Source organism: Brenneria salicis ATCC 15712 = DSM 30166 (assembly GCF_003315515.1).
Taxonomy (GTDB): domain Bacteria; phylum Pseudomonadota; class Gammaproteobacteria; order Enterobacterales; family Enterobacteriaceae; genus Brenneria; species Brenneria salicis.
Genome location: NZ_QNRY01000021.1, coordinates 1 through 57,671, shown reverse-complemented (window position 1 = coordinate 57,671; position 57,671 = coordinate 1). Strand labels below are relative to the sequence as shown.

The window sequence follows — 57,671 nt, the reverse complement described above, 5'->3', positions numbered from 1 at the left end:
TGCGCATCATCCGCGTTATTGATCGGGCGGTAGAATTGTTCGAAGGTGATAAAGAAGAGGCGCAAAAATGGTTGAATGAGCCAAACAGGGCGCTGAGCTGGAAAGTGCCGGCAGAACTGATGGCATCCGAAACCGGGGCTTACGAGGTCATGAAATTGATCACGCGCCTGGAACATGGAGTGTACTCTTGATTCTCTATCGGCTGATAAAGACAAAGTATCTTTCTACAGCCTGGACGGGATACGGAGCAAAGGAGGCTGGAGGCCGCTGGAACAGTGTTGGCATCTCGATGGTTTATGTATCAGAAACAGCATCGCTTACCATGCTGGAGACGCTGGTACATCTGCATGCGGCGCAGATCCTAGAGTATTTCACGCTATTGCGTATCGATGTGCCTGATGATCAAATTCAGAGCGCCGATATGGATGAACTGCCAGATAATTGGGCTGATGAAGACGCGCCGCCGGAGCTGGCCGAATACGGTGATGCCTGGTGCTTTGCCAAAGGTTCGATAGCGTTGCGTGTCCCCAGTGCCCTATCGCCCGTGGAGTATAACTACCTGTTAAACCCTGAATACCCCGATTTCTACGGGATCATTCAGAAGGCAGAGACTATTCCATTCCAATTTGATAGTCGGCTAAAACCTGAACGTAAATAACGTATATGGAAGGTTATGGGTTTGACGTTCAACATTCAAAGGAACGTTTATGGTCATCGGGAAATTAAGAAAAGTTGGCAATTATCCACGCCATAACCGTTAAAATATTCCATCAACACAAAGTTATCCCCGCTCACATCAACCATGAGCAGGGAGGTGAACTTACTTCAGTGCTGCTTTCACCACCGTTGCCAGTGGGGTCGTTGCTCGCCCGATCAGGTTGCTCAGTTGATGGCTACCATCAAACAGACCGCCTTTGGACGCTCCCGTATCCGAATCCGCAATGATCCCGGCAAAAGCCTCTGGCAAGCCAGCGCCAACCAACGCCGCCTTGTATTCCTCTTCCGACAGGTTTTGATAACCAATACTTTTACCAGACTGTTTGCTGATCTCAGCCGCCAAATCGGTCAGCGTATAAGCTTCATCGCCAGCCAGTTCATAAATCTTGCCGGCCTGGTTTTCCCGCGTCAGAACGGCAGCTGCAGCCGCGGCAAAATCCGCACGCGTGGCGGAGGCGATCTTTCCTTCTCCGGCACAACCAATAAAGACCTCGTGTTGTAATGCAGCCGGTATGCTTCCCGTATAGTTTTCCGTGTACCAACCGTTGCGCAGTACAACATGGGGCAGGCCCGATTGTTTTAACAATGCTTCGGTTTCACGATGCTCAGCCGCCAGCGCAAGCGGTGAGGTATCCGCATGCAGCAAGCTGATATAAGCCAGCAGCGCTACTTTCGCTTTAACAGCGGCTTCAATCACATTGCGGTGCTGAGCAGCGCGCTGACCCACTTCGCTGGAGGAAATTAACAATACCTTATCAACGCCTTGCAACGCGGAAAAAAGCGCCTCTGGCTGGTTATAGTCCGCCGATTTTACCTGAACGCCGTGAGCGGCCAAATCCGCCGCTTTATTCACATCCCGCACCAGCGCCAGAATTTCCGTCGCCGGAACCTTTACCAACAGTTGTTCAATGACTAAACGGCCCAATTGACCGGATGCACCTGTAATCGCAATCATCATTAAGTTCCTTTCTTTGACTAACACAGGCTGGCATAATACCCACAAAGCTAACTTTAAGTAAGTACGCACATAAAGGTAAGTATAGTGCATAAAAAAATAAACGATGCGGACTCTCTTGTCGCAATGATGCCAAAGGGCGATCTTTTCGCTGAAAAATGTCCGTCCCGTCAGGTGCTTAACCACGTTACCAGCCGTTGGGGGGTATTGATACTGGTTGCGCTGATGGAGGGAACTCACCGTTTCAGTCAGTTACGGCGCAGAATTGGCGGCGTGAGCGAACGCATGCTGGCTCAGACGCTACAGTATCTGGAAAGCGATGGATTTATCCTGCGTACCGCCTATCCCGTTGTTCCGCCGCATGTGGAATACAGCCTGACGCCGCTGGGCAGAGAAGTGAGTGAAAAAGTAAAAATCCTGGCCGATTGGGTAGAGGAGAATATCGGGACTATCGTCGCTACTCAGCGGAACAACGAGTCGCAATAGGCGTTTCCTCCAAGCATCAGGGAAAAAAGAGGTCATGGTGTAGACAACGTGATCCCAGGAAGATAGGTAGATATGCGCCATATGGTCTACGCTTAAACCTGTTCCCATAAATCACAGGAGAAAGTATGTCTATCGAAAAAGTTCTCTATGTTGCTCATGCTAAAGCAACAGGCGGGCGTGATGGCCGCGCTGTTTCATCAGACAACCATCTTGATGTGAAGCTTGATGTGCCAAAAGAACTGGGTGGTGGAGGAGGTGAAGGCACCAACCCTGAACAACTGTTTGCCGCAGGTTACTCCGCCTGTTTTCTGGGAGCGCTGAAAAACGTCGCCTCAAGTGAGAAAGTCTCGCTGCCGTCCGATACGTCAATCGAAGGCAGTGTCGGTATTGGCAAGATCCCAACCGGCTTCGGCATTGAAGTGGAGTTGAAAATCTCCATCCCCGGCTTTGACAAAGCCAAAGCGGAAGAACTGGTGCAAAAAGCACACACCGTATGCCCTTACTCAAACGCCACGCGCGGCAATATTGACGTCACGATGAAAATTGTCTGACGGCGGAATAACCACAAGCCTTGCTTTCCTGCAAGGCTGAAATATCAGCACATCGCCTGCTACGGCGGTAAAGTACAGGCAATATTTGATGTACGCCTGCGCAACCCACCCCGGTCTGGCGTCAGGGCCTATGTCAACTTATCGAATTCGCTTTCCCCGTGTCAACAAACCGCCCCATCAATAAAAAACCAAATAAAAACTAATAGTTTAATTAAGTTAACATCAATATGAATATGAAATGGTATCTCACTAACTCAATCAGAATATTTTCATTCAGAAACTTTGCATTAACCATATCGTTACCTGTTCTACATCAAAATCTGTGGTTTTCAGAGCCATTAGGATGAAGGCAATAAATGGGGGGATAGTTGTATTTTCTCCTGACGAGATCCTGCCAACCCCTTCCAAATCACTTTCTGGGCAACCAGACAAAAAATCGAACGCTATCAATCAGAGTATCTCGCTCATGATGTGAGTGAGTGTTTACATTTAACGCGTTTGTACGCAATAAGACCCCTTGCGTTTCGCTACGGTCGTTATAAGAAGGTATTTTTTGTCGGGAGAGTTTATGAATAGGTTTGTTATTGTCAGTGCTCAAGACTGTATGGGTTGTCGCGCCTGCGAAATTGCCTGCGTTATTTCACACAACGACGAACAATATCCAACCCATGCTGAATTGTTCCAACCCAGAATAAAAGCCTTCAACACACAAGATTTTCGCTCTGCGGTGACCTGCCGTCAGTGTGAAGATGCTCCCTGCGCCAGCGTTTGCCCGACTCAGGCGCTGGTAAAAAAAGATAATAGTATTCAAATCATTAAAGAACGCTGTATTGGTTGCAAAACCTGCGTACTGGCCTGTCCGTTTGGCGCTATTTCGGTCGTCACCAACGCCACGAACCGTGGCGCCACGGCATATAAATGCGATCTCTGCTCAGGCCGTTCACAGGGACCAGCCTGTGTGGAAGCCTGTCCGACGCAAGCCCTGCAATTGGTCAGCGAACAGACGTTGGAAGCAAACCGCCGCAAAAAACAGCAAAACATGGCGTTGCTTACATCAACGCACTGGCAACGAGCCATACCCGTCGGTAAGGCCGAGGCACGCAACCCGTTAAACCAGAGAAAAAACTGGCCCCGGCGCGACGCGGAAAAAAAACCGCTGACACAACGTAAAACCACGTTCGACGAGATATATCACGGCTTTACGCCGGAGCAGACGCGGGATCAGGCCGATCGCTGCCTCGCCTGCGGGAAACATTCCATTTGTGAGTGGACCTGTCCGCTGCATAACAATATCCCCGAATTACTCAACCTGACCAAACAAGGCCGAATTCTGGAAGCAGTGGAACTGTCTCACCAGACCAGCAGCCTGCCGGAGATCTGTGGCCGGGTATGCCCGCAAGACAGGCTGTGCGAAGGCGCCTGCACGCTGGGCAAGGAATACGGCGCGATCACCGTCGGCAATATTGAGCGTTACATTACCGATACCGCCATCGCCATGGGCTGGAAGCCTGATTTGAGTCGAGTTACGCCAAGCGGCAAACGTGCCGCCATTATTGGCGCAGGCCCGGCGGGACTGGCCTGTGCGGATGTTCTGGCGCGTAATGGCGTTCAGGCTGTGGTGTTCGATCGTCATCCTGAAATTGGCGGCCTACTGACATTCGGCATTCCTCCTTTCAAACTGGATAAGCGAGTGCTTACTCACCGCCATGAGATGTTCCGTGAGATGGGCATCGAATTTCAATTAAATATCGAAGTGGGTAAAGACGTTTCACTCCCTCAGATCCTCAATGAGTTTGATACCGTGTTTCTCGGCGTGGGTACTTATCGCTCCATGAAGGCGGGGATTGAAAATGAACAGGCGCCCGGCGTTTTTGATGCGCTGCCGTTCCTGATAGCCAATACCAAACACGTAATGGGTTTACCGGAGCTTGACGATGAACCCTATATTTCGATGGCGGGAAAACGGGTTGTGGTGCTCGGTGGCGGAGACACCGCGATGGACTGTCTGCGCACTTCCGTTCGTCAGGGCGCCGTATCCGTCACCTGCGCGTATCGCCGTGATGAAGCCAACATGCCTGGCTCGAAAAAAGAGGTAAAAAACTCACGGGAAGAAGGCGTTGAATTCATGTTCAACGTACAACCGCAGAAAATTTGTCTGAATGAGCAAGGAGAAGTGTGCGGCATCAGTCTGATTCGCACTGAATTGGGCGCCCCCGATGCCAGCGGGCGTCGGCGCCCGCGTCCTATTGCGGGGTCCGAATTTGTACAACCCGCCGATGCCATCCTGATCGCGTTTGGTTTTCAGGCGCACAGCATGCCCTGGCTGGAAGAAGCGGACGTCAGTCTGGACAAATGGGGTTACATTATCGCGTCCGCTAACAGCCGCATTCCCTGCCAGACTAACCACCCGCGGATTTTTGCCGGAGGAGACGCAGTACGCGGAGCCGATCTGGTGGTCACCGCAATTGCCGATGGCCGTAAAGCAGCGAAGGGAATGATTGATGTTATGGGGATAGGAAAGAGTTCAGCGACCCGGTCGGCAACCTCACTCGCGTCTGATTCCGGCGCATCCCTGAAGGAGACGCCCTGATGAATCAATTCGTTATCGCCGATGCGCAGAAGTGTATCGGCTGTCGAACCTGCGAAATCGCCTGTGCGGTGGCACACAGCGGCGGCAATAGCGCGACGCTACAGCCCAGTCGTTTTTTCCCTCGCTTAACCGTAATAAAGAACGCCAGCGTCAGCGTACCCGTCCTGTGCCGCCAATGTGAAAATGCGCCCTGCGCCAGTGTTTGTCCTCATGATGCGCTGGTGCGCGACCACGACAGTATTCAGGTGATTGAGTCACGCTGCATTGGCTGTAAAAGCTGCGTGATCGCTTGTCCTTTCGGCGCGATCAATGTCACAGCAGTTCCTGTTGCGATTAACAGCGGGTCGGCGCTCACTAAAAGCGAAGTACATAAGTGCGATTTATGTGTCGGTGTGGCTGACAGCCCTTCCTGCATCAGCGTCTGCCCAACCTCCGCGCTCAGATTGGTAACATCGGCTGAATTGCATAAGAGAACGTATGAGAAGCAATGGCATTCAGCGCAAGACTACCGGAACATTGTTGCTTTTAATAAATAATAATCGCCGATTTATCTACCTATTTTTATTTAGATCATATATTAGTCTGATAATATGCCAATGAGATACCACATAAACGGAATATTTGTACTACCATCATTTTTAATACCGGGGCATGCCTTTAGGTAGAACCCAGGCGAATCGAAACCTTTATCATTATCACGGAGTGAACAATGACCTGTCATTTTGTCAGGTGGACCAGCACGGAAGCGCTTCCCGACTTGCAAAGATTATCGGATGACCTTATTTCCTCAACACAAGGCTTCTCCGCTAAACGTCGCGAGCGTTATCTGAAAAGTCGGGCGCTGCTGGCGGAGATGATGTTCTACTTTTTCGGTTATCCGCAATTACTGCCTTTGCTTTCATCGCCGGAGGGCAGACCTTATTTTGCTGATCCTATCCTGCCTAATTTCAGCCTGGGTTATGCCGGGAATACCATTGCCATTCTGCTGAGCGAAGAGGGACTGGTCGGCATGGATATCGAGATTGTGCATGTCCGGTCAAATAATCAGGTTCCTGCTCATCTTCAAACCCGCACGCAGGCGGAGCAAGCCTGGATTGACGCACAACAGGATCCTCTTGAAGCCGCCACACAACTGTGTACCATTCGTCAGTCCCTGTTGAAACTTCCCACACTGAATGTCAGCCGCCCCGAAAGCCTGAAGCTTCATCCGGCTTCCGGACGACTACGTACCAACAGCCTGTCTGAAGTTGAAGTGATTAGCGATATTGACGATTACCTGGCATGGGCATGCGCGCATGCGCCAACGCTGAACCGGCTGGTGATCTGGAATTACTCCTCAGACATGGGCATGAAGAAAACCAGAGAGATCATCCATCAACAGCGTCAATCTGTGCGTTATATGAGACTGACCAGCCACGCCGTTGAAAAAACGATCTCCTCACCATTTCAGTAAATTGCGCTTACCTCCACCACGAATAAAAAGCTGCGCTCCGGGTAAATCCCGGAGCGGGAAAAGAATTAATGCGCATCGATAAAAATGATTTTTAACAGGAACAACAGCGCGACAACCACCACGCAAGGGCTGATTTCACGCCAGCGGCCTGTCGCCAGCTTCATTATGCAGTAAGAAATAAAGCCTAATGCAATCCCTTCGGTGATCGAGAAACTGAACGGCATCATCACCGCTGTGATAAAGGCCGGTACCGCTTCCGTCAAATCATCCCATTTCACTCGCGCCAGACTGGAGGTCATCAATACGCCGACATAAATCAGCGCGCCCGCCGCCGCGTAAGCCGGAACCATCCCCGCCAGCGGCGACAGGAAGATAACCAGCAAGAACAACAGCCCCACCACAACCGCGGTCAACCCGGTACGGCCGCCGACGGACACCCCGGAAGAACTTTCAATATATGCCGTCACGGAGGATGTGCCAATAAAGGAGCCGGCAACCGAACTGACGCTGTCCACATACAACGCTTGCTTCATGCGGGGGAACTTGCCGCGGGCATCCACCAGACCCGCTTTATCCGTCACCCCGATCAACGTGCCGGAAGAGTCAAACAGGTTAACCAGCATAAAGGAGAAGATAACCCCGGACAGGCCCAGATTTAACGCGCCGGCCAGATCTACCTGTCCCACCACGGTCATCACGCTGGGCGGCATCGAGAAGACACCGGAAAACGTCACGTCGCCGAGCAGCAGACCCATTGAGGTGGTCACCACGATAGAAACCAGCACCGCGGCATGAATATTACGCGACGCCAACGCCACAATGATGAAAAAACCCAGTGCGCCCAACAGCGCGCTGTGCGACGTCAGATTACCGATCGTCACCAGCGTTTCAGGGTTAGGCATGATAATACCGGCATTTTTCAAGCCCATCATGGCAATAAACAGGCCGATGCCGCTGGCGATGCCGAGACGCAGGCTAAGGGGAATATTGGCAATCATCCAGTAACGAATCTGGCAAATCGTCAACAACAGGAAACCAACCGCACCCCAGAAGATTGCGCCCATGGCAACCTGCCAGGAAAGCCCCATCGCCCCCACAACGACAAACGCAAAAAAGGCGTTCAGCCCCATCGCCGGCGCCAGAGCGACCGGCAGATTGGCCAGCAACCCCATCAGGATGCTGCCAAATGCCGCAATCAGACAGGTGGTGACAAACACCGCTTTGGTATCCATGCCGGCCACACCCAGAATTTGCGGGTTGACAAAAACGATGTATACCATCGTCAGAAACGTGGTGAAGCCTGCTATGGTTTCAGTTCGCGCGGTGGTGCCGTGCTGTTTCAGCTTAAACACGCGTTCCAGCAGGCCTTGCCCGGCGGTAAGATCAGTTTGTGATTTATTCATTGTCAGCATTCCAAAGAAGGGATAATGGTTTTCGCTATCCTATAACAATTTTGCACATTTATGCGTATTAACGCTGATTCCCTTAAAATTGATGGGAAGAGATTCAAACTGCTGTAACGTCATCAGGCTGGCTTGTTTCGCCACCGTAACCATGAGCGCTTTAATTGTTTTTCCTGCTGACTAAAGCGCTGATTAACCCTGTTTGCCAGCAGTTCCAGCGACAGACAAAACACAAAATAGACCAGCGCGACAAACAGGAACACCTCCATCGGGTAGACCATGCTGCGATTGTTCACCTGCGTCGCCAGAAACGTCAGTTCACCCACGCCAACGATGTAAGCCAGCGACGTGTCTTTAATCAGGGAAATCCATTGATTGATAAACGACGGCGCCATCATCCGCAACGCCTGTGGCAAAACGATATTCCACAGCACTTGCCAACGTGTTAATCCCAGCGATAAGCCCGCCTGCCACTGTCCGCGACCGATCGCGACAATACCGGCTTTCACGCTATGTGCCAGATAAGCGGATGCAATCAGCGCCAACGCGCACACCACCGTGGTGATTTCGGGAATATCCACGCCAAAGAGGATCGGGAGCAGAAAGTAGGTCCAGAAAATCAGCATGATGACAGGGATGGCCCGGAAGAAACCGAGAACCGCCGCCAGTATTGCCGACCCTACGCCGCTCGATATAGCCAGCGCAATCCCCAGTAGCGTGCCCAACAGCGCCGAGGCAATCCCCGCCAGCAAACTCATTAACAATGTCAGCGCCGCCCCGCCGAGCGGACCGTCAGGAAAGGCGCCCCACATCAGGTAACCGAGATTATCGCCAATAATAGTAAAATCCATTTCAGTGCCTCTCAACCAGATTACGCTGCTGACGCCACATGCCCCAGCCTTCCATCAATGCGATAATCGCAATATACAGCACGGTAGCAACGCCGAATGCCTGAAAAGTACGCAAGGTTTCGGTTTCCACCTGACGCGAGGCGTAAGAGAGTTCGGCGACGCCAATCGCCATCGCCAGCGAGGAGTTCTTGATCACATTCATGTATTGCCCTAGCAACGGCAACAATGCGATGTTCAATGCTTGCGGCAGCACCACATGGCGCATTGATTGCCAGAGCGTGAGGCCCAGCGCCAGGGCCGCATATTTTTGTCCACGCGCCACGCCGCCAATGCCCGCGCGGATTTCTTCCGCAATAAAGGCGCTGGAATACAGCGTCAGCCCAAATAATCCAGCCAGAAATTCGAAGGACGGCCACGCCAGATTTATCCCCAACAGCGTAATGTCGTGCGGCGTATTCAACCACTGCATCATCTCGGAGGGAAACAGTTGACCTGCGCCGAAGTACCAGAAAAAAAGCTGTATCAACAACGGGGTATTACGAAAAAGGGAGCTATATGCCATCACCGCATAACGAAGCGTCTTTAGCCGGCTATCTCTGGCCGCCGCCAGTAAAACCCCCACAAAGGTGGCAAAAATAATCGTACAGAGGGAAATCCATAACGTGATCAGAAAACCTTGCCACAGCCAACCAAGATAGTGGGGAGCCAGCAACCATTGCTCAATGTATTGCAGCGCCGTGTTTGTCTGTTTCATAAGTCACTCGTGTTTTCCATAACATAAAACAACAACGCCCCCCGCAAGCTGAGGGCTAAAAATTACTTCGTTAGTCTAAAAAATCAGGCTTTTGGCTGCTGCTCCAGCGGGGCGAAGGTGAAATCACCACGCGGCTGCGCCGATTTTGTCGCAGGCCCGAACCAGCGTTCGTAAATCGTTTTCGCCTCACCCTGTTTTTCCAGACTCACTAGGGTTTCGTTGACTTTCTCCGTCAGCCGCGTCTCGCCTTTAGCGATGCCAATACCTTGATATTCTTTGGTAAGGCTAAAAGGTGAGATCTCAAAATCCGCTTTTTGCGCATCCGGCACGTTAGCCAACAACCCGACCAGTTTCGCATCGTCCTGCGTAATCGCCTGAACGTTGCCGTTGCGTAACGCGGCAAACGCCAGCGGGGTATCGTCATAGGAAATGACTTTCGCCGTAGGATAATGCTCACGCAGCGTAATTTCCTGAACCGTGCCTTTATCTGCTCCAATACGCAAGGCTTTAATGTTCTCAGGGGTTTTCAGAACCCCTTTACGGGCAATGAATTTCTGTCCGGTGGCAAAATAGGGAATGCTGAAGTTAACCTGTTTGGCACGTTCATCCGTAATGGTAAAGTTGGCGGCAATCAAATCCACTTTGTTGGAACTGAGGAGCGGAATACGGTTAGCCGGGTTAGTTGCCCGCAATTCAACTTTCACGCCCAACGCTTTGCCAATCGCTTCAGCGATATCAACGTCATAACCCACCAGCTTTTTACTTTGCTGATCGATGTAACCAAACGGCGAATTGCTATCAAAAACCGCAATCCTGACCACACCGGCTTTTTGAATATCGTCCAGCTTATCCGCCTGCGCAATACCTGAAACAGACGCTAATCCTAACGCCAATCCTAATGCCACAATACGTTTTTTCATTCCCTTACCCTCAACGTTTAAATGATTAACTATAGGCTATCAGCAAGATGAAAAGCCGGTAAATAAAATAAATATCTACAATATAACTTCATGTTAGCTTAGCATTTTGGCAGATTACCCTGACAGATAAAAATATCATGATCAGTGCTTGCCGGCTTCAGAATCATTGCCCGTCAGACGTCAGGCAACCATGAAAATTACCGCTGCGGCATATGCGTTTTATTGCATACAGGCAGAGGTTTTTCTTATTTTTATTAACCTGATGTATAAAAATCCGTAGATTAATTATCTGAATTGACGTGATGACAACATCAAGCATCGGCTTATGCCAGTTGGAACCGGATGAAAGACAAAACCCACAACACCTTGCCTGCGGCAGATGACAAAAAATCTTACGAACTGGACCGCTTTGATACGGCGATCCTGCGTATTTTGCAGGCCGACTCTTCCATCTCAAACGTTGCTCTGGCGGAGAAGGTCAATCTCAGTCCGCCAGCCTGTCTGAGACGCGTTGAACGACTCAAACAAATCGGCCTGATAAAGGGGTTTGTGGCGTTACTTAACCCGGAGGCGCTTAATGCCGGTCTGGTGGTGTTGATCGGGGTGGTGCTGGATCGCTCGACGCCAGGCTCATTCGAAGATTTCGAGGCATCCGTCCAGAAGATCAGCGGCTGCATGGAGTGTCATGTAGTGACGGGGGAATTCGATTACATTTTGATGATCAGGACGAAAGACAATCAGAGCTTCAACCGCCTGCACGCGGAACAATTGCTGTTTCTGCCCGGCGTGCGCCAGATCCGTTCTTTTATCGGGCTTAGAGAAGTGCTTTCCACCACGCAACTGACGTTCTGAGCGGGGATGATGCTAACGTGTCAGGCCCGCTATCGGTCGGGCCTGACATTGTGCAACATTAACGTGCAACATCAGCCATTACGGAAAATGTAGCTATAAGCGCTCAGTGCCGGCGCGCCGCCCAGATGGGCATACAGGACTTTTGATCCTTTCGGAAACTCACCGTTGCGGATCATGTCAATCATTCCCTGCATGGATTTACCTTCATACACCGGATCGGTCATCACCCCTTCCATCCGGGCGCACAGACGAATAGCTTCCAGCGTGCCTTCGCTCGGCAGGCCGTATTCCGGGCCGCCATAGCGGGTATCCAGCACCACGTCCTCTTCGGTGATTTCACGGCCCAGTTCGACCAGATTGGCGGTATTCTGCGCAATACGCAGGATCTGCGCCTTGGTTTGTTCCGGTTTTGCCGAGGCATCAATGCCGATGACATTCTGTGAACGACCATCCGCCGCAAAGCCAACCACCATTCCTGCCTGAGTACTGCCGGTGACGGAACACACCACGATGAAGTCAAACTTGAAACCCAGTTCTTTTTCCTGTTGGCGCACTTCTTCAGCGAAGCCAACAAAGCCTAAACCGCCATAGGGATGCTCGGAGCAACCGGCCGGGATCGGGAAAGGTTTGCCGCCATTCTGTGATGCTTCGTCCATGGCGTTTTTCCAGCTTTCACGAATGCCAATATCAAAACCGGCGGCGTCAAGACGAACATCGGCGCCCATAATACGCGACAGTTCGATATTACCGACGCGATCATAAACGGCATCAGCATAATTAACCCAGTTCTCTTGCACCAGAATACATTTCATTCCCAGATGCGCAGCCACGGCAGCAACTTGTCGCGTCTGGTTAGACTGAATACCGCCAATAGAAACCAATGTATCGCAGCCTTGCTCTAATGCTTCGGGAATAAGATATTCCAGTTTACGGGTTTTATTTCCGCCGAACGCCAGACCACTATTACAATCTTCACGTTTAGCATATATTTCTACGTCCCCGCCTAAATATTCACTCAGCCTTTTCATTGGCGTAATCGGAGAGGGGCCGAATGTTAATGGATAACGTGGGAATTTTTCCAGATTCATAAAAGTGCTCCGATAAATAAGGGATAAAATTAGCCGCAGGTTGTGATATTCCTTGGGGAATATACCGTCACGCCATGTTGATAACTTTACCTGAAATCGAATGAATTTAAATTGCTAAATCATCCTGTTTTTATCTTTTAAATTTCACAAAAAACACAAAATAAATGAAATAATTTCTATTTAAAAACAAAAAATGAAATAAAATTAACGACAAAAAATCTACTGCGGCAACAGCATTCCTTCCGCGGGCAACGGCAATGTGGTTTTGTAGCGAACCTGCTTGAGCGCGAAGCTGGAGCGGATATTGGCCACGCCGGGAATTCGCGTCAGATGGTGAAGAATAAAGTGCTCTATCTCATTGATATTTTTAACCAGAACGCGAAGAAGATAATCCGCGTCGCCCGTCATCAGATAGCACTCCATCACTTCAGGACACGCTGAAATAGCCTGCTCGAACTGCTGCAACGCCGCTTCCACCTGCCTGTCCAGACTGACATGGATGAACACATTAACGTGTAACCCCAGGCGCTCAGGTGAAAGCAGGGTGACCTGTTGACGGATAAGCCCGAGTTCTTCGAGCGCTTTCACCCGGTTAAAGCAAGGTGTGGTGGAAAGGTTCACGGCACGCGCCAAATCAGCGTGGGTGATCCTGGCGTTTTCCTGCAATTTATTAAGGATGCTGATATCAGTTTTATCCAGTTTGCGCATATAAAGAAAACCTTTACTGTCAATGAACGGTTGATCGAAAGAATCATTCTGAAAATAAACATATCACAGCAAATAACAGAAAAAATTTCCGTCAGAAAAATAATAAACTGGGTTTATCTAATCTTCTGGTAAACCTTATTGTTTTTCTGTGATGATAAATTACAAAAACAATAAGGTTTACCAGCAGGATACTTTTATGACGACCGGAAATATAAAATGATTTATCCCTCGTTAAGAAATAAGAAAATTATCTGGCAAAAACAATCACTGACTGAAATATTGCCGGCGGAATTATCACTACGTCAGATTGGCGGCCTTTTTTTGCTGCTGCTGGCCATTCTGGTCTGGGGGACTAACTGGCCGGTCATGAAACTTGGGCTGGAACATATCACCCCGCTGTGGTTTTCCGCATTGCGTTTCGCGCTCGGTGGATTGTGTCTGTTCTTTATCCAGATTGTGACCGGCACGCTCCGGTTGCCCAGGCGTCGCGATATCCCCTTGTTATTCAGCGTCGGTTTGCTACAAATGTTGAGCTTTACCGCGCTGGGTGCGATCGCCATGACCGAGATCCCCGCTGGCCGCTCCGCCATTCTTGCCTATACCACCCCGCTGTGGGTATTGCCGGGCGCCATTCTTATCTTCCGGCAAAAAGTAACCCGGCAGGAACTGCTGGGCACGCTGATAGGCATCGCCGGAGTCGCCATTCTGTTCAATCCTCTGACGCTGGACTGGACAGATCATAACGCGCTGTGGGCCAACTTATTGCTGTTGCTCGCTTCGCTATGCTGGGCCATTTGCATTCTGCATCTGCGTTATTACCGAGGCGCCTCCAGCGCTTATCATCTCGCGCCCTGGCAAATGCTGATTGCCACGCTCCCTTTAATCATCATCGCCTGGTATCAGGAAGGTCCTTATACCGGGGATAACTCCACGCGTTTATGGGAGATCTCGCTGTTTGTCGGGCCGCTCGCCACCGCGTTCTGTTTCTGCGCGGTTAACGCGGCAAGCCAGTGGATTTCCAGCACCAGCATGGCCTCCTCTATGCTGTGCGTCCCGCTCGTCGGGCTGTTTATCTCCGTCGCATTTTTCGGAGAATCGTTAACATCAGGATTAGTCATCGGCGTCATCGCTATTATTGCCGGTATGCTGGTCGTTACGCTGAACAAATCACGCTCCGCCGCGCAACAGACCGATGCCATCCCCGCCAAGCCGTAACCCGAATCTGACTGACGCAGCGTGACAATGTGCGGGTTTCGCCGTCGCCTTTCACGTCTGGAGGCGATACGCCTGACGAAACCGCACATCCTGCTGCGTTAGTTCATCGTGTAAGAAGTCAAAAAAGCCTTTCAGTACCGCAGTCACCGGTTTGTTGACTTCCGTCTGAACCTGCAACGTGCGCTGCCCCAGTTGCTCCAGACTGACCGACCTCACCTGTAAACCATCGATCCGGGCGCTGTATAACACGGAAAAATGACTGCATATGGCGATGGCATTCGGGGTATTGAGCAAAAAGGCATACAAGGTAGAAAAGTGATTACAGGTAAAAACGGGATCGATAAAAACACCGCTTATACGGCATGAGAGATCGAACAGTTGGCGGACCGTCGCCGCCTGATCGGGCAGGATGACGGGAAAATCATTGAGGTCGGCCAGTTGAAAATCGCTCGCAGCCAGCGGGTGATCGTCCTTCATCACCACCATAAACGGCGCGGAAAATGACGATATCACCTTGATGCCGTGCTCCGGCGACAGGCTGTACTTCAGCGCCACATCGCATTCGCCGTGGCGGACCAGATCGGGAACCTGTCTGGCGCTGCCGACCGTCAGCACAAAATTGACCGCCGGATGCTGTTGCCGGTATTTCGCCAATAGCGTCGGCAACAGATTGAACGCCAGACCATCGGTACACACGATACGGATCGTCGTTTGCCGGGAGGATTTCAGCCCCTCGATTTCAGCAATCGCCAACTCCATATCGACGATACTGCGCCGGACGTGATTTTCCAGAATATGCCCGGCGTCATTCAGCACCATACCGCGGGCATGTCGCTCAAATAAAGGCACGCCCAGCCGTGCCTCCAGCCGCTGGATCTGGCGGCTGATGGCGGACACCGCCACAAACAACTGCTGGCTGGCCGCGCTTAGCGACCCGGTGCTCGCCACCGCCATAAAATAACGAATTTCGTTGTTATGCATGAGCGCTCCGCCTTGTGTTTAACGATGACTCAACCGCAACAGGCTCATCATAGACAAATGTAAATCAGGAGGATAATACTCATCTGTTCTGGCTGAACTGGCCGGTACAATCGGGATGAGGCGACACCTCATCCCTTTAACTGGCATCGTGCCGATTTATAACGCGGTTACCGACGGCGATGCCTCCCGCTTTGAACGCACTTTGACGATATCTTTCCCTTGTTCCGCCAGATCCCAGAACAAGCCGGTCATGATTTTCAGCGACTCAAGCGTCATCTCCACCAGAATGTGTTCGTTCGGCGCATGCTGGGAGCAGGCGGGATAAGAGTGCGGCACCCACAGCGTCGGCAAACCCAGCGTTTCCGAAAAGCAGGCATTGGGCAGCCCGCCGCCAAAGTTCGGCAACACGGCGGCATTCGCGCCGACCGAACGCTTGATTGACATCACGCCCCAGGCCACCCACGGGTCATTGAGATCCAGCCGGGTCGCTTTGTAATGACTGGCATCGTTGACTATCTCGACATCCTCAAAACCGTTGGCATCAAGATGATGCCGGATATGCCGGGTAAAATTCGCCACGTCGCACCCCATGACATAACGCATATGACAATGCGCTTTCGCCTGCGGCGGAATGGCATGGGCCGGTTTATCCGGGTTGCCGGTAACGAACGCCAGGACATCCAGCGTATTCCAGGCATACACTTTCTCGGCGGCGGTCAGCCCCGGCTCGCCCCATTGAGCATCGATGACCGGGTCAGTCGCGCCGCCGCCCAGTTCAAGATCCGACAGCACCCGGCGCATATTGTCCGACAACGCGGGCGGACGCAGGCCAGGAACCAGGATGCGGCCATGCGCGTCCACCATGCTGGCGATGGCGTGCGCCAGCCGAATCCCCGGATTGCTCAACAGCCCGCCCCAGTTACCGGAATGATGCGCGCCTTCGCGTAAATTCAGTTGCAGTTCGAAGTTGAACACCCCGCGGGAACCGAGAAACAAGGTTGGCCGGGATGCGGAAACGCGCGGGCCATCAGAGGCAATAAACAGATCGGCGGCCAGCCAGTCACGGTATTGCTCACACACTTCATCCAGCCCCGGAGAACCATCCTCTTCGCCCATTTCCAGAATGATTTTCACGTTGTAGCCCAATTGACCGCCACGCGCTTTCAATACCTGCTCCAGCGCCGCCAGATTGATAGTATGCTGGCCTTTGTTGTCCGCCGTGCCGCGCCCGTACCAGCGGCTATCAGCCCTGACCATGTCCCAGGGCGATAACCCGGCGCGCCATTGCTCATCATAACCCCGCACCACATCACCGTGGCCGTAGGTCAACAGCGTCAATTCCGCCTGGGGTTCAATGCGGCGGGCCAATAAAAACGGACATCTTTCGTTAACCGGATTCTCCACCAGCAGGCATTCAAATGACAGGGCATGTAGCGCCGGGATCATCTCTTCCGTCAGATAAGACATCAGCAGCGGCCCGCTGTCGGCGTTCTGGCTTTCTGTACGGAATGCCACGCGGCGCGCCAGCGTCTGCTCGAATTTTCCTGAACCAAAATAGTCAACGGTTGCCTGAATCGTCTCTTCACGCGTCATCTTCAGTCTGTCCTCTTGTCTGGATATTCATGCGTCACGGCAATATTTTCGCGGCCAATACTTTCGGGCGTAATGCCGTATCTGTTTATTCGAATTCGGGCAAGCAAAGCCCCTCCCCGGCGCTCACCCAGGGATGTCATGCTGTTATTGAACGGTCGCTTATCGGTTAATGGCGTTCGATATCGGGGATCCCCAACCCCGGCTCTGGCGTCAACACGGAAGCCAGCAGCGATCGGGTATACGGATGCTGCGGTGAATGAAAAATCTGCTCACGCGTTCCCTGTTCGACAATCGCCCCTTTTTGCATCACCGCCACATGATCAACCAGATGCTCCACCACCGACAGGTTGTGGCTGATAAGCAGGTAAGTGAGGCCAAACTCCTGTTTAAGCTCAAGCAGCAAATTGAGGATCTGCGCCTGCACGGAAACATCCAATGCGGAAGTGGGTTCATCGCAAATGAGGATCTCAGGCCGCATAATCAGCGCTCTGGCAATCGCCACCCGCTGACGCTGACCGCCTGAAAGCTGGCCGGGATACTGACTGTGAGTACGGGCCGGCATGCCCACCACATCCAGCATCTCTTTGACGCGCGTTTTCCTTTCTTCGGGCGTGCCGATCTTGTGAAGATTCAACGCCACTTCCACAATATCGGAAACGGTTCGCCGCGGATTAAGGGACGAATAGGGGTCTTGAAAAATCGGCTGAATGCGAGATGACATGGCTTTGCGCTCGGTGATGTCAATCTCGCGTCCTTCGATCAGCACGTTGCCGGAGGTAGGCTCAAGCAGCCCCAGTAGCATTTTTGCCAGCGTACTCTTCCCGCAGCCTGATTCGCCCACCAGCCCCAGCGTTTCGCCGCGGCGCACACGCAACGAGACGTTATCCACGGCGCGGATTTCGCCCGCGCGGGTAAACAGACCGTGATTCAAACGGAACACCCTGGTGAGCGCGCACAATTCCAGCGCAATATTAACATTGCCCGGAATATGCGTCGGCAACGCGGCGGCCATCTGTTGATCATTACCGCCGGTTTGTTGATTCATTTGATTATTCATGCCACCTCCGCTTTCTTCAATGCCCGGACGCAACGCACTTCATGATCAGACGTCACCTGAACATACGGCGGGTTCTGATGACAGATATCGCTGCAATGCGCACAACGATTGCTGAATGCGCAGCCAGTTTGTACGCCGACCAGACTGGGCACCACACCGGGAATCGCTTTCAGCGGCTGACCCGGCACGGTTTTTCCTGCAACCGGAATACAATCAAGCAACGCGCGAGTATAGGGGTGCTGTGGCTGGTTAAATAGCTCCATCACCGGCGCCGTTTCCACAATCTGTCCGGCGTACATTACCGCCACCCGATCGGCGATACGCGCCACAACGCCCAGATCGTGAGTGATGAAAATTACGGCGGTGCCAAGCTCCTGCTGAAGCTCACGCAGCATACGCAGGATCTGCGCCTGAATCGTCACGTCCAGCGCGGTGGTGGGCTCATCGGCAATAATCAGATCCGGCTCGCACATCAGCGCCATAGCGATCATGATGCGCTGGCGCAAACCGCCGGAAAGCTGGTGAGGATATTGATTAAGCCGGGCGGACGCCATCGGAATGCCTACCCGCTCCATCAGATATACCGCCCGATCTCTGGCTTCGGCCTGCGATACCTTGCGGTGCGCCATCAGGGTTTCACAAAGCTGATTACCCAGGGTGAAAGAAGGGTTGAGGGAGGTCATCGGCTCCTGAAAAATCATTGACATTTGATCGCCGCGCAACGCGGTGATGTCACGTTTTTTCAGCGAAAGCAAATTCATTCCCTTGAAATGCATACTGTCCGCCGTGCGTACCGCTTTGCGCGGCAGCAAGTCCATCAACGCCAGCGAGGTCATGGATTTGCCGCAACCGGACTCTCCCACCAGACACAACATTTCACCCCGGCTTACCGTAAAATCAATGCCGCGCACCGTGTGCAACGTACCGCGCGACGTGGGCAGATCAACCCGCAGGTTTTTTACATCCAGCAGAATGTCATTCTTCATGGCCATTTCCTCAGTTACGTCCGTCCAGTGCGGTGATATCCCGCAGGCCATCGCCCACCAGATTGATCCCCAACACCACGACCGCCAGCACAATGCCGGGAATCAGAATTACCCAGGGTTGAAAGAACATGTAAGCCTTGCCTTCCGCTATCATCAGTCCCCATGACGGCATCGGCGGCTGAACCCCAAGCCCCAGGAAAGAGAGCGTCGCTTCCAGCAGAATGGCGTGCGCGATTTCCAGCGTCGCCACCACCGTCAACGGCCCGATCAGATTAGGCAGAATCTCCCGCAACATAATGAACAGCGACGAGGCGCCCAGCGTTCTGGCCGCCGCAATAAACTCGGCCTCACGTAGTTGACGCGTCACCGATCGCGAAACAATCAGAAAACGGTCCCACAGCAGTAAACCAAGCAGCAGAATAACCACCTTTACCGATCCGCCCACCAACGCCGCCGTCGCCAGCGCCACCAGAATCACCGGCATGGAGAGGCGAACCGTCAGGATATAGCTGACGACGGAATCCACCCGGCCGCCAAAATAGCCCGCCAGAATCCCCAGCGTGACGCCGATAAACCCGGAAACCACCACGGCAACCAACCCGATAATCATTGATACCCGCGCGCCGTATAGCAGGCGGCTCAGGTAGTCGCGTCCCAGTTTGTCGGTTCCCAACACATGCTCCCAGCTTCCTTTTTCATGCCATACCGGAGGGATCAAACGCTGGCTGACATCCTGCGCATAGGGATCGTGCGGGCTGATAAACGGCGCGAAGATCGCCGCCACGATAATCACGCCGATAATAATCAGGCCCAGCGTCATACTGTGATGTCCCAGTATGGTCTTCAGCCAGCGCCGCATTGGGGTTGGCTCAGGGGCCAATCCCGGTTCCGCCACCGGCGCTTTCGCCGCCAGTGTTGAAGAAAGAGATGATGACGATTTCATGGAAGCTCCTTATTGGGTACGTAAGCGCGGATCTAACGCCGCATTAAGGACATCCGCCAAAAATGTCAGCCCGATATAAAACACTGAGATAATCAATACGATGGCCTGAACTACCGGGAAATCATTGCGGGAGATGGAATCCCACGCCAGTTGTCCCAACCCTTGCAGCGCGAAGATGGATTCAATCACCACAGATCCGCCCAACATAAAACCCAGTTCAACCGTCGCCAGCGCCACCACAGGAATAATGGCGTTACGCAGACCGTGCTTCACAATCACGTTGAAGGTGCTCAGCCCCTTTGCCCGCGCGGTACGGATGTAATCCGAGCCCAGCACATCCAACATGCCGGAGCGCGTCAGGCGCATCAGGGACGGCATCGCGTAATAACCCAGCGCAATCGCCGGTAAGACAAAATTCTGCCAACTGCTGTTGCCTGCCACCGGCACCCATTTAAGCCCAACGGCAAAGATGAGGATCAGGATTAGGGCAAACCAGAAGTTCGGCATGGCCTGTCCGATCACCGAAATAAAAATGGATAACCGGTCAATCCAGGTATCGCGGAACACCGCCGCCAACACGCCAAGAGGAATGGCCACCACCAACGCCAGCAACAGGGACACCACGCCCAGCTTCAGCGTCACCGGCATTCTCTGCCCAACCAGTTCCATCACCGTGTTTTCAAAATAGAAGGAGCGCCCGAAATCGAGATGCAACGCCGACCACATCCAGTGCATAAACTGCGTGGTTAACGGCTGATCCAACCCATATTGCACCCGGATGCTTTCCACCACATCAGCCGTGGCGTCAGGCCCGGCAATGGCCGCCGCCAGATCGCCGGAAAGGTTCAAGAGAGAGAAACTGACTACGGCGACGGTAAACAGTACCGCCAGTGCAACCAGAAGCCGATGTAAAATATAGATAATCATGAACAGTTCCTCGTTCTCACCAAATGCTCGTGGGAACTGGGAATCAATGCGTGGATTGATTCCCCGTCAACGTGTTATTTCCAGCTAGCCAAGGCAAAACGCGGCAATTCATCCGGCCAACTGTCAAAGCTCAGGTCGGAGGTATAGGCGTAGTTGGTTGAGTAGGAAAACAGCGGCGCCAAATAAGCCTGGGATGAAATACGGCCCAGTACATCTGCGTATTGCGCGCTACGCGCTTTTGGATCGATGGTCTGATCGGCTTTTTCCAGCATGCTGGTCACTTCGGCGTCTTTCCAGATATCGTCGCCGGCGCCGCCAAAGTAAGGCGTGACGAACGCGGACGCATCATTGATGGAATAAGAGCCCCAGGTACGAATTCCCATCGGCGCTTTGCCGGAAATCAGATCGGCGGACATCACCTGATACTGAACATAGTGCAGACGGGCACGAATACCGACCTTGCGCAAGTCGCCGATGATCGCTTCCGCATAATCACGCTCACGGTAAGCCCAGATATCCGTGTCAAAGCCGTTGGGGTAGCCCGCTTCCGCCAGCAACTGTTTGGCTTTTTCCGGGTTGTAGTCATACTTGATGACCTTGCTGGTGTTACAGGCGGTCTGCGCCTGGAAGCAGGCGGAATACACCGGCTGACTGCCGCCACGCACCAGATTATCGACAATACCCTTACGGTTGATGGCGTAGTTAATCGCCTGGCGCACGCGCAGATCTTTCAGCGGTTCGCCTTCAGGACCATTGGCATTGATGTTTAGCGCCAGGAAACCCACGCGCATGGTTTCGCCGCTGTTCACCGTAATATTCGGCATCGCTTCCAGTGAAGACATCTGATCCGAGGATACCCGCCAGATCCAGTCGACCTGACCGGTCATCAACTGCGCCAACCGGGTTTCCGGATCGCGGATGACCTCAAATTTCAGCTTACCGATTTTGGGCTGTCCGAGTGGACTGTCCTTAAAGTAATCCGGGTTCTTTTCCATCATCACGCCTTGTGCCGGCGTCACGCTGGTGATTTTGTAAGGCCCTGTACCGATAGGCGCTTTGCTGAAACCAGCCAGTTTGACCTTCTCGAAATATTTGGCGGGGAGGATAGGCGTTGGACCGGACAAATATTCCAGCGCTGCCGGGAACGGCTTTTTAAGATGCAGTTTTACCGTATAATCATCCACCTTTTCGGTTTCTTTTATCCAGTTAACGCTCTGCGGCATCACGGAACCGGTATTATCACCGGCAATATTGGTAAACGTATAAACCACATCATCCGCGGTAAAATCGTCGCCATTATGGAATTTGATGCCTTTACGCAAACGCAACACCAGAATTTCCGGCGAATCCCATTCCCAACCGGCCGCCAGTTGAGGTTCATATTCACCCGTTTTGGGATCGCGATAGATCAGACGGTCCCACACCAGGTTGGAAAGAATGACGCCCTCACGCAATGTATTGTGGTAAGGGCTAACATTTTCCACCTCGTTATCCGAGGCATAAACCAACGTATCATCCTGTTTTCCCGCATAGCTGTGTGAGGCGAAACCTATCAATAATGCGGATAAAGTATATTTCTTTATCAGTCTTGCCAGGGAACGAGTCATGCTATTCTCCATACCATCAATGAAAAAATAAAATAGCGATACCCCATCACCCAAAGTGCATTAAGCCAGCCATTGTGCGCCCCGGAACGCCTGGGGAGGCATGATTTAAGCCGCTACGCCTGCAATATGAAAGATGAAGGGTAAATGATGAATCTTCACTTGGTATTCATTGCAAGACTGAAGCCAACCACCGGTTTATATCCTTACTAATTTTAGGTGAGAGCTTTCTAAAAAGTAGAAACCGCAGACGTGGCGTGCTTTATTTTTGAATCCTACGCCGCGATAAATGAAAAATTTCATTTTTTGTTATAAGTTTTTCTTTTTTCCGCGGTACGCTAATAGTGCATTTGGTGTTCATATTGCACTATGGAAAAGCAAGACAGGATAATTGCACGGTAAAATATCGAATCCATTAAATATAAAAATAAATTATATTCAGGTGTGAAAAATGGCGTAGAAAGAGAAGGAAAGGGAATACTATTTTTCATTCACCAGATAAGAGAATGAAAGATAGCATCTATTTATTTTACCTCGGCTTAATTATCTAAAATGAAGCGCTAAAAAAAGGGAAAACGCCCGGCAAGCGGCGCGTTTTCCAGAATAAACAACCGGCGTAGATTACTCTGTGTCTTTCGCATCCTGAGCATCTTGCGCGTCTTTCTCAATCAACAGTTTTTCCAGCGCGTCGCCACCCAGATGGCGGAAATCCTGTCCTTTGACGAAATAGAAGATAAATTCGCAGATATTCTGGCAACGGTCGCCAATACGCTCAATGGACCGGGCGCAGAATAACGCCGTCAGCACGCTTGGAATGGTACGCGAGTCTTCCATCATGTAAGTCATAAGTTGACGAACAATGCCTTCGTACTCTTTATCGACCTTTTTATCTTCGCGATAAATACGCACCGCTTCATCCAGATCCATACGGGCAAACGCGTCCAATACGTCATGCAGCATTTGCACGGTATGGCGTCCCAGCGATTCCAGACTGACCAGCAACGGCTGGTGCTGATGGGAGAATTTCTCTAGCGCGGTGCGGCAGATTTTATCCGCCACATCACCCATACGTTCCAGTTCGGAAATTGTCTTGATGATCGCCATGACCAGACGCAAGTCGCTGGCGGTGGGCTGACGTTTGGCGATAATGCGCACGCAGGCTTCATCAATCGCGACCTCCATCATGTTAACCTTGGCGTCGGCTTCCACCACCCGCTGAGCCAGTTCCTCATCCTGATTATGCATCGCGGTGATGGCATCGGTCAGTTGTTGCTCCACCAGCCCGCCCATCGTTAACACCTGAGTGCGGATATGCTCCAGTTCGGCATTAAACTGACCGGAAATATGTTTGTTCAGATTCAGATTATCCATGATGCTTCCTAATCAACCGTAACGGCCAGTGATGTAATCTTCGGTCTGTTTCTGCCGCGGTGCGGTGAACAGAGTGTCGGTATCGCTGAATTCGATCAGTTCGCCCAGATACATAAACGCAGTATGGTCTGAGCAACGCGCCGCCTGCTGCATATTGTGGGTGACAATAACCACGGTGTAATCTTTCTTCAGTTCGGAAATCAGTTCTTCGATTCTGCCAGTGGAAATCGGATCGAGCGCGGAACAGGGTTCGTCCAGCAACAGCACATCCGGGCGAATCGCGATGCCGCGCGCAATACACAGACGCTGCTGTTGACCGCCGGACAAGCTGTAGCCGCTCTGGTGCAGCTTATCTTTGGTTTCGTGCCACAATGCCGCTTTGGTCAGCGCCCACTGCACCCGTTTATCCATATCGGCGCGGGATAGCTTTTCAAACAACCGCACGCCAAACGCAATATTGTCGTAAATCGACATGGGGAACGGCGTCGGTTTCTGGAAAACCATACCGACCTTGGCACGCAGCAATGCGATATCCTGCTTATCCGTCAGGATGTTATTGCCATCCAGTAAAATATCGCCTTCGGCGCGTTGTTCCGGGTAAAGCTGATACATTTTATTCAACGTACGCAGCAGCGTGGACTTCCCACAGCCGGAAGGACCGATAAACGCCGTAACCTGATTGGCGGCAATATCCAGCGTAATGTCTTTTAACGCGTGGAACTTGCCATAATAGAAGTTCAGATTGCGGACCTGGATTTTGCTGGTGGATGTCTTTGTCGCCATACTCATCAAGACTTCTCTCTTTTACACCGGCGCTGCCTGGCAACGCCTTGAATTTATTTAATGTTTCTTAGCGGAAAAAATAACGCGCGCCAAAATATTCAACAATAGAACACACATCGTGATCAGCAGCACGCCCGCCCAGGCCAACTGTTGCCATTCGATAAACGGACTCATGGCAAATTTGAAGATAGTAACCGGCAAGTTAGCGATTGGGTGCATCAGATCCGTGCTCCAGAACTGATTCGATAGCGAAGTGAACAACAGCGGGGCGGTTTCTCCCGCAATACGCGCTATCGCCAGCAAAATCCCGGTCATGATGCCGGATATCGAGGCTTTTAACGTAATGGCGGAAATCATTTTCCACTTTGGCGTACCCAATGCGTAAGCGGCTTCACGCAGGCTATCGGGTATCAGCTTGAGCATATTTTCCGTGGTGCGGATCACAATCGGCACCTGCAACAACGCCAGCGCGATTACCCCGGCCCAGCCGGAAAAATGCTGCATTTTCGCCACCACCAACGTATAGACGAAAAGCCCGACCACAATTGACGGCGCTGAGAGCAGAATATCGTTAATAAAACGGATAACTTCGGCAACCCAGGATTTACGGCCATATTCCGCCAGATAGATACCCGCCATAATGCCAAGCGGGGTTCCCAACAGCGTTGCCCACAGGATCAGCAGCCCGCTGCCGACAATGGCATTGGCCAATCCGCCGCCGGGGGTATTGGGCGGCGGCGTCATTTCTGTAAATAACGCCAGCGACATCCCATCCACCCCTTTGGTAATGGTTGAGAACAAGATCCACACCAGCCAAAACAGACCAAAAAGCATAGTGATCATGGATAAACATAAAGCGATACGGTTCTTATTACGCCGCCAGGCCTGCATCTTGTGTCTTGAACGCGCCAGCGCCGCTTCTTGTTCCATACTTAACGCCGCCATCAGCTTGCTCCCTCATTCTTTGTCAGACGCATGATCATCAGTTTTGAACACGCCAGGACAATAAAGGTAATCACAAACAGGATCAGTCCCAACTCCATCAGCGCCGCAGTATGCAGGCCGGACTCGGCTTCGGCGAACTCATTAGCCAATGCCGAGGTGATACTGTTGCCAGGCATATACAGCGATACGCTATCCAACTGGTAGGTGTTGCCGATAATGAAGGTCACCGCCATGGTTTCCCCCAAAGCACGCCCCAGCCCCAGCATAATGCCGCCAATCACCCCATTTTTGGTATAAGGCAGAACAATGTGCCAAATCACTTCCCAGGTAGTGCAGCCGATACCGTAGGCGGACTCTTTCATCATCACCGGGGTTTGTTCAAACACATCACGCATTACGGCGGCGATGTACGGAATTATCATGATGGCCAGAATCACGCCGGCCGCCAGAATACCGATACCAAAGGCCGGGCCGGAGAATAACGTGCCCACAATCGGAATGCCCGACAGCACATTACCCACCGGCTGCTGAAAATATTTGGCGAATAATGGCGCGAAAATGAACAAGCCCCACATACCGTAAACAATACTTGGGATCGCGGCCAGCAGTTCAATCGCCACCCCCAGCGGACGCTTCAGCCAGTTGGGTGCCAGTTCGGTTAGAAACAGCGCGATCCCGAAACTGATCGGAATGGCGATAATCAGCGCAATCAGCGAGGTAACAATGGTGCCGTAAATAGGCACCAACGCGCCGAATTGTTCGGCTGGCGCATCCCAGTCCTTAGTCCACAGAAAAGCAAAACCAAACTTTTCGATGCTGGGCCAGGACGCCACAATCAGGGAAACAATAATGCCCCCAAGCAACAACAGCGTAATCAACGCAGCCAGTTTAACCAGCGCGCCAAAAATGATATCGCCATGTTTCCCTGGGGCTTTGATAGTTGGCTTGTACTCAGCCATGCGTCTCTCTTCTCGATATTAACTGCATTTGATAATACAAGAGTTGTTTAAGGCGAAGAGGTGATAATCACCTCTTCGCCTTGATACAACCTTTAACCTTTCTGCGAATGTCTCTGCGGTACAACGCAAGCCATTTCGCAGAAATATTTTAATAGAGCGGCTTACCGCTGCTGTCTTTTATCTGAGTTTTCCATGCGGCGCGAATCTGCTCAACAACTTCATTGGGCAACGTAGCATAATCCAGCGCTGTAGCTTGATCGCCGCCTTTATTGTAAGCCCAATCAAAGAACTTTAGCACTTCAGTACCCTGCTCGGCTTTGGGCTGATCTTTCTGTATCAGAATAAACGTGGTGGAACTAATAGGCCAGGCGTCATCGCCTTTCTGGTTAGTCAGATCCTGAGCGAAAGACTGGCTCCAGTCTGCGCCTTTAGCCGCATTACTGAAACTTTCACCGGTCGGGCTGACGACTTTACCATCAGCAGACATCAGTTTGGTATATGCCAGATTGTTCTGCTTGGCGTAAGCGTACTCAACATAGCCGATAGAACCCGGCAGACGCTGTACGAACGCGGCAATACCGTCATTTCCCTTACCACCCAGACCGGTCGGCCAGTTTACGGTGGAGCCTGAACCGATTTTTTCTTTCCATTCAGGATTCACTTTCGCCAGATAGCTGGTAAACACGAAAGAGGTGCCGGAACCATCCGCACGGCGCACCACGGCAATATCCTGATCCGGCAGTTTGGCATTCGGATTCAATTTGGTGATAGCCGGATCATTCCATTTTTTGATTTTGCCCAGGTAGATATCACCCAGCGTTTTGCCATCCAGCGTCAAATCGCCTGATTTGATACCCGGAATGTTTACCGCCAGCACCACGCCGCCAATAACGGTCGGGAACTGGAACAGACCATCCTGGGCCAATTTTTCGTCAGATAATGGCGCATCAGACGCACCAAAATCAACGGTTTTGGCAATAATTTGTTTTACACCACCTGAAGATCCAATCCCTTGGTAGTTAACTTTATTCCCCGTCTCTTTTTGATAGGAATCAGCCCACTTAGCATAGACTGGCGCAGGAAATGTCGCACCAGCGCCAGTGAGGTTGGTGGCAGCAAAAGCGGAAACCGCTGTCAGAGAAAAACTTGCCGCAACGATACTGGCAATAGTGGTACGCATCAGTTTCATAATCCCTCCCATGGGATACTGGAAATGTAGACCCAGAGTCGTTATTAATCAGAGTGTAGTTTGCAGAAGGAAAAATAGGTCAATTGAGTGACAGTAAAATGTCGATAATGTTACGGTTTTATGACGATAACAACGTGAGAGGAGGAGTTCTGAAAGTACGCTCATCAAAAAGCATGAATGAAGGTAAACGATGATATGCAATATTTACCTTCATTTTTAGTCAACGCTTACTGATTACTCAACCGTCACCGACTTGGCCAGATTACGCGGCTGATCGACGTCCGTACCTTTGATCAGCGCCACATGGTAAGCCAGCAACTGTAGCGGCACGGTGTAGAAAATCGGCGCAATCACCTCTTCAATGTGCGGCAGCGGAATAATCTTCATGTTCTCGCTGCTGGTGAAACCCGCATCTTCGTCGGCAAACACATAGAGCTCGCCGCCGCGTGCCCGGACTTCTTCAATATTGGATTTCAGTTTTTCCAGCAACTCATTGTTGGGCGCCACCACCACCACCGGCATATCCGCATCAATCAACGCCAGCGGACCGTGCTTCAGTTCACCCGCAGCATAGGCCTCCGCATGGATATAGGAGATTTCTTTCAGCTTCAACGCCCCTTCCATTGCGATAGGATACTGATCGCCACGCCCCAGAAACAGCGCATGATGCTTATCAGAGAAACCTTCAGCCAGCGACTCGATGAGCTTATCCTGCGACAGCATTTGCTCGATTCGCGCAGGCAGCGCCTGCAAACCGTGTACGATATCCTGCTCTGTCTTCGCATCCATACCACGCAGACGGCCAATACGCGCCACCAGCATCAGCAGAACGGTGAGTTGCGTCGTGAAGGCTTTGGTGGAGGCCACGCCGATTTCCACCCCGGCCTTGGTCATCAGCGACAGATCGGATTCACGCACCAGCGAGGAGCCGGCAACATTACAAATAGCCAGTGAGCCCAGATATCCCAGTTCCTTGGATAAACGCAGCGCAGCCAACGTATCCGCTGTTTCACCGGACTGAGACAGGGTAATCATCAGGCTGTTTTGTCGTACCGCCGGTTGGCGATAGCGAAATTCGGAGGCGATTTCCACATCACACGGCACGCCCGCCAGCGCTTCAAACCAGTAACGGGCCACCATACCGGAATTGTAAGACGTACCGCAGGCGATAATCTGAACATGCTGCACATTCGCCAATAGTTGATCCGCTTGCGGCCCTAATTCAGAAAGATTGACCTCGCCGTGACTGAAACGCCCTTCAAGGGTGTTTTTGATAGCCATCGGCTGCTCATAGATCTCTTTCTGCATGTAATGCCGGTAAGCCCCTTTGTCACCGGCATCGTAATTGACTTTCGATTCAATTTCTTCGCGCACGGCAAGCTGGCCGGATTTATCAAATACGCGAACGTCACGACGCGTGATTTCCGCCACGTCGCCCTCTTCCAGAAACATAAAACGGCGGGTAACCGGCAACAGCGCCAGTTGGTCGGAAGCAATAAAGTTTTCCCCCATGCCGCGACCGATAACCAGCGGACTACCAGAACGCGCGGCAACCAGTACGCCTGGGTCACGGCTATCCAACACCACCATGCCATACGCGCCGCGCAATTGAGGGATCACGCGTTTAACCACCTCGACCAGCGAACCACCGCTTTGTTTTTGTTCATAATGAACCAGATGGGCAACCACTTCGGTATCCGTTTCTGACACAAAGCGGTAACCCCGTTCAATCATCAGTTCACGCAACGGTTCGTGGTTTTCAATAATCCCGTTATGAACGATGATAATGTTTTCAGAAACATGGGGATGCGCATTGACCTCTGAGGGTTCACCGTGCGTTGCCCATCGGGTATGGGCAATCCCGGTGCCGCCCTTCAGCGCATGCTTTTCGGCGGCCTGAGCCAGAATCTGAACCTTTCCCAAACGCCGCAAGCGAGAAACCTGCCCTTCACCGTCCACCACCGCCAGCCCCGCTGAATCATAACCACGGTATTCAAGGCGGCGTAAACCTTCCAACAAAATTTCTGCGATATCACGTTGCGCGACTGCGCCTACAATTCCACACATCGATTGTATTCCTATAAAAGTGACATATTGTGTCACCAGAGATGTCTTAGACCTGATTGTTCCGGTTTTTCCGGGTTCCCCGAGCCTTGTAGAGAGTTGGGGATTATTATGTTTTGCCGTGCGCTTTTGACCGATCATCAAAACACAGGGCAAAACAGCCTCCGCCGTCGGCGAAGGCGAAGGCGAAGGCGAAGGCGAAGGCGAAGGCGAAGGCGAAAACCGGATTATCTCTTCTTCACTGGCCGCCGCCAGCCCGCTTTTTGGTTCTGCTCTTTACGGTTATAGACGAGCTCCGCGCCGTTTACATCTTTCATCACCGTCGTGCCAGCGGCGATAGTGGCGCCTGCCGCCACCGTAACCGGCGCCACCAATTGCGTATCCGAGCCCACAAACACATCGTCGCCGATGATCGTTTTATGTTTGTTGGCGCCATCATAGTTACAGGTAATGGTTCCCGCGCCGATATTCACGCCAGCCCCAATCTCCGCATCGCCCAGATAGCTGAGGTGGCCCGCTTTTGAACCCTTGCCCAGACGCGCCTTTTTCAGTTCCACGAAATTGCCGACATGCGCGCCTTGCGCCAGTTCAGCCCCCGGACGCAGACGAGCGAACGGTCCCACCGTACACTCAGCCTCCAGCACCGCGTCTTCCAGTACTGAGTATGGGCTGATTTCGCAATCATCACCAATAATCGCGTTCCTGATGACGCAGCCCGAGCCGATTTTTACCCGGTCGCCAAGCTGAACACGGCCTTCCAGCACCACATTGACGTCAATGATAACATCACGGCCATACGTCAATTCACCACGCAGATCAAAACGATGCGGATCAAGCAGCATAACGCCCGCCAACAGCAGTTGCTGTGCCTGTTCAAGTTGATAAACACACTCCAGCGCCGACAACTGCAAGCGGTTATTCACCCCTTCAACTTCACTTAAACGATCGGGATGCACCGTTTCAATCCTGTTGCCTTCCGCTGCGGCCATGGCAATGATATCGGTAATGTAATACTCGCCTTGCGCATTGTCGTTATTCAACCGGCTTAACCAGCGCTTCAAATCTTTGCCGTTGGCGACCAGAATGCCGGTATTGATTTCATTAATCCGGCGCTGCTCTTCGTTGGCGTCTTTATGTTCAACAATCCCCACCACCGCACCGTTCTCACGCACGATACGGCCATAACCGGCGGGATCATCCAGCTTTACCGTCAGTAAGCCAATTCCCCCTTGCGGTTTCGCCTGTAATAAACGGTTCAGCGTTGAGGGAGAAATTAGCGGCACATCGCCGTACAGCATCAGAATATCTTCATCATCGGCAAAATAGGGCGCGGCCTGTTGCATAGCATGCCCCGTCCCCAACTGTTCTGCCTGCAATACCCAGTTCAGTGCCGGATCGCGCAGTTCACGCTTCAACAAATCGCCGCCGTGCCCATAAACCATATGAACATGCTGCGCACCGGTTGTCATCGCGGCGTCAATCACATGCTGCACCATCGGTTTACCCGCTAACGGGTGCAAAACTTTAGGAAGATCGGAATACATGCGAGTTCCTTTACCAGCGGCAAGGATAACCACACTCATAGCGCTATTCGACATAAGCATCCTGACAAATACGGGTTGGCGGACAATCAAAAGAGGTGAGCAAAACAATAATCTGAGTGTACCGAAACTTGTACTGAAAGCAGACAGTTTTTCATGGTTTTTTTCTGAAAGGCAATGTTTAAAAATAGCGGGATAAAACGGCTGGATCCATCCAGCAAACTGAACATAAACATTGTTGACTGGAGAGCTTGCGGGGTTGCTGACGACGCCAATAAAAGCGCATGAATGCAAAAAGGCCAGTGGGTATAAACCCACTGGCCTTTATTTTATAACACGCTTATCTGTTACATCGCTTTTCTGGTCAGTTCGATAACGCGCAGTTTGGCAATCGCTTTGGTCAACTCAGCAGAAGCCTGAGCATAATCCACATCGCCATGCGAACTTCGAATATGCTCTTCTGCCTTACGTTTCGCTTCCAGCGAGCGCGCTTCATCCAGATCCTGCCCACGGATAGCGGTATCTGACAGTACGGTCACCATATTCGGCTGCACTTCAAGAACGCCGCCGGAAAGGTAGATATACTCTTCTTCACCGTGCTGTTTAACGATACGAACCATACCGGGCTTAATGGCAGTGAGCAGAGGGGCATGTCCCGGATAAATACCCAGTTCGCCTTCGCTCCCCGTCACCTGGATTTTCTGCACCAGACCGGAGAACATTTGCTGTTCCGCACTAACGACATCCAGATGGTAAGTCATAGCAGCCATATCACCCTCCTACAAGGCGTTACAGTTTCTTAGCTTTTTCCACTGCTTCTTCAATGGAACCAACCATATAGAACGCCTGCTCTGGCAGATGGTCGTATTCGCCGTCCATGATACCTTTAAAGCCGCGGATGGTATCTTTCAGGGATACGTATTTACCCGGTGAACCGGTAAACACTTCCGCCACGAAGAACGGCTGCGACAGGAAGCGCTGGATCTTACGCGCACGGGATACGACCAGTTTGTCATCCTCAGACAGTTCGTCCATACCCAAAATCGCAATGATATCTTTCAGTTCCTGATAACGTTGCAGAATAGACTGCACGCCACGGGCGACATCATAGTGTTCTTGCCCCACAACCAGCGGATCAAGCTGACGGCTGGTGGAATCCAGCGGGTCAACCGCCGGGTAAATACCCAGAGAGGCGATCTGACGGCTCAGTACCACAGTCGCATCCAGGTGGGCGAAGGTGGTGGCCGGCGATGGGTCGGTCAAGTCATCCGCAGGAACGTAAACGGCCTGAACGGAAGTGATAGAACCGGTTTTGGTGGAAGTGATACGTTCTTGCAGCACGCCCATCTCTTCCGCCAGCGTCGGCTGATAACCTACCGCTGAAGGCATACGACCCAACAGGGCGGAGACTTCCGTACCGGCCAGGGTGTAACGATAGATGTTATCGACGAACAGCAGTACGTCACGGCCTTCATCACGGAATTTTTCCGCCATAGTCAGCCCGGTCAGCGCCACGCGCAGACGGTTACCCGGCGGCTCGTTCATCTGACCATAGACCAGCGATACTTTATCGATAACGTTGGAATCGGTCATTTCGTGGTAGAAGTCGTTACCTTCACGGGTACGCTCGCCCACGCCGGCGAATACGGAGTAACCGGAGTGCTCGATCGCGATGTTACGGATCAACTCCATCATGTTTACCGTTTTACCCACGCCGGCGCCGCCGAACAGACCGACTTTACCGCCTTTGGCGAACGGACACATCAGGTCGATAACCTTGATGCCGGTCTCCAGCAGTTCCTGTGAGCTTGACAGTTCTTCATAGGTCGGCGCCGCGCGGTGAATCGCCCAACGCTCTTCTTCGCCGATATCGCCTTTCATGTCGACCGGTTCGCCCAGTACGTTCATGATGCGACCCAGTGTTGCCTTGCCAACCGGTACTTCAATCGGGTGTCCCAGGTTAGCGACATCCAACCCACGACGCAGACCGTCGGAAGACCCCATTGCGATACAGCGAACAACGCCGCCGCCCAACTGCTGCTCTACTTCCAGCACCAATTTTTCAGCGCCGTTCTTTACCTCAAGCGCATCGTACACTTTCGGTACGGCATCTTGCGGGAACTCGACGTCCACCACGGCGCCGATTACCTGGATAATCTTTCCAGTAGCCATCTTGAATCCTCTACGTAATTCGACAATACGTAATTCGTAAACCTGCTTTAAACCGCGGAGGCTCCCCCGACGATTTCGGTGAGTTCCTGAGTGATACTGGCCTGACGAGCTTTGTTGTAGACCAACTGCAACTCTTTGATCAGGCTACCGCCGTTGTCGGTCGCGGCTTTCATCGCCACCATTCGCGCAGCCTGTTCACTGGCCAGGTTTTCTACGACGCCCTGATAAACCTGAGATTCCACATAACGGCGCAACAGGGTATCCAGCAGCGACTTGGGATCGGGCTCATACAGGTAATCCCAGGCTTTTTTCTTCAACTCACCATCGTCCGCGGGCGGTAACGGTAATAGCTGAACAATAAGCGGTTCCTGAGACATGGTATTGATGAACTTGTTGCTCACGACATACAGTTTGTCCAGACGACCTTCATCGTAGGCTTGCAGCATAACTTTCACCGGACCGATCAATTCCGACACGGAAGGGTTATCCCCCATGCCGGTGACCTGAGCAACAATGTTGCCGCCTACTGAACCGAAAAAGGAAACCGCTTTGGAGCCAATCAGCGCTAAATCGGTTTCAACGCCTTTTTCGCTCCAGGTTTTCATATCAGCCAGCAGCTTTTTAAACAGGTTAATGTTCAAACCACCGCACAGGCCACGGTCAGTAGACACCACCAGATACCCAACGCGCTTAACGTCACGCTCTTCCAGGTACGGGTGTTTATATTCCAGATTTCCCAACGCAAGGTGACCGATCACGTTGCGAATGGTTTCCGCATAAGGACGGCTGGCCGCCATACGATCCTGCGATTTACGCATTTTGGAAGCGGCGACCATTTCCATCGCTTTAGTGATCTTCTGCGTGTTCTGGACGCTTGCGATCTTACTACGTATCTCTTTTGCGCCAGCCATCTTTTGCTTCTCCTCAATGCCTTGCGGCCTGCTTTACAGCAGGCCGCCGGGCCTTACCAGGACTGTGTTGCCTTAAAGGTATCGAGGATGGATTTGAATTTACCCTCGATCTCATCGTTATAAGCGCCAGTCTGGTCGATTTGTTGCAGAAGTTCGCCATGCTCACGGTCTGCATAAGCCAGCAGCGCCGCTTCAAAACCACCGACTTTCGCCAGTTCGACGTCTTCCAGATAACCTCGTTCCGCCGCAAACAGAACCAGAGACTGCCGCGCAACCGACATCGGCGCATACTGTTTCTGTTTCAACAATTCGGTCACTTTCTGACCGTGGCTTAACTGTTTGCGCGTTGCATCATCCAGATCGGATGCAAACTGAGAAAACGCGGCCAGTTCACGATACTGCGCCAATGCGGTACGGATACCGCCGGACAGTTTTTTCATGATCTTGGTCTGTGCCGCGCCGCCTACTCGGGATACGGAGATCCCTGGGTTAACCGCGGGACGGATACCGGCGTTAAACAGGTTGGATTCCAGGAAGATCTGACCATCGGTAATGGAAATAACGTTGGTCGGAACGAACGCGGAAACATCGCCCGCCTGCGTTTCAATGATTGGCAGCGCAGTGAGAGAACCGGTTTTCCCTTTCACTTCACCCTTGGTGAATGCTTCAACGTATTCGACGTTTACACGCGCCGCACGTTCCAGCAAACGGGAGTGAAGATAGAAAACGTCGCCCGGATAAGCTTCACGACCTGGCGGACGACGCAGCAACAGGGAAATCTGACGATATGCGACAGCTTGTTTGGACAGATCATCATAAATGATCAGCGCATCTTCACCACGGTCGCGGAAGTACTCGCCCATCGCGCAACCGGCATACGGCGCCAGATATTGCAGCGCGGCGGATTCAGACGCGGTAGCAACCACCACAATGGTATTTTCCAGCGCGCCATGCTCTTCCAGTTTACGCACCACGTTGGAAATGGTGGAGGCTTTCTGGCCGATAGCAACGTAGACGCACTTAATGCCGGAATCACGCTGATTGATGATGGCATCGATAGCCAATGCGGTTTTACCGGTTTGACGGTCGCCGATGATCAACTCACGCTGACCACGACCGATCGGGATCATGGCATCGACGGACTTGTAACCCGTCTGTACCGGCTGATCGACTGACTGACGCTCGATAACGCCAGGGGCAATCGTTTCAACAGCGGAGAAACCATCGTGCTCCAGCGGGCCTTTACCATCAATTGGCGCGCCCAGCGTATTCACAACGCGCCCCAGCAGACCGCGGCCAACCGGCACTTCAAGAATACGGCCAGTACATTTTACCTTCATGCCTTCGGCCAGGTCGGTATACGGCCCCATGACCACCGCACCCACAGAGTCACGCTCCAGGTTTAGTGCGATCGCATAACGGTTGCCCGGCAGAGAAATCATCTCACCCTGCATCACTTCGGCAAGACCGTGAGCGCGGATGATACCGTCGCTGACGGAAACAATAGTACCTTCATTGTGAGCTTCGCTCACTACATTGAACTGAGCAATGCGCTGCTTGATCAGTTCGCTGATTTCGGTGGAATTCAGTTGCATGCTCCAGTCCCCTTAAGACTGCAAGACGTCTGCCAGACGTTCCAGACGACCGCGAATGCTGCCATCTATCACCATATCGCCCGCGCGGATAACCACGCCGGCCATGACAGACTTATCAATTTTGCAATTCAGCTTCACTTTGCGTGACAGACGTTGTTCCATTGCAGCCGCTATCTTCGATAACTGCTGCTCACTCAACGTGCTGGCGGAAATGACGTCGACATCAACCGTCGATTCCTGTGCCGCCCGCAGTTGAATAAATTGTTCCAGTACTTCGGGAAGCACCAGTAAACGTCCGTTCTCGGCCATCACCTTAATCAGGTTCTGACCGGCTTCATCAAGTTGATCACCACAAACGGCAATGAACGTTTTGGCCAGTTCGAGCGGCGCTACCGCACCGGAAAGCAACTCGGCCATCTGCTCGTTGCGCGTTACTTCAGCCGTAAACGCCAGCATGGTCTGCCAGCGATCAATCGCCTGGTTCTCAACCGCAAAGTCAAAAGCTGCTTTGGCGTAGGGGCGAGCTACCGTGACAAATTCAGACATCAGCCCCTCCCTCCTTACAGTTCAGCGACCAGTTTATCAACGATGTCGCTGTTGGCAGCTTCATCCACGGAACGTTCAATAATTTTCTCGGCACCGGCAATAGCCAACATGGCGACTTGCTTACGCAACTCTTCACGCGCACGTTTACGTTCGGCCTCAATTTCAGCCTGCGCTTGCGCCACAATCTTGTTACGTTCAGCTTCCGCTTCCGCTTTCGCTTCATCCAGGATCTGAGCACGGCGTTTGTTGGCCTGCTCAATGATAACCTGTGCATCCGCTTTGGCTTTTTTCAGTTGGTCTGTCGCATTGGCCTGCGCTAAGTTCAAATCTTTTTTGGCACGTTCGGCAGAAGCCAGACCGTCAGCAATTTCTTTCTGACGCTTCTCGATGGCAGCCATAATTGGCGGCCATACATACTTCATGCAGAACCAGACAAACAGGACGAACGCAATGGCTTGGCCGAGGATTGTTGCATTAATATTCACAGCACAATGCCTCTTTCAAAGTTAAATAAGTTGATGTTTCAACCCCAGCAGAAAACATTTCCGCTTAGGCCACCGCAAACATCACATACAGGCCCAGACCAACAGCAATCATCGGGATGGCGTCAACCAGACCCATGACGATAAAGAACTGTGTACGCAGCAGAGGAATCAGGTCAGGCTGACGAGCAGCGCCTTCCAAGAATTTACCACCCAGAATGCCGATACCGATCGCAGCACCGATTGCCGCCAAACCCATCATCAAAGCGGCAGCCATGTACAGCAGATCCACACTCAGGTTTTCCATGACAGTCTCCAGTTTGTTTCAGTTAAAACGTTATTGTGTTGAAAGAAAATTAATGCTCTTCAGATGCCATCGAGAGATAAACAACCGTCAGAACCATAAAGATAAAAGCCTGAAGCGTAATAATCAGAATGTGGAAAATGGCCCAGGGCACATTCAACAACCATTGCGACCACCACGGCAACAAGCCGGCAATCAGGATGAAGATCAACTCACCCGCATACATGTTGCCAAACAGTCGCAAACCAAGAGAAACCGGTTTGGACAGCAGGCTGACACCTTCAAGAATCAGGTTAATAGGAATAAAGACTGGATGATTGAACGGTTGCATGGTCAGTTCTTTTACAAAACCGCCAACACCTTTCATTTTGATGCTATAGAACAGAACGAGGGCGAAAACGCCAAGCGCCATGGACAGCGTAATGTTCACGTCGGCGGAAGGCACCACGCGCAAAGCAGGCAATCCCAGAACGTGCTCACCGAGATAAGGCAAGAAATCGATGGGCAACAGATCCATCAGGTTCATCAGGAAGACCCAGACGAAAATGGTCAGCGCCAGCGGAGCGATCAGTTTGCTTTTGCCATGGAACATATCGCGCACATTGCTATCGACAAAGCCGACAATCAGTTCAACCGCCGTTTGCAATTTGCCCGGCACACCGCTGGTCGCATTCTTCGCCACCCGACGGAAAATAACCAGAAAGAGGATCCCAAGCGCGACAGAGAAAAACATCGAATCGATGTTGATCGACCAGAATCCCGTTCCCACCTGCAAATGCGTCAGGTGATGACCGATATACTCTTGCGGAGTAGAGATTTCCCCAGCAGCCATGATGTCTCTTACCCTTTTGTTGTTAATTACGTTAACGATTAATTACGATCGGCGCCGCTATCTGCATAACCAGCACCGATAAATAAGTCAGGCCAAGCGGAAAAAAGCCGCTTTGAATACGCCCAGCGCCATCACCAACAAGGCTATGGCGATCAATACCTTGAGCGCCTCACCGATAGCAAATGACCAGGCGACGCGGCCATCAGCAGGTTTATGCGATTGATGACGAAAGGCAAACAGCACAAACAAAACATTCGGCAACCAGGCAGCCAATCCCCCACCTAACGCGGAAGCGCCAGCCTCAATGCTGTTAACGCTAAAAACAACGCTCAACAGAATAAAAGTGGCTAACTGCAACAACAGCAGCTTCAATGCCGTTTTTCCGCTGTAAAGGGACACAGACATGACGTTTGCTCTCTCCGTACCTTCCAGAGGTATGCTGAATGACGTATCAAACTGCCTTTACACCACCGCGTCAAGCAGCAAAAAACGAGCAAATTATACGGGTCATGCCTGCGAATTCAATCGATAAGTAGCCAAAAGGTGAACAATTATTTAAATTTCTTTCTGAAGCCTTATTTTCACTAACTATCTTCTTCGTACCCGTATGGCTATCAGGCCCTGAATATGTGATTTGACTCACATAACAAGATGCCGAACTATTTATAACCCATCACGTTTTTTCTTGTCTTTAGCAAAAAAAGTTATTTATTTTATTTAATTTCAATGAATTATAAAAAAACACAACAAAAACACCTGATAAACCGAGTTTCAACCTTCTATTGACATTAGTAATATTATTTTTTTACTCAGTTAACAAAAAAGTCCGGCTAATTTGGCAATGTAGATTTATTTTCACCCGGTACTATCAGTACGGATAGTAACTCTTTCACCAGAAAAAATCCTGATATGTAAAAATCAGGTAACCGCTAATGATCGATACGCTCATCTCTATTTCGTATATGAATTAATGCCGGTAAGGTTCATTAGTTATAATTTTTTGATAAAAAACAAAATTAGTTTGGTTTAAGTACCACCAAATGGCGCTCGCCTTCCAGTTCCGGCACTGACAAACGGACCACCCGCTCCAACTCGATGCCTGTTGGCAGAACGGACAGTTCATCCTCAGGAAGCATTCCTTTTAGCGCATAAAAACGCCCGTTAGGTCTGGCCGGCAAATGATGGCACCACTCCACCATATCCTGCAAAGAAGCGAAAGCGCGGCTGATCACGCCATCAAAAGGGGGCTCGGCTTCAAACGCCTCTACCCGGTTTTGTACCAGCGTAATATTTTCAAGCTGCAATTCATGCTGCGCCTGACGCAAAAAGCGGATGCGTTTTCCCAGACTGTCGAGCAGCGTAAAGTGCGATGCAGGGCGTATAATCGCCAGAGGAACGCCAGGCAAGCCGGGACCGGTACCCACATCAATAAAGCGCTGCCCCTGCAAATAGGGTTCGACCACGATACTGTCCATGATATGGCGGACAAGCATTTGTTCCGGGTCGCGAACGGAAGTCAGATTGTAGGCCTTGTTCCATTTATTCAGCATTTCAACATACTGTATCAGCAGTTTTTTTTGCTTATCTGAGATGACAATGCCAGCACGGTTCAGCAGATTATCGAGTGTGTTGCGCACAATAAGATCCCGGAAATATTCATCTAATACGGCGATCAGCCGACTTACCGGCTGATCGGAGAGATAAGTGTACGTCAAATCAGGCGCTGCGACGCAGCAACCCTTGTTTTTTCAGCCATACCAGCAGAATAGAGATCGCAGCAGGCGTGATCCCTGAAATACGCGATGCCTGACCGATGGAAGCGGGTTTGTGATCGTTCAGTTTGGCGATCACTTCATTGGACAGGCCGTTTACCTGACGATAATCCAGATCGGCGGGCAGAATCGTATTTTCATTGCGTAGCTGCTTTTCGATTTCGTCCTGCTGACGCGCGATATAACCTTCGTATTTAACCTGGATTTCAACCTGTTCCGCAGCCTGCTCATCCGCCAGTGCCGGTGCAAACAACGGCAGACTGGTCAGCAGGCCGTAATCCACTTCAGGACGACGCAGCAGATCTTCCCCATTTGATTCACGAGACAAGGGCGTTTTCAGCAGGGAATTGACCTGATCCCGTTGTTCCGATTGCGGATGTACCCGGATATCACGTAACCGCTGACGTTCTTTCTCTATGTTTTCAAGCTTCTCATTAAAACGCGCCCAACGATAATCGTCCACCATGCCCAACTCGCGACCCATCTCCGTCAGACGCAGATCGGCGTTATCTTCACGCAGCATCAGGCGATATTCAGCGCGTGAGGTAAACATGCGATAAGGTTCTTTTGTTCCCAGCGTGCAGAGATCGTCGACCAGTACACCCAGATAGGCCTGATCGCGACGAGGCGACCAGCTTTCCTGCCCAAAAGCCAGACGCGCTGCATTAAGCCCCGCCAGCATGCCCTGAGCCGCCGCTTCCTCGTAACCAGTTGTTCCGTTGATCTGACCGGCGAAAAACAGTCCGTGGATAAATTTGTTTTCCAGTGTCGGTTTTAAATCACGCGGATCAAAGAAATCGTACTCAATGGCATAACCGGGACGAACAATCCGCGCATTCTCCATGCCGCTCATCGAACGAACGATCTGCCATTGCACATCGAACGGCAAACTGGTTGAAATGCCGTTTGGATAGATTTCGTTGCTGGTCAGCCCTTCCGGTTCCAGAAAGATCTGATGCGCATTACGATCGGCGAAACGCATCACCTTATCTTCGATCGACGGGCAATAGCGTGGGCCGATCCCTTCAATGATCCCGGCATACATGGGGCTGCGATCCAGGTTATTACGGATAACCTCATGCGTTTTTTCATTGGTGTGCGTGATATAGCACGGCAATTGCGCCGGATGTTGGCTGGCATCGCCCACGAAAGAGAAGACCGGCATGGGGTTATCGCCATGCTGCTGAGTCAATACGCTGAAATTAATGGTTCTGGCGTCAATACGCGGCGGCGTACCGGTTTTAAGCCGATTGACCCGTAAAGGCAATTCACGCAGACGGCGCGCCAGAGGAATGGAGGGCGGATCGCCAGCGCGTCCACCGCTGTAATTATCCAGACCGATATGAATTTTTCCGTCGAGGAAAGTACCGACGGTTAACACGACGGCGCCGGCGCGGAATTTCAATCCCATCTGGGTAACTGCGCCGACAACACGATCGTTTTCGACAATCAGATCGTCCACCGCTTGCTGGAAGATCATCAGGTTGGGTTGGTTCTCCAGCGCGGTTCGGATCGCCTGACGATACAATACGCGATCCGCCTGGGCGCGTGTCGCTCTGACCGCAGGACCTTTGCTGCTGTTTAGTATCCTAAACTGAATGCCTGCCTGATCGACAGCGCTGGCCATCAGCCCTCCCATGGCATCGATCTCTTTAACCAGATGACCTTTCCCTATGCCGCCAACCGCCGGGTTACAAGACATTTGTCCCAGCGTATCAATGCTATGCGTAAGTAAAAGGGTTTTGCGTCCCATTCGGGCTGAAGCCATTGCTGCTTCGGTTCCCGCATGACCGCCACCGATCACGATGACGTCAAATGGATCTGGATAAAACATGGTACTGCTCCTCGCATTGTTGCGAATGATTAGCGGCGAATGATCTTTGCTTGTCAGGGGTGGGGATTCTACTCAACTTTGCTTAAACGACCAAGCGTGTTGGATCGTCGTTAATTAAAGAAAGATCTTTTTATTTAAAGATCTCTTTATTAGATCTTTTATTAGGATCGCCATGATCTGTGGATAAGCAATTATTCCCTTTTTGGATCAATGGATTATCCGGGATCACTAGCTGTGTATGATCGGTGATCCCGCAACGTATAAGCTGGGATCTTAATGGTTGGTTATACACAGGCCAATGAATACTCATGGGTTGTTATTCGGATAACTACTGCTTTCTCACCTGAAAAAAGCCTAGTTATCCACATTCGTTTGCTGATTATTTCGCCTCATTTGAGTAAATTAACCCATGATCCCAACCATGTTTCAGCCGGATCTTCCGGGATCTCATGTTCAGTGACGTCGATCTGTAGCATCTCCCCGATCCTTTTTGCCCCTGATTGGGACAATACTCGATCCAGAGTCAGGATCGCGCCGCAATACGTATCGTATTCCTTGCTGCCGATGCCGACAGCGCCGAAACGAACCTGTGAAAGATCAGGTTTCTGTTGTTCCAACTGTTCAAGCAGCGGTTGCAGGTTGTCGGGCAGTTCGCCTGCGCCATGAGTCGAGGTAACCACCAGCCACAGACCGCCATCCGGCAGTTCATCCAACTCCGGGCCATGCAGCATTTCAGTGGAGAAGCCTTCTTTTTCCAGCAGTTCGGCCAAATGTTCGGCCACGTATTCCGCGCCGCCCAACGTACTGCCGCTGATTAACGTAATGTCCGCCATAACGATCCCATCAGATAAAAGACGGGCCATTGTACGCTGTGATCTGTCTGGGATCTACCTGTGGATAATATGGGTATAGTAAAAACAGCTTATGGCGTGATGGTGCGCATAATGGGGTTTTGCAGGGAGATCAGGGTTTCTGTGGACTGAATTTCATCAATGGTTTGGATCTTGTTGATAAGTACATGTTGCAAGGCATCAATGGAGCGACACATGACTTTAATAAAGATACTGTAATGACCGGTGGTGTAATACGCTTCAACCACTTCTTCCAGATTGTTCAGTTTTTCCAACGCGGAGGGATAATCTTTGGCGCTTTTCAGAATAATGCCGATAAAACAACATACGTCATAGCCCAGTTGTTTTGGATTTACCTCCAGTCGCGTGCCGACAATAATGCCTGCCTGTTTCATCTTTTCCACCCGCACATGGATCGTGCCTGGGCTGACGCTAAACTGTTTTGCCAGTTCAGCGTCAGGGGTTCGTGCATTTGCCATTAATGCCGCAAGAATGCTGCGATCGAGACTATCGATCTGATAAATGTCTGCCATTTTTTTCTCTCCAGGATTATCGAATCATCATTATATATCGCTATAAAATGATGGATTAACCCTGTAAAGGCAATTTATCCATGCGCTGATTTAATGGTTGGCTATTTTTATTCGTAATTATTGATTAATGCGGCGTCTGGTCGCAATCATTGCGGGAATGGGGTTGCTGCGGCTGTAATCAATTCTCCAACCTGTGCTGCCAGCGGCGCATCAGGCGGCTTTTTAACCCGGTATCAAAACGCCAGATGTGGTCGAAAATACGCATAATGCCGGGTTTGCCGTGATCGGACATCGCTACGGCATGAAACCGGTGATGAAGCTGTTGCTGCCGATGACGCACTTGGATAATTACTTTATCCGGTAACCGCTGAGCAATAAAATCTGAAATCACGACGGCGTCGGCATCCTGCCAGAGTGCATCATCCATTTTTTCCAGCAGCGCTGATAAGCAGGCGCTTAGATCGGTGCCTCCACGAAAAGACTGGCAGAGGAAACGTATCGCCTGTTCTATACCGTTGTCCGACGTCAGTTCATAGCTCACCATGCCCGTTGAAAACAGCATGATGTAGCATCGTCGATTATCCGCCAGCGCGATACGCAATAGCGCCAGACAAAAGGCTTTCGCACAACGCTCGTTAAATCCGCCCATTGAACTGACGTATCGACACAGACGATAAACGAGCCGCGTGGCTGCTGTTCATTCTGTTGATGGATAACGGGCCGTTCGATGGTCTTTTCGCGCCAGTTTTCGCCCTGCAAACGGTAGGTCAGCAAACGGTGGTCCAATAGTCGCCGGTAAAACTCATATTCCAGTTCGCCGATGCTCATGGCCGCCAGTTCCACCGGCAATAACCGAAGAATATCATCGCTCTGATAAATCCCGCTTACTTCTTCGGGTACGGTCGCCGGTTCACGCACCATCATCCTGAAGGATTCTTTGGGCGCATCCTGACTGATGATGGATTTGGTTTCGCGGCTGCGTCCGAGGCGTTCAGCCAGGCGTTGCAGGAACGCGCCAAAATCCAGTAGCGGTTGATAGTCTGTGGGAATACGCTTTCCGGCACTGAGATCCCACAGTCGCCCTGCCGCGTTTTCATTTTCGGCCAGAATCGGCTCAAGCTTGCCGCTCAACGTAAAACGCTGTTGCAACTCATTGAGCAGTATTTCACGCTCCTGTTCCATTATCTGATGGTGCAGCGAAAGGGTTTGCAGCGTCAGGCTCAACCGCCAGCGTTGTAAAAACAACGCGTGCAGCCCACTGTTTATTTTTTGTCCGATAGTTTGTTCCGGCGTATTGACTAACAGGTTTGCCTGCGTGAGGAATGGGGAATCAACGGTGTTCAGCATATCCATGATTCTGGGAAGACGCGTTTGAAATCCCTGATCGTCCACCACCTGAGAACGCTGGTAGCAATTGAATTCCGTTTCCAGTTCCTGCGGCGCTTGCGTATTACGCAGGCGCTGTTTCAGGTTATCTTTCCAGTCAGGTAGTTCATTAAGCAGAGCGGATTTAAGTTTCGGATATTTATCAAAGAAAATGGCCAGTTGCGGCGTCGCCAATAGCGTGCCGATCAAATCGTCCAATAGTTCGTTTTCGTCTATCGACAGCAACATTTCCAGTGATTCGAGCGTTATCATCCCGGATTAATCCTGTTCTGATTGCCGAATCTGTTCGGCCACCTGTTGCAGGCTGGCTTCGATTTTGGCCAGCCATTCCCCTGGAACGAACAAACAAGGCTGATGCTGACTGAATAGCCGCCTTTGTTCCCGCAACTGGAGGTGCAGTTTTTCATATTCATCAATGAGTTCAGCCGGCAGCGTGCAATCGTGTTTTTCAGGCAGCGAAAGAAGGGGGGATTGCAGGCTGATGTCCCGGATACTTAGGTGCCGGTGATCGTCCACCATCAGATCCAGGCGTTGGGTAAAACCAATACCGTTGAGTTCCCCCGGATTTCTCCTCCTTTCTGTAGCCAGTTTTGCAAGGCGTTGCGGTCTATGATCAGGTGACTGACTTCAAGCTCATTGAGGATTAATGGGCGTTGCAGAACCAGACTCAGCGAATCCGCCGTGAGGGTGTCGGGCAGGGAATAGTAGTGTTTGCGACCGAGAAAAGCGCCGTGTTTTTCGACGACTAACGCCTGCGATTCGCTTTGCTGCAACTAATACTGTTGGCGCTTGATGTTCAGTTGTTGCAGGCGGAACAACAAACTCCGCTGCTGGTAAGCTTGCTCGGTAAGCAACTGTTCAAGCTGTTGTTCGATCAACAACCGCGTATCGTGATCGTGCCAGAGGCAGTCTTTCAACAGAATGATGTCGAGCGGCGTAATACTTTCCCGGCCGCTGAAAAAAGCGCAGGCCTGAAGTGGCCGTAGGGCTTTCTTCCAACGCCGGTCGGAAACATAAGGCGCTTGTTCCAGCGTATTCAGCTGCTGGCGCAAATGATAAATCAGTTCAAAACTATTTTCCGGCAGGGAAACCCGATCAATCTCGCCTTGCCACTGTTGATATTCTTCATCGCTGACGCTAAGCGAATGACTGACGGGATTATCATCATTGCCGCCGTTATTGACCAGCAATGCATGGAAGTTATGTTTTTCCTGAACCTTATCCAGCCACAGGCGAATGAGCATGCGATCATACAGGGCTTCCAGACTACTGTCGGTTTCGGGTAATTCATTGGAGGCCGTGACCAGCAGGCGCATCGGGATGCGATCTTCATTTTTGCCGTTGCGAAAACGGCGCTCGTTAATCGCGGTAAGCAACGTATTCAGAATCGCAGGACCGGCTTTCCAGATTTCGTCCAGAAAGACTATCTCGTCTTCCGGCAGGTAGCCGGCGGTCAGGCGTTGGTAGCGGCCTTCATCTTTCAATGCCTGAATCGACAACGGGCCGAAAACCTCTTCCGGGGTGGAGAAGCGGGTCATCAGGTATTCAAACGCATTGGCATGACGGAACGCGAATTTGAGACGTCGGGCGATCATACTTTTAGCAATACCCGGCGGACCCAGCAGAAAGACGCTTTCTCCGCTGAGGGCGGCCAACAAGCACAAACGAATGGCATGTTGCCGTTCATACAGGCCATGCTCAAGCGCATTACTGAGACGTGAGATTCTTTCTGCCAGCGCAGCGGATTGAAGCATAATTAATGATCATTCCCATGGTGTTTTCAAAAGACGAACTGTTTTTTTCAGGAAAACCTGAGTTTTATAAAGACAATAGTAATAATAAACGGCAGATCACAGATTTTTATTAGCGTACTGTTGTCGATTATTCCCCCTTCCTGCTTGATTAATCAATACACCACCTTTTACAGAATGTTTCGTAACCAATATAAGAATGGGCTTTTAAATGGTTTGGTTCATACTGGTCGTTTTGGGCGACGATGCAGGTCGCTGACAGAATGAATACATAAAGAAGATAAGGTTGATGAGCACAGAACATAAACGTTCGATTCCGGCAGTCACGCTGGCAGCGATAGGCGTGGTTTATGGCGATATCGGAACCAGTCCGCTTTACACCCTGCGGGAGTGTCTGTCAGGACAATTTGGTTTTGGTGTCGAACCCGATTCCGTATTTGGTTTTCTCTCTCTGATATTTTGGTTATTGATTATCGTCGTTTCGCTTAAGTATCTGACGTATGTCATGAGGGCGGATAATGCGGGCGAGGGCGGGATACTTACCTTGATGTCATTGGCCGGACGTAATATGTCGGATCGAATGACGTCGGTACTGGTGATTTTGGGGTTGATCGGCGGCAGCTTCTTCTATGGCGAGGTGGTGATAACGCCCGCAATATCAGTGATGTCCGCGATGGAAGGGTTGGAAATTGCCGCGCCTTCCATGGAAAACTATATCGTTCCGCTGTCGATTATTGTTCTGACGCTGCTGTTTGTTATTCAAAAGCACGGTACCGGCAGCATGGGGAAATTGTTTGCCCCGGTGATGTTGATTTGGTTTCTTACGCTTGGGGTGCTGGGCGCGCGCAGCATCTTTAACAACCCCGATGTGCTACAGGCGCTGAATCCGATGTATGCGGTTCGTTTCTTCGCCGAATACAAAATGGTCGCTTTCTTTGCGCTGGGCGCCGTGGTACTGGCTATCACCGGCGTCGAGGCGCTCTATGCGGATATGGGACATTTTGGCAAATTCCCCATTCGACTCGCCTGGTTTACCGTGGTGTTGCCGTCTCTGGTGCTGAATTATTTTGGTCAGGGCGCGTTGTTGTTAAAAAACCCGGCAGCGATTAAAAACCCCTTTTTCCTGCTGGCGCCCGACTGGGCGCTGATCCCGCTGATGATCCTGGCGACGCTGGCGACAATCATCGCTTCGCAAGCTGTGATTTCCGGTGTTTTTTCGCTGACGCGTCAGGCCGTTCGGCTGGGGTATCTGCCCCCGATGCGCATCGTGCATACTTCGGATATGGAATCCGGGCAGATCTATATACCGGCGATTAACTGGTTATTGTATATCGCGGTGGTAATTGTGATTGTCAGCTTTGAGCACTCAAGCAATCTGGCGGCGGCCTACGGCATCGCGGTGACGGGAACGATGGTGATAACCAGCATTTTGTTCTGTACGGTAGCGATGAAGAACTGGCGCTGGCCCCGCTATCTGGTGTGGATACTGTTGACCGGTCTGCTGTTGATTGATGTCCCGATGTTCCTGGCCAACGTGGTGAAAATCCTTTCCGGCGGCTGGTTGCCGCTGGTGCTGGGCATGGTGATGTTCATCATCATGACCACCTGGAAGAGCGAGCGTTTCCGTTTGTTGCGCCGCCTGCATGAGCATGGCAATTCGCTGGATGCCATGATTGCGTCACTGGAAAAATCGCCGCCGATAAGGGTGCCTGGCACTGCGGTTTATCTGTCCCGCGCTATTCACGTCATTCCGTTTGCGCTTTTGCATAACCTCAAACATAACAAGATATTGCATGAGCGTGTGGTGTTGTTGACCATGCGAACCGAAGATGCGCCCTATGTGCTGAATGCGCGTCGGGTGACGGTGGAACAGCTTTCGCCAACCTTTTGGCGGGTCATTGCTAACTATGGCTGGCGCGAAACGCCTGATGTGGAAGAGGTGTTTCATCGTTGCTGGCAGGATGGATTAACCTGCCAGATGCTGGAAACCTCATTTTTTATGTCCAATGAGTCACTGACGATGGGCAAACGTCAGTGGTATCTGCGATTACGTGGCAAACTCTTCATGATGCTCAGCCGTAATGCGCTCCGTGCGGCGGATCAGTTTGAAATTCCCCCTAACCGGCTGATTGAATTGGGTATTCAGGTAGAAATCTAAAGCGGGTCAAGAGCCGCTTTATCAATTAACCGCGACCTTCAGCCCCCCTTCAGGCCGGTTGACGAAGGTAACGCGCATCCCATGCAGTTTGGCGATGTTGTTGACGATGGAGATACCCAAACCACTACCGGATTTCTCTTGTCCGGGGGGACGGAAAAAACGTTCTCCGATGCGGGCCAACGCGTCGTCGCCGATGCCCGGCCCTTCATCTGTAACCTGAAAACCGTGAGGCGTGAGTTGCAGATGAATGGCGCCGCCCGCATGACTATAGCGAATGGCATTATCCAACAAATTACGAATCAGCAGCGTCAGCAACAACGGGTGCCCATGACGGCTCACCGGAACGTCCGATAAATCCAACGTCAATTCAATCCCCGCTGCTTTTGCCTGCTGATAATGATCGATAACCACCTGACGCATAAGTTCCTGCAATTGAACGGTTTGCTGGCCGTTCAGTAGCGATTCAGAATCCAGTCGCGACAAGGTAAGTAGCTGATCCACCAATCGGGTCGCCCGATCGATCCCTTTATCCAGGTTAGTCAGCGCATGACGTCTGACGGTTTCATCATCATGGGCCAGCTGAGCGACTTCCGTCTGTACCTTCAGCGCCGCCAGCGGGCTGCGTAGCTCATGGGCCGCATCGGATGTGAATCGGCGTTCGCGCACCAGCATATCGTTGACGCGGGCAAAGAGATGGTTGAGCGCGTTGACCAGCGGACGAACTTCCTGGGGAATATTGTTCGTCTCCAGTGGCGTCGCTTCATCCGGCGGACGCTGGAGCAACTGTGCGGTAATCTGTTTCAAGGAGGAGAGTTCACGGGTGATTAACCAGAACAATAACGCCAGCATAATCGGCAGCGCCGCCAGCCAGGGGGTCAGGTTGGTTTTGACGATATCCCACACCATGTCCTGCCGATATTCCCATTCCTGGCCCACGACAACCACATAGCGGTTATCCCCGGTCTTCAGCCAGACCATCCGCCATCTATCGTTGTCATCGCGCAGCCGACCATCAGTGAAGCCATTTCGGGTGTTATCAAAGATAAAGTCTTTACCATTTTCGCCGTCATTCAGCACCATCTGGCCGGTTCGGGTAAAAATGGCAAAGGCCAGCGCATCATCTTCCTGCTGACCGCGATGATCTCCCGCCAGCTTTTTGGTTTTCGGCAGTGATGGCGAGCCAGCATCGGTGTCGGCAGGATTGATGGTAGCCAGCCGTTTGGCGAATAACATCTGTTGTGTATCAAACAGTTCGTTAATGTTATGGCGGGTTTGATACCACGAAAGCAATCCGGCTATGCCCCAGCAGATCAGCGTCAACAGCATGAAACCGGCAATCAGACGCAACCGCAGGCTGAGATGCATCATGTCGCTTCTCCCAAAATATAGCCGACGCCGTGTACGGTACGGATAAAGTCACTGCCCAGCTTTTTACGTAAATGGTGAATGTGGACTTCCACAGCATTACTGGAAACATCGTCGTCCCAGCCATAAAGTTTTTCTTCCAGTTGGGCGCGCGTCAGTACGCGGTTGGGGTGCAGCAAAAACAGTTCCAGCAGCGCCAGTTCACGGGATTTAAGCATCAGCGGTTGATTGTTGAGCGTCACGGTGCGTGAAGCCGGTTCAAGTGATACCGCGCCGTGGGTAAGCGTGGGCTGTATTTGACCATGTCGTCGACGGATCAGCGCCTGCAAACGGGCAGCCACTTCCTTGAGCGCAAACGGTTTGCACAGATAATCATCCGCGCCCAACTGCAAGCCTTCAACCCGCTGTTCCAGCGCATCCCGCGCGGTAAGGATTAGTATGGGTTCATCGTGTCCGGCCTGACGCCAGCGGCGCAGGATGTCCAGCCCATCCATTTCCGGCAGGCTGAGATCAAGAACAACCGCGTCATAGGGAGCGGCATCTATTGCGGCTAAACCCTCCTTACCTTGCATAAACCAATCAACGCTGAAACCAAGCTTAATTAACCCGGCCTTGAGGCCATCACCAATCAAGCGGTCGTCATCAATTAACAATATTCTCATTACCGTCCACCTTCATTGCTTATAGCGATGTTATACGGTTTAACGCGCAGGAGTGACAACCAGAAAACCGCTAAATGCGGCGCGCTTCGCAGTATTTATATCAATAAGAAAATCTGAACTATCCTTAAGATCTTGTTAAGAACATTTTGTTCTACTTCCTGATGTAAGACAGATATTGCGCAGTTTTACTGCACTGTAAATAGAAAGAAATAAGGAAACCAACCTATGAAAAAAAAAGTAACTGTATTCGCTATCGCCGCATTGTGTGTCGCGCCGGTTTTCGCTGCTCAAACCGGCGGGTTTGTGGACCCGAAAGCGCCGACCGCCAATAGTCAGACTGCTGCTGGCGGATTCGTCGGCTCCCAAGGGAGCGTAACGACTGTTGCGAAAACGAAAGAAATGAAAGACGATAGCTGGGTTATCCTGCGTGGCACCATTGAACAGCGTATCGGGGATGAGGACTATTCGTTCCGTGACGAGTCCGGCACCATTACGGTCGAGATTGATGACAAATACTGGAACGGACAAACCATTACGCCTCAGGACAAGGTCGAGTTGCAGGGAGAACTTGATAAAGGGTTCAATTCAGCCGAGCTGGATGTCAAGCATGTGAAGAAAATCTGAGAGTAATATTGCATCTAAAGGGCGGATAACACGCCGCCCGCTTTCCTGCCGCTGCTGACTCAGGCTGTCGCAGCAAGAAAGACGAAATGAGTTTCTTCCAACACATCTTCCCGTTATCACGCCGTCTCTTGCTAGCTTCATCAACAGTGATGATGCTGTTTTTTTTGTGATAGCGAAACGTTTCGATAGTGATCACATTTTTGCGATATCTTCGTAGCTTTTCAATTTTCTCTTTCTAAAATGTTTATCAGCGAAACGTTTCGCTTGTGAGGTTAAGCGATGAAAAAAGCGGTATTACTGAATTCTGATGTTTCTTCCGTGATTGCCCGGTTGGGACATACAGATCAATTGGTTATTGGTGATGCTGGCCTGCCTATCCCTGAATCCACCACCCGAATCGATCTGGCGTTGACGCATAATGTGCCTACCTTTTTACAGGTTGTTGACGCGGTGACCAGTGAAATGCAAGTTGAAGCCGCTATTCTGGCGGAAGAAATAATCATAAAAAATCCAATGATCCATGACGCATTACTTAAGCAGTTGAAACAACTTGAGCAACACCAGGGAAACTCAATTTCATTGCATTATGTCCGCCATGAAGATTTTAAAAAGCAAAGCGGAAAAAGCAGGGCTATTATTCGCAGCGGAGAGTGTTCCCCGTATGCCAATGTCATCCTTTGTGCTGGCGTAACATTCTGAGGCACCAATGCAACCTTTATTGCAACTGCAAGGAATAACGAAATCCTTCCCCGGCGTGAAGGCGCTATCTAATGCCGCGCTAAATGTTTATCCGGGAAAAGTGATGGCGTTGGTGGGCGAAAATGGTGCGGGCAAATCCACCATGATGAAAATACTGACCGGGATCTACAGTAAAGACGCCGGCAGGATGCATTTCCTTGGTGAAGAAGTGAATTTCAGCGGTCCCAAAGCCTCTCAGGAAGCAGGCATAGGCATTATCCACCAGGAATTGAATCTGATCCCGCAATTGACGATTGCTGAAAATATTTTCCTGGGGCGTGAATTCACCCATCGTTTTGGCCGCATTGACTGGAAGAAGATGTATGCGCAAGCGGACAAACTGCTTAAACGTCTGAATCTGCGTTATGACAGCCGCCGTCTGGTGGGTGAACTGTCGATTGGCGATCAGCAAATGGTGGAGATCGCCAAGGTATTGAGCTTTGAATCGAAAGTCATCGTGATGGATGAACCCACCGATGCGCTGACCGATACCGAAACCGCCTCGCTATTCAGCGTTATCAAAGAACTGCAGTCTCAGGGACGCGGCATTGTTTACATTTCCCATCGGCTGAAAGAAATTTTTGAAATATGCGATGACGTAACGGTATTCCGCGATGGTCAATTCATTGGCGAACGTCCGGTCGGTGAACTGAAGGAAGATACGCTGATTGAAATGATGGTGGGGAGAAAACTGGAAGAGCAGTATCCACGGCTGAATAAGGCGCCAGGTAATGTGCGCCTTAAGGTTGAAAACCTTTCCGGCCCTGGCGTTGATAATGTCAGTTTTACCGTGCGCAGCGGGGAAATTCTGGGTGTCGCAGGGCTGATGGGCGCGGGCCGTACAGAATTGATGAAAATCCTTTACGGCGCGTTGCCTCGTACTAGCGGTTATGTCGCTTTGGATGGCCGTGAAGTGGTAACCCGTCAACCCCAGGACGGTCTGGCCAATGGCATCGTCTACATTTCCGAAGACCGTAAACGTGATGGACTGGTTCTGGGCATGTCCGTAAAAGAGAACATGTCCCTGACGGCTTTACGCTATTTCAGTCATGGCGGCGGTCGGCTTAAGCATGCGCAAGAGCAACTGGCAGTGGGTGATTTCATTCGTCTGTTCAATGTCAAAACGCCGTCGATGGATCAGCCTATCGGTTTATTGTCTGGCGGTAATCAGCAAAAAGTGGCGATAGCCCGCGGCTTGATGACGCGTCCCAATGTCCTGATTCTGGATGAACCGACTCGCGGCGTCGATGTTGGCGCGAAGAAAGAAATTTACCAATTAATCAATCAGTTAAAACAAGAAGGGCTGAGCATCATACTGATTTCATCTGAAATGCCCGAAGTGTTGGGAATGAGTGATCGCATTATCGTGATGCATGAAGGCCGTCTGAGTGGTGATTTCCCGATTGAGCAGGCGACCCAGGAAGCACTGATGGCTGCGGCCGTTGGTAAGCAATACGGCGTAAAGCAGGAGTAAGCCAGACATGAGTTCCCAATCTATCGCGGCAAAACGCTGGTTCAGTAAAGAGTGGCTGTTGGAGCAGAAATCGCTGATTGCCTTGCTGATTCTTATTGCGATTGTTTCCGCAATGAGTCCTAACTTTTTTACCCTTAATAACTTGTTCAACATTCTTCAGCAAACCTCCGTCAATGCAATCATGGCGGTAGGTATGACGTTGGTTATCCTCACATCGGGTATCGATCTGTCGGTGGGTTCTCTGCTGGCGCTGACGGGTGCGGTCGCTGCTTCTATTGTCGGCCTTGAGGTCGATGCGCTGGTGGCGGTGTTCGGCGCGTTGGCATTGGGGGCATTGATCGGCGCCGGTACGGGGATCATTGTCTCCAAAGGCAAAGTTCAGGCGTTTATCGCCACGCTGGTCATGATGCTGCTGCTGCGTGGCGTTACGATGGTCTATACCAACGGCAGCCCGGTTAATACCGGTTTTTCCGATGCGGCAGAGGCGTTTGGCTGGTTTGGCATCGGTCGTCCTTTAGGGGTGCCGACGCCTATCTGGATCATGGCAATCGTCTTTGCCGCGGCCTGGTACATGCTGCATCACACCCGTCTGGGACGTTATATCTATGCGCTGGGCGGCAATGAATCAGCCACCCGCCTTTCAGGTATCAGCGTTGATAAAATCAAGATTATTGTTTATTCCCTGTGTGGATTGTTGTCGGCCTTGGCAGGGATTATTGAAGTGGCTCGTTTGTCTTCCGCGCAACCTACGGCGGGTACCGGCTATGAACTGGACGCTATCGCGGCGGTGGTGTTGGGCGGTACGAGTCTGGCTGGCGGCAAAGGGCGGATCGTCGGGACGCTGATCGGCGCGTTGATCCTCGGTTTTCTTAACAATGGACTGAATCTATTAGGTGTTTCTTCTTACTACCAGATGATCGTCAAAGCGGTTGTTATTTTGCTGGCGGTTTTGGTAGATAACAAAAGCAGTAAATAACCTTCATTTACACAGGAATTGAGTTATGAATATGAAAAAACTGGCTACCTTGGTTTCTGCTGTTGCGCTGAGCGCGACGGTCAGCGCCAATGCATTAGCCAAAGATACGATTGCTCTGGTGGTATCAACGCTGAATAACCCGTTCTTTGTTTCAATGAAAGATGGCGCGCAAAAAGAAGCGGATAAACTGGGCTATAACCTGATCGTGCTGGATTCCCAGAACAACCCGGCTAAAGAACTGGCCAACGTTCAGGATCTGACCGTTCGTGGCACGAAAGTGTTGCTGATTAACCCAACCGATTCCGATGCCGTCGGTAATGCCATCAAGTTGGCGAACCAGTCGAAGATACCGGTCATTACCCTGGATCGCGTCGCCAGCAGTGGTGATGTGGTCAGCCACGTTGCTTCTGATAATGCCTTCGGAGGCAAAGTGGCCGGTGATTTCATCGCTAAAAAACTTGGTGAAGGCGCCAAAATTATCCAACTGGAGGGTATTGCCGGAACATCAGCCGCACGTGAGCGCGGCGCTGGCTTTATGAAATCCGCCGAAAAGAACAAGTTTGCGATTCTGGCCAGCCAACCAGCCGATTTTGATCGTACCAAGGGGTTGAACGTCATGCAGAACCTGTTGACCGCTCACCCGGATGTGCAGGCCGTGTTCGCCCAGAATGATGAAATGGCCCTGGGTGCGTTGCGCGCGTTACAGACCGCTGGCAAGAATGATGTGCTGGTTGTCGGGTTTGACGGCACTGAGGATGGCGTCAGGGCTGTTGAGTCAGGCAAACTGGAGGCAACGGTTGCTCAACGTCCTGAGCAAATTGGGGTGATCGGCGTTGAAACTGCGGATAAAGTTCTGAAAAATGAGAAAACGCAGGCCATCATTCCTGTTGATCTTAAGTTGGTTGCAAAATAATCAAAGAAAAAAGCAGGGCAGGCGCCATCCTTTTGGGGATGGCGCATTGTTAATATATCGGGGTTGAGCATGATGAAAACAGGTAAGCTGGTGGTTCTGGGCAGTATTAATGCTGACCATATTCTCAATCTTGAGCAATTTCCCCGCCCTGGTGAAACGGTGATCGGTAAGCAATATAGCGTCGCTTTCGGTGGAAAAGGGGCGAATCAGGCGGTTGCGGCTGGTCGCAGCGGGGCGGATATCGCTTTCATCGCTTGCGTGGGAGATGATGATATCGGCACCCGGATACGCCAACAGTTATCTGATGACCGGATTGATGTCTCGGCGGTCGAAGCCATCAAAAATGAAACAACGGGTGTTGCCCTCATTTTCGTTAACGGCGACGCGGAAAACGTGATTGCCATTAATGCCGGAGCGAATGCCGCTGTTACACCAGACTATCTTGAACGCTATCAGCAACATATTATCGATGCCTCCGCATTACTGATGCAGCTTGAGTCGCCGTTGGAAACGGTTATTGCCGCCGCTAAACTGGCTCATGACCACCAAACCCAGGTCATCCTGAATCCTGCTCCCGCTTGTACATTGCCTGATGAGTTATTGTCGCTGGTGGATATGATTACACCGAATGAAACGGAAGCGCAGTATCTGACAGGTGTATCCGTTCAGACGGAGGAAGATGCCGCACGCGCCGCTCAGGTTTTACATGGGAAGGGGATCGGTACCGTTCTTATTACGCTGGGTAGCCGCGGAGTATGGTTGAGTGTGAAAGGAAAAGGTCAGCGCATCCCCGGTTATCGGGTAAAAGCCGTCGATACGATTGCTGCTGGCGATACCTTCAACGGTGCTCTGGTGACGGCTTTGCTGGAGAATCAGCCACTGTCTTCCGCCGTCAGGTTCGCTCACGCGGCGGCGGCAATTGCGGTAACGCGTCGTGGGGCTCAGCCTTCTGTTCCATGGCGTGACGAGATTGACGCGTTCTTGTTAGCTCAGGGGTGATCTTTTGGCCACAATGAAGGATGTCGCTCGTCTGGCGGGCGTTTCCACCTCAACCGTTTCTCATGTCATCAATAACAATCGTTTTGTCAGTGAAGTTGTGCGTGAAAAGGTGATGAACGCGATTGAAACGCTTAATTATGCGCCTTCGGCATTGGCCAGAAGTCTGAAGATCAACCAGACGCGAACCATCGGCATGTTGCTGACCGCCAGCAACAACCCGTTTTATGCCGAGTTAGTCCGTGGTGTTGAGCGTTGTTGTTATGAGCGGGGCTATAGCCTGATCTTGTGCAATACCGAAGGAGATCGGGCCAGAATGAGTCGCAATCTGGAAACTTTGCTGCAAAAGCGGGTTGATGGCGTATTATTGATGTGCACGGAAAGTCACCGGCCATCACCTGAAATGGTGAGTCGCTATCCTTATATACCGATGGTCATGATGGATTGGGCGCCATTTGAAGGCGTTATTGATGTCATAAAAGATAATTCGCTGCTGGGCGGAGAGATGGCAACCAACTATCTCATCTCCCGCGGTTATCAAAAAATAGCCTGTATTGCCGGCCCGCTAGATAAAACCACTGCGCACAACCGATTAGAAGGGTATCGACAGGCGATGCAACATGCTGGATTATCCATTCCCAATGAATATGAGATTTTCGGTGATTTTGAATTTGAAACCGGCTATCGGGCGATGCAGCGCTTACTGACGTTGGAAGAAAGGCCTGAAGCGGTGTTTACCTGTAACGACGCCATGGCGGTTGGCGTTTATCGCGCACTATACCAAGCGGGACTTTCGATACCGGAAGATATTGCTGTTATTGGCTACGATGATATTGAACTGGCCCGCTATATGTCCCCTCCTCTTACGACAATTCATCAACCGAAAGATGAACTCGGTGAACTTGCCGTAGATACTTTGCTTTATCGTCTGGAACATCCTGATACGGAACCCAATGTTTTGGTCTTGACGCCCGAATTAATGGTTCGTGAATCTGTTCGGTAATGTTATTTACGCAAGGCGTTCGGGCAATTGACGGCGAAAAAGTCCTCATAACGCCGTCTTTACCAGCGGGTTGCCGAAAAAAAACGCACTCGATCATTTTTTTGCATTTAGCGCTTGTCAGCGGCGGATAAGTGCCTATAATGCGCCACCACTGACCCGGCGACAGCGGCTTGCGCGGTTGTGAGGTGAGTGGGGAGTCGGGGAATAATCACTTGACTCTGAAAGAGGAAAGCGTAATATACGCCACCTCGCGTTAGTGGCTAAGGCCAGTACGCACTGCTCTTTAACAATTGAATCAGACAATCTG

Annotated in this window: 54 protein-coding genes and 3 pseudogenes (1 of these 57 running past the window's edge); 17 read left to right on the top strand and 40 right to left on the bottom strand. The window is 51.4% G+C overall.

Going from position 1 to position 57,671, the window contains the following annotated elements:
• On the top strand, positions 1 to 191 hold the final stretch of the coding sequence (locus DES54_RS10535) for an Xre family toxin-antitoxin system antitoxin (RefSeq protein ID WP_113867166.1). The gene continues 253 nt to the left of window position 1, outside the view; 191 of the gene's 444 nt are visible here — the last part of the coding sequence; its start codon lies off the left edge, out of view; its stop codon occupies positions 189 to 191.
• Positions 188 to 658, top strand: coding sequence for an RES family NAD+ phosphorylase (locus tag DES54_RS10530; RefSeq protein ID WP_113867165.1), 471 nt, complete (start codon positions 188 to 190; stop codon positions 656 to 658). The genes DES54_RS10535 and DES54_RS10530 overlap by 4 nt, the downstream gene beginning before the upstream one ends.
• A 162-nt stretch (positions 659 to 820) precedes the next feature.
• Here the strand turns inward: DES54_RS10530 and DES54_RS10525 are convergent, their stop codons facing one another.
• On the bottom strand, positions 821 to 1,672 hold the full coding sequence (locus DES54_RS10525) for an SDR family oxidoreductase (RefSeq protein WP_113867163.1): 852 nt from the start codon (positions 1,670 to 1,672) through the stop codon (positions 821 to 823).
• A gap of 126 nt (positions 1,673 to 1,798) precedes the next feature.
• On the opposite strand from DES54_RS10525, the gene DES54_RS10520 reads away from it, so the two are divergent.
• From DES54_RS10520 to DES54_RS10500, 5 genes are all read left to right on the top strand, one after another.
• Positions 1,799 to 2,158, top strand: a complete 360-nt coding sequence (locus DES54_RS10520) for a winged helix-turn-helix transcriptional regulator (protein ID WP_113867178.1) — start codon at positions 1,799 to 1,801, stop codon at positions 2,156 to 2,158.
• A 125-nt stretch (positions 2,159 to 2,283) separates the two neighbouring features.
• Positions 2,284 to 2,709 carry an organic hydroperoxide resistance protein gene (locus DES54_RS10515; RefSeq protein WP_113867161.1) on the top strand — a complete coding sequence of 142 codons (426 nt, stop codon included), beginning with the start codon at positions 2,284 to 2,286 and terminating at the stop codon, positions 2,707 to 2,709.
• 568 nt (positions 2,710 to 3,277) lie between these two features.
• Positions 3,278 to 5,299: a formate-dependent uric acid utilization protein AegA gene (gene aegA / locus DES54_RS10510; protein WP_113867159.1), complete on the top strand. Its 2,022-nt coding sequence runs from the start codon at positions 3,278 to 3,280 to the stop codon at positions 5,297 to 5,299.
• Positions 5,299 to 5,835 (top strand): 4Fe-4S dicluster domain-containing protein, encoded by a 537-nt coding sequence (locus tag DES54_RS10505; RefSeq protein ID WP_113867157.1) that lies wholly within the window; start codon positions 5,299 to 5,301, stop codon positions 5,833 to 5,835. The genes aegA and DES54_RS10505 overlap by 1 nt, the downstream gene beginning before the upstream one ends.
• A gap of 173 nt (positions 5,836 to 6,008) precedes the next feature.
• Positions 6,009 to 6,752, top strand: a complete 744-nt coding sequence (locus DES54_RS10500; protein ID WP_113867154.1) for a 4'-phosphopantetheinyl transferase family protein — start codon at positions 6,009 to 6,011, stop codon at positions 6,750 to 6,752.
• Positions 6,753 to 6,817: 65 nt separating this feature from the next.
• Here DES54_RS10500 and DES54_RS10495 read toward each other — a convergent pair whose 3' ends face one another.
• The 4 genes from DES54_RS10495 to DES54_RS10480 form a co-directional block, all read right to left on the bottom strand.
• Positions 6,818 to 8,155 carry an NCS2 family permease gene (locus DES54_RS10495; protein ID WP_113867152.1) on the bottom strand — a complete coding sequence of 446 codons (1,338 nt, stop codon included), beginning with the start codon at positions 8,153 to 8,155 and terminating at the stop codon, positions 6,818 to 6,820.
• A 122-nt stretch (positions 8,156 to 8,277) separates the two neighbouring features.
• A complete protein-coding gene (locus DES54_RS10490) occupies positions 8,278 to 9,006 on the bottom strand; it encodes an amino acid ABC transporter permease (RefSeq protein WP_113867150.1) in 729 nt (242 codons plus the stop codon).
• 1 nt (position 9,007) lies between these two features.
• On the bottom strand, positions 9,008 to 9,760 hold the full coding sequence (locus DES54_RS10485; RefSeq protein ID WP_113867148.1) for an amino acid ABC transporter permease: 753 nt from the start codon (positions 9,758 to 9,760) through the stop codon (positions 9,008 to 9,010).
• An 83-nt stretch (positions 9,761 to 9,843) separates the two neighbouring features.
• Positions 9,844 to 10,680: an ABC transporter substrate-binding protein gene (locus tag DES54_RS10480; RefSeq protein WP_113867146.1), complete on the bottom strand. Its 837-nt coding sequence runs from the start codon at positions 10,678 to 10,680 to the stop codon at positions 9,844 to 9,846.
• A 342-nt stretch (positions 10,681 to 11,022) separates the two neighbouring features.
• Here DES54_RS10480 and DES54_RS10475 point away from each other — a divergent pair, with 342 nt between their 5' ends.
• The gene (locus tag DES54_RS10475) at positions 11,023 to 11,532 is read left to right on the top strand and encodes an Lrp/AsnC family transcriptional regulator (RefSeq protein ID WP_113867144.1); all 510 of its coding nucleotides are present in this window, start codon (positions 11,023 to 11,025) and stop codon (positions 11,530 to 11,532) included.
• Between the two features lie 71 nt (positions 11,533 to 11,603).
• On the opposite strand, the gene DES54_RS10470 is transcribed toward DES54_RS10475, so the two are convergent.
• Positions 11,604 to 12,620 (bottom strand): 1-aminocyclopropane-1-carboxylate deaminase, encoded by a 1,017-nt coding sequence (locus DES54_RS10470; RefSeq protein WP_113867142.1) that lies wholly within the window; start codon positions 12,618 to 12,620, stop codon positions 11,604 to 11,606.
• A 219-nt stretch (positions 12,621 to 12,839) separates the two neighbouring features.
• The gene (locus DES54_RS10465; RefSeq protein WP_113867140.1) at positions 12,840 to 13,328 is read right to left on the bottom strand and encodes an Lrp/AsnC family transcriptional regulator; all 489 of its coding nucleotides are present in this window, start codon (positions 13,326 to 13,328) and stop codon (positions 12,840 to 12,842) included.
• A gap of 216 nt (positions 13,329 to 13,544) precedes the next feature.
• On the opposite strand from DES54_RS10465, the gene DES54_RS10460 reads away from it, so the two are divergent.
• Positions 13,545 to 14,543: a DMT family transporter gene (locus DES54_RS10460; RefSeq protein WP_113867138.1), complete on the top strand. Its 999-nt coding sequence runs from the start codon at positions 13,545 to 13,547 to the stop codon at positions 14,541 to 14,543.
• A 51-nt stretch (positions 14,544 to 14,594) separates the two neighbouring features.
• Here the strand turns inward: DES54_RS10460 and DES54_RS10455 are convergent, their stop codons facing one another.
• From DES54_RS10455 to DES54_RS10315, 31 genes and pseudogenes are all read right to left on the bottom strand, one after another.
• Positions 14,595 to 15,524: a LysR family transcriptional regulator gene (locus DES54_RS10455; RefSeq protein WP_113867136.1), complete on the bottom strand. Its 930-nt coding sequence runs from the start codon at positions 15,522 to 15,524 to the stop codon at positions 14,595 to 14,597.
• A gap of 156 nt (positions 15,525 to 15,680) precedes the next feature.
• Positions 15,681 to 17,117, bottom strand: a complete 1,437-nt coding sequence (locus tag DES54_RS10450; protein ID WP_113867134.1) for a M20 family metallopeptidase — start codon at positions 17,115 to 17,117, stop codon at positions 15,681 to 15,683.
• Positions 17,118 to 17,283: 166 nt separating this feature from the next.
• Positions 17,284 to 18,129 (bottom strand): ATP-binding cassette domain-containing protein, encoded by an 846-nt coding sequence (locus DES54_RS10445; RefSeq protein ID WP_113867176.1) that lies wholly within the window; start codon positions 18,127 to 18,129, stop codon positions 17,284 to 17,286.
• Between the two features lie 41 nt (positions 18,130 to 18,170).
• Positions 18,171 to 19,160: an ABC transporter ATP-binding protein gene (locus DES54_RS10440; protein WP_113867132.1), complete on the bottom strand. Its 990-nt coding sequence runs from the start codon at positions 19,158 to 19,160 to the stop codon at positions 18,171 to 18,173.
• Between the two features lie 10 nt (positions 19,161 to 19,170).
• Complete coding sequence (locus tag DES54_RS10435; protein WP_113867130.1) at positions 19,171 to 20,103, bottom strand: ABC transporter permease; 933 nt, start codon at positions 20,101 to 20,103, stop codon at positions 19,171 to 19,173.
• Positions 20,104 to 20,112: 9 nt separating this feature from the next.
• Complete coding sequence (locus DES54_RS10430) at positions 20,113 to 21,030, bottom strand: ABC transporter permease (protein WP_113867128.1); 918 nt, start codon at positions 21,028 to 21,030, stop codon at positions 20,113 to 20,115.
• A 74-nt stretch (positions 21,031 to 21,104) separates the two neighbouring features.
• The gene (locus DES54_RS10425) at positions 21,105 to 22,637 is read right to left on the bottom strand and encodes an ABC transporter substrate-binding protein (RefSeq protein WP_240634996.1); all 1,533 of its coding nucleotides are present in this window, start codon (positions 22,635 to 22,637) and stop codon (positions 21,105 to 21,107) included.
• A 618-nt stretch (positions 22,638 to 23,255) separates the two neighbouring features.
• Complete coding sequence (gene phoU, locus DES54_RS10420) at positions 23,256 to 24,005, bottom strand: phosphate signaling complex protein PhoU (protein WP_113867126.1); 750 nt, start codon at positions 24,003 to 24,005, stop codon at positions 23,256 to 23,258.
• 12 nt (positions 24,006 to 24,017) lie between these two features.
• A complete protein-coding gene (gene pstB / locus DES54_RS10415) occupies positions 24,018 to 24,794 on the bottom strand; it encodes a phosphate ABC transporter ATP-binding protein PstB (RefSeq protein ID WP_113867124.1) in 777 nt (258 codons plus the stop codon).
• Between the two features lie 51 nt (positions 24,795 to 24,845).
• Positions 24,846 to 25,733, bottom strand: coding sequence for a phosphate ABC transporter permease PstA (pstA, locus tag DES54_RS10410; protein WP_113867122.1), 888 nt, complete (start codon positions 25,731 to 25,733; stop codon positions 24,846 to 24,848).
• The gene (pstC, locus tag DES54_RS10405; protein ID WP_113867120.1) at positions 25,733 to 26,692 is read right to left on the bottom strand and encodes a phosphate ABC transporter permease PstC; all 960 of its coding nucleotides are present in this window, start codon (positions 26,690 to 26,692) and stop codon (positions 25,733 to 25,735) included. The genes pstA and pstC overlap by 1 nt, the downstream gene beginning before the upstream one ends.
• A gap of 148 nt (positions 26,693 to 26,840) precedes the next feature.
• Positions 26,841 to 27,881, bottom strand: a complete 1,041-nt coding sequence (pstS, locus tag DES54_RS10400; protein ID WP_113867118.1) for a phosphate ABC transporter substrate-binding protein PstS — start codon at positions 27,879 to 27,881, stop codon at positions 26,841 to 26,843.
• A 234-nt stretch (positions 27,882 to 28,115) separates the two neighbouring features.
• Positions 28,116 to 29,948, bottom strand: a complete 1,833-nt coding sequence (gene glmS, locus DES54_RS10395) for a glutamine--fructose-6-phosphate transaminase (isomerizing) (RefSeq protein ID WP_113867116.1) — start codon at positions 29,946 to 29,948, stop codon at positions 28,116 to 28,118.
• Positions 29,949 to 30,172: 224 nt separating this feature from the next.
• Entirely contained in the window at positions 30,173 to 31,543 is a 1,371-nt protein-coding gene (gene glmU, locus DES54_RS10390) for a bifunctional UDP-N-acetylglucosamine diphosphorylase/glucosamine-1-phosphate N-acetyltransferase GlmU (RefSeq protein ID WP_113867114.1), read from the bottom strand.
• Positions 31,544 to 31,833: 290 nt separating this feature from the next.
• A complete protein-coding gene (locus tag DES54_RS10385; protein WP_169050520.1) occupies positions 31,834 to 32,247 on the bottom strand; it encodes a F0F1 ATP synthase subunit epsilon in 414 nt (137 codons plus the stop codon).
• A 28-nt stretch (positions 32,248 to 32,275) separates the two neighbouring features.
• Positions 32,276 to 33,658: a F0F1 ATP synthase subunit beta gene (gene atpD, locus DES54_RS10380; protein WP_113867110.1), complete on the bottom strand. Its 1,383-nt coding sequence runs from the start codon at positions 33,656 to 33,658 to the stop codon at positions 32,276 to 32,278.
• A gap of 47 nt (positions 33,659 to 33,705) precedes the next feature.
• Positions 33,706 to 34,569, bottom strand: a complete 864-nt coding sequence (gene atpG, locus DES54_RS10375) for a F0F1 ATP synthase subunit gamma (protein ID WP_113867108.1) — start codon at positions 34,567 to 34,569, stop codon at positions 33,706 to 33,708.
• A 53-nt stretch (positions 34,570 to 34,622) separates the two neighbouring features.
• A complete protein-coding gene (gene atpA / locus DES54_RS10370) occupies positions 34,623 to 36,164 on the bottom strand; it encodes a F0F1 ATP synthase subunit alpha (RefSeq protein WP_113867105.1) in 1,542 nt (513 codons plus the stop codon).
• A gap of 12 nt (positions 36,165 to 36,176) precedes the next feature.
• Positions 36,177 to 36,710 carry a F0F1 ATP synthase subunit delta gene (gene atpH / locus DES54_RS10365; protein ID WP_113867103.1) on the bottom strand — a complete coding sequence of 178 codons (534 nt, stop codon included), beginning with the start codon at positions 36,708 to 36,710 and terminating at the stop codon, positions 36,177 to 36,179.
• Between the two features lie 14 nt (positions 36,711 to 36,724).
• Positions 36,725 to 37,195 (bottom strand): F0F1 ATP synthase subunit B, encoded by a 471-nt coding sequence (atpF, locus tag DES54_RS10360; protein ID WP_113867101.1) that lies wholly within the window; start codon positions 37,193 to 37,195, stop codon positions 36,725 to 36,727.
• A 64-nt stretch (positions 37,196 to 37,259) separates the two neighbouring features.
• Positions 37,260 to 37,499, bottom strand: a complete 240-nt coding sequence (gene atpE / locus DES54_RS10355; protein WP_005976545.1) for a F0F1 ATP synthase subunit C — start codon at positions 37,497 to 37,499, stop codon at positions 37,260 to 37,262.
• 49 nt (positions 37,500 to 37,548) lie between these two features.
• Positions 37,549 to 38,328, bottom strand: a complete 780-nt coding sequence (gene atpB, locus DES54_RS10350) for a F0F1 ATP synthase subunit A (protein ID WP_113867099.1) — start codon at positions 38,326 to 38,328, stop codon at positions 37,549 to 37,551.
• A 31-nt stretch (positions 38,329 to 38,359) separates the two neighbouring features.
• Positions 38,360 to 38,733, bottom strand: a pseudogene (atpI, locus tag DES54_RS10345) (F0F1 ATP synthase subunit I).
• 611 nt (positions 38,734 to 39,344) lie between these two features.
• Positions 39,345 to 39,965 (bottom strand): 16S rRNA (guanine(527)-N(7))-methyltransferase RsmG, encoded by a 621-nt coding sequence (gene rsmG / locus DES54_RS10340; RefSeq protein WP_113867173.1) that lies wholly within the window; start codon positions 39,963 to 39,965, stop codon positions 39,345 to 39,347.
• Between the two features lie 79 nt (positions 39,966 to 40,044).
• Positions 40,045 to 41,934, bottom strand: a complete 1,890-nt coding sequence (gene mnmG / locus DES54_RS10335) for a tRNA uridine-5-carboxymethylaminomethyl(34) synthesis enzyme MnmG (RefSeq protein WP_113867097.1) — start codon at positions 41,932 to 41,934, stop codon at positions 40,045 to 40,047.
• Between the two features lie 389 nt (positions 41,935 to 42,323).
• On the bottom strand, positions 42,324 to 42,767 hold the full coding sequence (mioC, locus tag DES54_RS10330) for an FMN-binding protein MioC (protein WP_113867171.1): 444 nt from the start codon (positions 42,765 to 42,767) through the stop codon (positions 42,324 to 42,326).
• Between the two features lie 89 nt (positions 42,768 to 42,856).
• Positions 42,857 to 43,318 (bottom strand): transcriptional regulator AsnC, encoded by a 462-nt coding sequence (asnC, locus tag DES54_RS10325; protein WP_113867095.1) that lies wholly within the window; start codon positions 43,316 to 43,318, stop codon positions 42,857 to 42,859.
• A 178-nt stretch (positions 43,319 to 43,496) separates the two neighbouring features.
• Positions 43,497 to 44,956, bottom strand: a pseudogene (gene viaA, locus DES54_RS10320) (ATPase RavA stimulator ViaA).
• A gap of 6 nt (positions 44,957 to 44,962) precedes the next feature.
• Positions 44,963 to 45,223, bottom strand: a complete 261-nt coding sequence (locus tag DES54_RS19175; RefSeq protein ID WP_338075500.1) for an ATPase RavA domain-containing protein — start codon at positions 45,221 to 45,223, stop codon at positions 44,963 to 44,965.
• A pseudogene (locus tag DES54_RS19170) lies at positions 45,209 to 45,477 on the bottom strand (regulatory ATPase RavA LARA domain-containing protein); the annotation flags it as partial. The gene DES54_RS19175 and the pseudogene DES54_RS19170, both read right to left, overlap by 15 nt.
• Complete coding sequence (locus tag DES54_RS10315; RefSeq protein ID WP_338075499.1) at positions 45,478 to 46,458, bottom strand: AAA family ATPase; 981 nt, start codon at positions 46,456 to 46,458, stop codon at positions 45,478 to 45,480.
• Between the two features lie 286 nt (positions 46,459 to 46,744).
• Here DES54_RS10315 and kup point away from each other — a divergent pair, with 286 nt between their 5' ends.
• Positions 46,745 to 48,613: a low affinity potassium transporter Kup gene (gene kup, locus DES54_RS10310; protein ID WP_113867093.1), complete on the top strand. Its 1,869-nt coding sequence runs from the start codon at positions 46,745 to 46,747 to the stop codon at positions 48,611 to 48,613.
• Between the two features lie 21 nt (positions 48,614 to 48,634).
• On the opposite strand, the gene qseC is transcribed toward kup, so the two are convergent.
• Positions 48,635 to 49,981, bottom strand: coding sequence for a quorum sensing histidine kinase QseC (qseC, locus tag DES54_RS10305; protein WP_113867091.1), 1,347 nt, complete (start codon positions 49,979 to 49,981; stop codon positions 48,635 to 48,637).
• Positions 49,978 to 50,640: a quorum sensing response regulator transcription factor QseB gene (gene qseB, locus DES54_RS10300; protein WP_113867088.1), complete on the bottom strand. Its 663-nt coding sequence runs from the start codon at positions 50,638 to 50,640 to the stop codon at positions 49,978 to 49,980. The genes qseC and qseB overlap by 4 nt, the downstream gene beginning before the upstream one ends.
• A gap of 225 nt (positions 50,641 to 50,865) precedes the next feature.
• Between qseB and DES54_RS10295 the strand changes: the two genes are divergently transcribed.
• The 7 genes from DES54_RS10295 to rbsR all read left to right on the top strand — a co-directional run bounded on the left by DES54_RS10295 (position 50,866) and on the right by rbsR (position 57,364).
• Complete coding sequence (locus DES54_RS10295) at positions 50,866 to 51,264, top strand: YgiW/YdeI family stress tolerance OB fold protein (RefSeq protein ID WP_113867086.1); 399 nt, start codon at positions 50,866 to 50,868, stop codon at positions 51,262 to 51,264.
• 279 nt (positions 51,265 to 51,543) lie between these two features.
• Entirely contained in the window at positions 51,544 to 51,963 is a 420-nt protein-coding gene (gene rbsD, locus DES54_RS10290) for a D-ribose pyranase (RefSeq protein ID WP_113867084.1), read from the top strand.
• A gap of 7 nt (positions 51,964 to 51,970) precedes the next feature.
• A complete protein-coding gene (gene rbsA, locus DES54_RS10285) occupies positions 51,971 to 53,476 on the top strand; it encodes a ribose ABC transporter ATP-binding protein RbsA (protein ID WP_113867082.1) in 1,506 nt (501 codons plus the stop codon).
• A 7-nt stretch (positions 53,477 to 53,483) separates the two neighbouring features.
• The gene (rbsC, locus tag DES54_RS10280) at positions 53,484 to 54,452 is read left to right on the top strand and encodes a ribose ABC transporter permease (protein ID WP_113867080.1); all 969 of its coding nucleotides are present in this window, start codon (positions 53,484 to 53,486) and stop codon (positions 54,450 to 54,452) included.
• A gap of 25 nt (positions 54,453 to 54,477) precedes the next feature.
• Positions 54,478 to 55,365 (top strand): ribose ABC transporter substrate-binding protein RbsB, encoded by an 888-nt coding sequence (gene rbsB, locus DES54_RS10275; protein WP_113867079.1) that lies wholly within the window; start codon positions 54,478 to 54,480, stop codon positions 55,363 to 55,365.
• Positions 55,366 to 55,437: 72 nt separating this feature from the next.
• Positions 55,438 to 56,364, top strand: a complete 927-nt coding sequence (gene rbsK / locus DES54_RS10270) for a ribokinase (RefSeq protein WP_113867168.1) — start codon at positions 55,438 to 55,440, stop codon at positions 56,362 to 56,364.
• Positions 56,365 to 56,368: 4 nt separating this feature from the next.
• Positions 56,369 to 57,364, top strand: a complete 996-nt coding sequence (gene rbsR / locus DES54_RS10265) for a ribose operon transcriptional repressor RbsR (protein WP_169050494.1) — start codon at positions 56,369 to 56,371, stop codon at positions 57,362 to 57,364.
• Positions 57,365 to 57,671 lie beyond the last annotated feature (307 nt).

What these genes read in the sequence shown, in the direction of transcription:
- DES54_RS10525 (WP_113867163.1), bottom strand. Translation starts at nt 1,672, where the DNA reads ATGATTGCGATTACAGGTGCATCCGGTCAATTGGGCCGTTTAGTCATT.
- DES54_RS10520 (WP_113867178.1), top strand. Translation starts at nt 1,799, where the DNA reads ATGATGCCAAAGGGCGATCTTTTCGCTGAAAAATGTCCGTCCCGTCAG.
- DES54_RS10515 (WP_113867161.1), top strand. Translation starts at nt 2,284, where the DNA reads ATGTCTATCGAAAAAGTTCTCTATGTTGCTCATGCTAAAGCAACAGGC.
- aegA (WP_113867159.1), top strand. Translation starts at nt 3,278, where the DNA reads ATGAATAGGTTTGTTATTGTCAGTGCTCAAGACTGTATGGGTTGTCGC.
- DES54_RS10505 (WP_113867157.1), top strand. Translation starts at nt 5,299, where the DNA reads ATGAATCAATTCGTTATCGCCGATGCGCAGAAGTGTATCGGCTGTCGA.
- DES54_RS10500 (WP_113867154.1), top strand. Translation starts at nt 6,009, where the DNA reads ATGACCTGTCATTTTGTCAGGTGGACCAGCACGGAAGCGCTTCCCGAC.
- DES54_RS10495 (WP_113867152.1), bottom strand. Translation starts at nt 8,155, where the DNA reads ATGAATAAATCACAAACTGATCTTACCGCCGGGCAAGGCCTGCTGGAA.
- DES54_RS10490 (WP_113867150.1), bottom strand. Translation starts at nt 9,006, where the DNA reads ATGGATTTTACTATTATTGGCGATAATCTCGGTTACCTGATGTGGGGC.
- DES54_RS10485 (WP_113867148.1), bottom strand. Translation starts at nt 9,760, where the DNA reads ATGAAACAGACAAACACGGCGCTGCAATACATTGAGCAATGGTTGCTG.
- DES54_RS10480 (WP_113867146.1), bottom strand. Translation starts at nt 10,680, where the DNA reads ATGAAAAAACGTATTGTGGCATTAGGATTGGCGTTAGGATTAGCGTCT.
- DES54_RS10475 (WP_113867144.1), top strand. Translation starts at nt 11,023, where the DNA reads ATGAAAGACAAAACCCACAACACCTTGCCTGCGGCAGATGACAAAAAA.
- DES54_RS10470 (WP_113867142.1), bottom strand. Translation starts at nt 12,620, where the DNA reads ATGAATCTGGAAAAATTCCCACGTTATCCATTAACATTCGGCCCCTCT.
- DES54_RS10465 (WP_113867140.1), bottom strand. Translation starts at nt 13,328, where the DNA reads ATGCGCAAACTGGATAAAACTGATATCAGCATCCTTAATAAATTGCAG.
- DES54_RS10460 (WP_113867138.1), top strand. Translation starts at nt 13,545, where the DNA reads ATGATTTATCCCTCGTTAAGAAATAAGAAAATTATCTGGCAAAAACAA.
- DES54_RS10455 (WP_113867136.1), bottom strand. Translation starts at nt 15,524, where the DNA reads ATGCATAACAACGAAATTCGTTATTTTATGGCGGTGGCGAGCACCGGG.
- DES54_RS10450 (WP_113867134.1), bottom strand. Translation starts at nt 17,117, where the DNA reads ATGACGCGTGAAGAGACGATTCAGGCAACCGTTGACTATTTTGGTTCA.
- DES54_RS10445 (WP_113867176.1), bottom strand. Translation starts at nt 18,129, where the DNA reads ATGGCCGCCGCGTTGCCGACGCATATTCCGGGCAATGTTAATATTGCG.
- DES54_RS10440 (WP_113867132.1), bottom strand. Translation starts at nt 19,160, where the DNA reads ATGAAGAATGACATTCTGCTGGATGTAAAAAACCTGCGGGTTGATCTG.
- DES54_RS10435 (WP_113867130.1), bottom strand. Translation starts at nt 20,103, where the DNA reads ATGAAATCGTCATCATCTCTTTCTTCAACACTGGCGGCGAAAGCGCCG.
- DES54_RS10430 (WP_113867128.1), bottom strand. Translation starts at nt 21,030, where the DNA reads ATGATTATCTATATTTTACATCGGCTTCTGGTTGCACTGGCGGTACTG.
- DES54_RS10425 (WP_240634996.1), bottom strand. Translation starts at nt 22,637, where the DNA reads ATGACTCGTTCCCTGGCAAGACTGATAAAGAAATATACTTTATCCGCA.
- phoU (WP_113867126.1), bottom strand. Translation starts at nt 24,005, where the DNA reads ATGGATAATCTGAATCTGAACAAACATATTTCCGGTCAGTTTAATGCC.
- pstB (WP_113867124.1), bottom strand. Translation starts at nt 24,794, where the DNA reads ATGAGTATGGCGACAAAGACATCCACCAGCAAAATCCAGGTCCGCAAT.
- pstA (WP_113867122.1), bottom strand. Translation starts at nt 25,733, where the DNA reads ATGGCGGCGTTAAGTATGGAACAAGAAGCGGCGCTGGCGCGTTCAAGA.
- pstC (WP_113867120.1), bottom strand. Translation starts at nt 26,692, where the DNA reads ATGGCTGAGTACAAGCCAACTATCAAAGCCCCAGGGAAACATGGCGAT.
- pstS (WP_113867118.1), bottom strand. Translation starts at nt 27,881, where the DNA reads ATGAAACTGATGCGTACCACTATTGCCAGTATCGTTGCGGCAAGTTTT.
- glmS (WP_113867116.1), bottom strand. Translation starts at nt 29,948, where the DNA reads ATGTGTGGAATTGTAGGCGCAGTCGCGCAACGTGATATCGCAGAAATT.
- glmU (WP_113867114.1), bottom strand. Translation starts at nt 31,543, where the DNA reads ATGTCGAATAGCGCTATGAGTGTGGTTATCCTTGCCGCTGGTAAAGGA.
- DES54_RS10385 (WP_169050520.1), bottom strand. Translation starts at nt 32,247, where the DNA reads ATGACTTACCATCTGGATGTCGTTAGTGCGGAACAGCAAATGTTCTCC.
- atpD (WP_113867110.1), bottom strand. Translation starts at nt 33,658, where the DNA reads ATGGCTACTGGAAAGATTATCCAGGTAATCGGCGCCGTGGTGGACGTC.
- atpG (WP_113867108.1), bottom strand. Translation starts at nt 34,569, where the DNA reads ATGGCTGGCGCAAAAGAGATACGTAGTAAGATCGCAAGCGTCCAGAAC.
- atpA (WP_113867105.1), bottom strand. Translation starts at nt 36,164, where the DNA reads ATGCAACTGAATTCCACCGAAATCAGCGAACTGATCAAGCAGCGCATT.
- atpH (WP_113867103.1), bottom strand. Translation starts at nt 36,710, where the DNA reads ATGTCTGAATTTGTCACGGTAGCTCGCCCCTACGCCAAAGCAGCTTTT.
- atpE (WP_005976545.1), bottom strand. Translation starts at nt 37,499, where the DNA reads ATGGAAAACCTGAGTGTGGATCTGCTGTACATGGCTGCCGCTTTGATG.
- atpB (WP_113867099.1), bottom strand. Translation starts at nt 38,328, where the DNA reads ATGGCTGCTGGGGAAATCTCTACTCCGCAAGAGTATATCGGTCATCAC.
- mnmG (WP_113867097.1), bottom strand. Translation starts at nt 41,934, where the DNA reads ATGTTTTATCCAGATCCATTTGACGTCATCGTGATCGGTGGCGGTCAT.
- mioC (WP_113867171.1), bottom strand. Translation starts at nt 42,767, where the DNA reads ATGGCGGACATTACGTTAATCAGCGGCAGTACGTTGGGCGGCGCGGAA.
- asnC (WP_113867095.1), bottom strand. Translation starts at nt 43,318, where the DNA reads ATGGCAGACATTTATCAGATCGATAGTCTCGATCGCAGCATTCTTGCG.
- DES54_RS19175 (WP_338075500.1), bottom strand. Translation starts at nt 45,223, where the DNA reads ATGGTGGACGATCACCGGCACCTAAGTATCCGGGACATCAGCCTGCAA.
- DES54_RS10315 (WP_338075499.1), bottom strand. Translation starts at nt 46,458, where the DNA reads ATGCTTCAATCCGCTGCGCTGGCAGAAAGAATCTCACGTCTCAGTAAT.
- kup (WP_113867093.1), top strand. Translation starts at nt 46,745, where the DNA reads ATGAGCACAGAACATAAACGTTCGATTCCGGCAGTCACGCTGGCAGCG.
- qseC (WP_113867091.1), bottom strand. Translation starts at nt 49,981, where the DNA reads ATGATGCATCTCAGCCTGCGGTTGCGTCTGATTGCCGGTTTCATGCTG.
- qseB (WP_113867088.1), bottom strand. Translation starts at nt 50,640, where the DNA reads ATGAGAATATTGTTAATTGATGACGACCGCTTGATTGGTGATGGCCTC.
- DES54_RS10295 (WP_113867086.1), top strand. Translation starts at nt 50,866, where the DNA reads ATGAAAAAAAAAGTAACTGTATTCGCTATCGCCGCATTGTGTGTCGCG.
- rbsD (WP_113867084.1), top strand. Translation starts at nt 51,544, where the DNA reads ATGAAAAAAGCGGTATTACTGAATTCTGATGTTTCTTCCGTGATTGCC.
- rbsA (WP_113867082.1), top strand. Translation starts at nt 51,971, where the DNA reads ATGCAACCTTTATTGCAACTGCAAGGAATAACGAAATCCTTCCCCGGC.
- rbsC (WP_113867080.1), top strand. Translation starts at nt 53,484, where the DNA reads ATGAGTTCCCAATCTATCGCGGCAAAACGCTGGTTCAGTAAAGAGTGG.
- rbsB (WP_113867079.1), top strand. Translation starts at nt 54,478, where the DNA reads ATGAATATGAAAAAACTGGCTACCTTGGTTTCTGCTGTTGCGCTGAGC.
- rbsK (WP_113867168.1), top strand. Translation starts at nt 55,438, where the DNA reads ATGAAAACAGGTAAGCTGGTGGTTCTGGGCAGTATTAATGCTGACCAT.